Here is a 54656-nt window from a genome sequence, read left to right as displayed (position 1 = left end):
GATAAACGTAAATGTTAACGTTAACTATTGTTTTTGAAGACATCGCGTACCCGGCCTTTTGTTTAATAAGCAGATGATCTTCAGGGGGGCTGGGGCTGCTTCAGGGCAGAGAGAGGATGCAAGGTTCCGGAGAGAGCATCACTGAACATGTTTTTAAGAATAAACTGACGCGTGCTTCCGGACAGAGAATGGAAAAATTAACTGCTGGCCTGACAGATGCAACGGCCGGTGATCGGCCGGCGGTAAAGTATTCGTTGAGGGGGAGTTACATCGGGAGATATCAGCATGAGAGAGGGGGACTAGTCTTCCTCGTCACGCGCTTTTCCGGCACGTAGTCGTTCATAATGTTCGTCTTCGGCGGTAATAATCTCATCCAGCAGGGAGTCCATGTCGACCGTATGTGCTTCTTCTTCAAACAGCCCGGTCAGTGGGGTTTCCGGCGTAAGTTTGCCGTTTTCATACAGCAGCCAAATCTCTTTCGCATACCGTGTATTCAAAAGTTGTGGTGCAAACCGGCCATAGTAAGCGGTAATATTCCCGACATCGCGGGCAAACATCGACTCCGCGTGATTGTTTGCCGACGCATCCACCGCCTGGGGCAGGTCGATGATCACCGGCCCTTCAGCCGCCTGTAGCACATTGAACTCTGATAAATCCCCGTGCACTATCCCGGCACATAGCATACGGACAATGTTACGGATCATAGTGTGGAAACCGGCCAGCGCTTCTTCCCCGGTCTGCATGACATCACTAAGACGAGGAGCTACCGCACCTTCTGTATCCGTCACCAGTTCCATTAGCAGGACGCCATCAATGCACATATAAGGCTGAGGAACCCGGACACCGGCATTCTCCAGCCTGAACAACGCATCCACTTCCGCTGTCTGCCAGGTTTCTTCCTGCTGTTTGCGCCCGAATTTAGAATTTTTCTGCATTGCCCGGGCACTACGTGAATTACGAACGCTGCGTCCTTCACGATAATGCACGGCCTGTTTGAAGCTGCGTTGAGTGGTTTCTTTATACACTTTGGCACAACGGATTTCTTCACCACAGAGTACCGTATACACATCGGCCTCTTTACCACTTTTCAGGCGCTGAAGCACCGCATCGATCATTCCGTCATCGATGAGTGGCTGGATTCTGTGAGGAATTTTCATGCGGCGTTATACCTTATTCAAGCCGCTATTCTTAGCAATAACACAGAAGCAGATACTGTAAAAATGGGCAGTGTGTGGATGAATTTTTTTTGATTATACCGGATAAAAGAAATTTTGGGATCTCTCCGTTAAACGCATAAGTCATCACGATTGTGGATTCAAAACCACTCATTATCCCGTAACACGTTCTCCGGGCCCGCAGCCGTCTCCGCAGAACCGGGCCGCAGGCATCCGTCACGGTAATATTTCAGCGACCGTAAGATGAGCAACCGAGCCGGACATAACATCATCGTGGGGGATATGCCCCGGAGTTAGCTCTCTTCCGGTTGCCCGGAGAGATTTGTTACGCCCATAGCCTTTCACCGGGCATATCTTCCGTCAATCCGGGCGTAAACCACAATTCCGGAGGGGCTTCTCCCTTATTCCGGTACAGAGAGAAGCGCTTTAACGGTTAACAGTGAATGAGTTGCGGTTCCCCCGGGCCAGAGGGGAAAACATCCTTTACTGAAACACCGGCAGGTCTTTGCCGTCATTAACCCGATGTGCTTTCGCCAGTTGCGTAAATACATTCAGCGGACATAACTCCCCGACGGCGGTATGCCGGCATCCGGAGTGTCTGAATTCCGCGACCGGCAGAGGGTCCTGCGCATTTAACGGCGAAAGCTGACGCCATTGGTCTGATGTTCTGGCGGTGAAGGTCAGACGGATAAACCGTTGTCCGGTCTGTTTATCCGGATAGTTTTCGATGAGCAAAGCCTCGCCTGGCGGAATATCGTTGCGGGGGTAGAGTGGCGGCAGTTGCCAGTTAAAACCAGGCATCGTCTGGATTGGCGCAATATTCGTATCATGCGCAGTAAAGATAACCAGAGGACTCAGTAAAGTATCATTATCTGATCTCTGCGATGCATTGCTGCCCTGTACAGGGATAAACGCATGGATTATCTGGCGCATTAACAGCGAACCGCCGTGGCTGGCATTTTCCAGGGGGTCACTGACAAGATCATATTTAGCCGCATGTAATGCCATCAAATTACTGACCTGACGGGCATCTCTGGCATGACCAAAGGCGACCCTGGACAGTGGCAGGTTTTCGCTGTATTGCAGCCGGATGGTTTCGCCAATATTAGACCCTTCGGAGAGCGGTCCGCCTGATTTTATTTTGCCATGTTGGCTGATATTGATTTTCCAGGGGCTATCAGGAAACCGGCAACTGTCTGTCGTCTCTTTACAGACCGCCTTACGTAAATCAGCCACTGCTTTCTTATAGGTTCTCTGCCTGAGCCGCGGGGTGAGGGCGTTGTTCACTCACTGACAGGGCAGTGGTGCAGATAACCGCCAGCTATGCCCTGATGCCCTGATGCCCGGAAGCCATACTTCGGTACAGAACGAAGCGGGATGTTATTACCGGTATTAGCATGAGTGAACATTCCCAATGGAGAGACATCATGATAGCCGTACTCTTTGAAGCAGATATCCGTGCTCAGTCACAGGAACGATATCTGGAACTGGCCTCAGCACTAAAACCGATCCTCGCGGAAATCCCGGGGTTTATTGCGATTGAACGTTTCCGCAGCATGAATGACCCTGAGAAAGTACTGTCCCTTTCATGGTGGCAGGATGAGGACGCTGTACTGCAGTGGAAATACCATGCCCTGCATCTGGAAGCTCAGGAAGAAGGTAAGCGATCTGTTTTTTCTTCATACCGGATACGTGTTGCCAGTGTCTGTCGTGATTATTCTTCGGATAAGAGGCCTCTTCAGCATGTATAACATTCATATCATCCTGCGCAATACCCCGGGCGCATTGGCGATGATGGGCCGCTTACTGGGGCAGAACCGGATTGGTCTTGAAGGTGGCGGAGTATTTACGGTGGGCGAAGAAGGGCATGCGCATTTTCTGGTTGAAGAGGGAGAAAGAGCGCGCGATGTGCTGACACAGGCGGGGTTCGATGTCAGAAGCGTATGCCGGCCATTGATCCGAAAATTATCACAGGAAAGGCCGGGGGAACTGGGTGAGATTGCCAGGTCACTGGCGCAGTGTGGTGTGAACATTCGGGTACAATACAGTGATCACCATAACCGGCTGATACTGCTGACCGATAATGATAACCAGGCCGCGGAAGCGACCAGACAATGGGAAACTGCAAGTTAAATGAGCCACGGCAACTATGGAATAAAGAGTGAGGCAGAAGATTCGCTGGAACAGGCGATGTCAGTCTTTGCCTCGGCTATCGCCGATCCCTCCAGGGCCAGCATTTTATGCGCCCTGATGGATGGCAGAGCCTGGACAGCAACAGAGCTCAGCATAGTTGCCGGGATAGCCCCTTCGACTGCCAGCGGTCATCTGACCCGTTTGCTGAATAACGGGCTGGTTGTCTGCCTGATGCAGGGACGTCATCGCTATTACAGTCTCGCCGGTGCGCACATTGCGGGGTTGCTGGAAAACCTGATGGGAGTTTCTGTGCAAACCCGCCATACCGCCGTGACCCGGACACCTGTACCGTTGCGGTATGCCCGTACCTGTTACGATCATCTGGCCGGCGAACTTGCCGTAAAAATCTATGATGCTTTATTGAGGGAGAACTGGATTGTTGCGGACGGCAGCGCTCTGACCGCAGCAGGAAACGCACACTTCACAAAAATGGGCGTGGTAATGGATCCCCGATCCCGACGTAAGCCTTGCTGCGCATGTCTTGACTGGAGTGAACGACGCTTTCATCTGGGCGGCAGCGCCGGGTCAGGTTTACTGTCGCTGTTCGATGCGAAAGGGTGGATCCAACGCACCGCCGGCTACCGTGAAGTCCGGGTCACTGAAAGTGGCAGTAGCGCATTATCCCGCTGGTTTAATCTGAAATAGCGGCAGGATACTCCCTGATGCCGGGAGTGTCTGAAGCGCGTATCCCCGCGTCTGGCAGACCTCAGGTAGTCGCCTGGCCTTCTGAGCAAAGCGCAAAACGGCACAGATCCCTTTGTCATTTTTATTACGGGCGAAGATCGCAGAACTCTCTGACACTCTACCCTCATTTCAGGGCCAGACCCTGGCACCCAGCCCTTCAATTTCACCGGTCAATGGCCTCCATGATTCCGTACCGGACAGCCGGATTTCACGGGCCGATCGATGCGCATCAGGGGATGGGGGAAATCGTAATCTCCTTAGATTGATATTTCAGCCGTAATGGCAGTGAGTCGCTGTTGATCGGTTACTGTCGATCCCGGGATGGCTCAACGACAGTAACCGAAAGCGGGCGTTCGAACCACATAACACACCTCTGCTGGCATGGCCCGCTCCTGTTCCACGGCAGATAGTTGCTTAGCTTTTCATTCGTACCGCAGACCGCCTTTCACTCATCATAAATAACGAATTAACGAGTATCGATGCCAGCGTTCCTGCGGCCATGCCATTTCCCAGTACCATCTGTATCACTGAGGGGAAGTTCTGATACACCCCCGGCACGAGGATGGGTAACATTCCCATCGCCAGGCCAAAAGCCAGTGCATAAGTTTTCCCCGGCGAGTGTAATGGTTCACGTGCGATCATACCGATACCGATGACTCCGATAATACTGAAAGCCATCAGCGCCGTACCACAGACGACAGGGGCCGGCAGGCAAGCGGCAAGGCGCACCAGCGGCGAAAACATGGCGGCAAGTATTAAGATCACACCAGCCAGGCCAGTGACGTGGCGCGATTTAACATTTGTCGTGCGTACAACACCGATATTTTCACCGGAGGTAATGATCAGTGAGGTCCCGAAGAATCCTCCCAGCAGGGAAATAATGGCATCGCCGCGGATGGTACGGGGAACGGTCTGCTGAATATTTTGTGTGGATCCAACGATCTCTGCAGTTGCAATGGTTTGCCCGGTCGCTTCAGCCATAGAAATTACTGAGTAGATGAGTAACGGTAACGACGCAGTAAGGTTAAAAACGGGCCAGCCGAAGGGGATAAATTGTGGCAGACTTAACAGCGGTCCGTGGCTAAGACTACTGAAGTCGGTATTGCCGGACAGCATCCCCAGCAAGGTACCCGCCAGCAGCCCGAACATGACCGATAACTGGCGCAGGATCCCGGTAAATACGAGCGCGAAGATCATAGTGATCAGAATGGTCGCCAGAGCCAGCATAATATTCGCCGGCTGAGCATAATAGCTACTGCCGGGATGACCGATGATAAGCCCGCCATAAAGTCGGATCAGGTTAACGGAGACCAGTAACAACATAATTCCGATGATAAACGGAGGAAAATGATGCAGAAAACGACGAAAAACAGGCAATGCAATAAAGTAAAACAGCGAGGTTAAAATCACCGCACCTGTCGCTGTCCGGATATTGGTTTGCAAAGCGATAGCAATGAAAATTGCGATCGGCGCTCCCCCGGGGATCATGATAAACGGTAACCGTGCACCGAAGCTGCCTATTCCCCGGCTCTGCAGTATAGCCCCCAGACCGCACATCATGAAGGTCGCGCTGAGCAGTGACGCGGTGACGTCACTGGTGAAATGAAGCGCCTGCGAGATAAGAAAAACGGCAGTGATCGGCGTGGCGGCCGCGACCATAACATGTTGCAGAGCCAACAGACACCGGGTCTGCCAGCGTAAGTTTTCGTTATCCGGCACTACAGAATTTGAATCTGACATACCTGCCTCCGTAGAGCGTTGTGACTTCTCCGCCATCAGGGCGGAGAACGATTATTTCAGCCAGGAGATATCGTTCGCTGAGTAACGATGCGCGCGGAAGGCACTGTTTTGCTTACCAGGAATGATCCCCTGGCTGAGGTGTGCCGGGTACTCATTAAAATAAGGAATAATGTATTCCCAGACCGTTTCACCTTGCGGAGTGACTTCAAAAAGACGGCCAAAAGCCGATTCGCAGATAAAGGTGTTACCGTTCGCCAGGCGCTGTGCACTCCCCATGTAGGGTGAGAAAAAGGCAGGGGGGAAAATATCGCGATATTGCCAGTGAATGGCCTGTGTGTGCGGGTCGAATTCCAGCACGGTTGAGTGCGGCGAGGTTACGCCAGGCCGCAGGTTACCGTTATCGAACACCAGGATTGTGCCATTTTCCAACTCGACCGGGGTATGTTGTTGTGCGACAACATCGGGGCCAGCGTGCCAGACCACCTTACCACTCTCTTTTCTGACGGCAATGACTCCGGAGGTGGTACGCAGGCTCATCAGTACCAGTCCCTCGCGGGTAACGGACAGGCCATTGATCATCGGCCAATGACGACGATCGAAGATGTCATGCACGGGGAAATTTTCCGGTTCCAGATGTTCCCAGGCCCGCCATTCCCATACGACATCCCCGTTACGATTAACCTCCTTTACAACATCACTCTGAATGATTCCGTCCGGTGCATCGCGGCGAGGGTCCCCGCCGATGACCCGCTTTGCGATATCCGCCGGCAGAGGGGCTGCTGCGGTGTAGAGTAAATTCCCGTTTGGCAGCCATTGAGCATCGTGATGATGGAAAATATCTTCATAATGCCAGACAACTTCATTATCTGGCGTCACTTCATAGAAGTCGCCTCCATGCCAGAGATCCCATGCCGGATAGAGGTTGGCTGATGTGCGATGGCTGCCGTTGTAGCCCAGGTTGCCGTTAGGCAGCAGTACCGCATCACGTCCGGCACGGACGGGAAGTTGCCACTGGTGTACAACTTCACCCTGTTCATCGATCAGATAAACAAGGCCTTCTGATGTCTGCGGGGCGAAAAGTGTATAGCCACCAAAACTTTTTTCTTTGTTTGCGAAAGTCAGCCCGACCGGACGGCGGCCCAAAGTGAATGTTGGATCCTGATGTTGTTGCACCACGTAACCTCCTGAACTGCGGAATTTACCGAAAGAAACCGTCATTAAAACGTTTTAATGAAGCGATATTAGACAGGAGTGTGGAGTGGAGATCTACGGGAAAGCGCTGCCTGGTAATATGATATTGTTATGAAATAGAACAGAAAGGGATATCCGGGAATGTGCTATTTTGAGCGTAAATCTGATAAACCGGCAAGGATATGACTACTCAGGATAACAAACGCACCAGACTTATTGATGTTGCCCGCCACGCAGGTGTTTCGCCAGGGACCGTCTCGAATGCGTTAAATCAAACGCGTTTTGTCGATCCTGAAACCCGGCAACGAATTGATGACGCTATTCAGGCCCTGAATTACACACCAAATATTCGAGCCCGTCAGTTACGCACCGGAAGAACCAATACGATTGCACTTCTTTCTTCACTACCGCTCAGCATCGCCTCCGGCGCTTCAAAGCTGGGATTTATGATGGAAATCGCGTTGACGGCATCAATTATGGCGCTGGAAAACCGCCATGCCTTGATTCTGGTGCCTCCGGGGAAGAATCCACTGGACACGATCACCTTTGACGCGGCTATTCTGCTCGAACCTTCCGAAAATGATCCGCAGTTACGCGCTCTGCAAAATGCGGGGATCCCCTGCGTGACTATTGGCCGGACCCCGGGCACGAACAAGCCGGTACCCTGGGTTGAGCTGCACTCTGAGGCGACGGCAAATCTGCTGCTGATGCACTTACAAAAAGAAGGGAGCGGGCACTGCGCACTGTTTGTCAGTAACAGGCAGCGCACCTCTTCGCTGGAGACCGAAGCGGCGTATCGTCTGTGGTGCAACGGGCGGCAGACTCCGGTGATATATTACCTGGATGAGGAGAAAGGTGAGGCTGCCGGTTATCATGCCGCCCGTCAGCTACTGCTGGAGGCTCCACAGGTGAATGGATTACTGGTTCTGGTTGATACCTTTGCCAGCGGCGCGGTACGAGCCTTTCATGAAACGGGCACTAAAATCCCGCAACAGATGAGAGTCGCTACCCGGTATGATGGTATTCGTGCCAGGGAATCAAAGCCGCCTTTGACAGCAGTGAATATGCATCTGGATGAGGTTGCCCGACAGGCGACTATGTTACTGTTCGACGTACTGGCAGGTCGCCCTAGGGCTGGCTGCGACGGACCGATTCCCGAGCTGGTGGTCAGGGCCTCAAGTAAAATCCTTTAATGTGCGATGCATTTTACAGGTGAGGGAGTCAGAGGTCTGTGCGCAAGGTTCAGGCTGCCGCCCTGTCTGTATCCGGAAGAGGGGATTCACCGGCACTGCAATCCCCTTCAGCCAGAAACTCCTTACGCGGACGCTACCCCCGGGAGAACGAAACAACACAACAACACAACAACACAACACCTCCGGAAATAAGAAGTCAGTGTGAGTTGCTTTAAGGATATCCGGATATTACCTTTTACTGGCTTACTGGCTTACTGGCTTACTGGCTTACTGGCTTACTGGCTTACTGGCTTACTGGCTTACTGGCTTACTGGCTTACTGGCTTACTGGCTTACTGGCTTACTGGCTTACTGGCTTACTGGCTTACTGGCTGTGGACGACCTGTTGAAGAACGACGCGCAAGTGTCCAGGGGCCAGCCCGGGCAAGAAATGCGATGGTCACAATCTTTTCCGGACGGGGTTCCCCTTAGGGTATCCGCTTCGGGCCAATGAACCTTCCCGGAAAAAAACAACAACTATCCTCGTACTGTCGCCGGATGTAACAACGCTATACCCGCTGGCAGAGGGAATATGCTACTCATATTTCCCTCCTGCCGTCGTCATTTTTGTACGGTCCGCAGGGTAGCCGGTTTTATATCTGCCGGGACCTCTTTTCCGGAAAGATCATCTTTAAAGAAAATCCGGAAAAGCACGACAACGATGCCCGCGATAATCGCTGAGAATAGCCAGAAGTTTTCCCATTGCGGTAATGACTGTGGTCCTTGCTCTGTTACCGTATTATTGAATACCTGTCCGCAGAGGGTAGAAGCGAACAGCAATCCTGCACCGTTGGAGACGATGAAACGCAGGCTTTGCGCCTGGGCTTTTATCTCTGGCGGGGCTTTTCGGTCCACATAGATGTCGCCGACGGTAAAGAAAAAGTCCCAGCAAAAACCCTGCAGCATCAGGCCAATCATAATGAACATCATATTGGCGTCCAGCGCAGCTTGCGAAAATAACAATGAGCGGATTACCCAGCAGATCGCACCCAACAGCAGCGTCAGTTTGAAACCCGCTTTCAGCAGGAAGAATGACAGCAGGAACATAAAGATGACTTCGCAGGCAACTCCCGCCTGCATCATCGATGCCGCGTTATCAAAACCCAGGGCTTTCAGGAAAACCGGAATATAGGCGGAATAGGCGGTTTTCGGGATCATTAATACAAAGATGGTCAGCATCAGAATCGAGAAATTTCGATCCCGGAACAGCGACAGTGCATCCAGGCATAATAAATCACGCAGGCTGAAGGTCTGCCCTTTAGCCTTCGGCGGGGTATCCGGCAGGGCAAAGCAGTAAAGACCCAGCGCAACTGCGGAGGCGGAGGCGATATACCACGTCACGGTATCACCCGAGTAGCCCATCTGACCGATGATAAAACCAATCACCATAAAACCGAACGTACCGAAGACACGAATGAGCGGAAAATATTTCACGCCGTTAATGTGGCTGAAACTGATACTGTTAGCCAGCGCCGTCGTAGGATAGAACAGTAAGCCGACAAAGAAGATCATTATCAGTGTCATGGTGGTATTATGCGCTTCGATAAACTGTGGCACGCACAGGATTACCGCGGCATTAATCAGGTGAAGGATAGCCATCACCTTTTGTGAAGCGAAGAAGCGATCGGCAACCATACCGATAAACAGTGGTGACAGGAGGGTGGCGAGCCCGAGTAATGCATAAGCAGTACCAATACTCGTCGCCATGCCATAGGTACTTAGCACCAGACCCATGGTCATATTCCAGGCACCCTGCATGAAGTATTGCACAAACATCATTACCAGAAGACGAGGTGTTTTATTCAAATCCATTTGATTAACCCTGTTAGAAATTAATGGTCAGGCCATCACAGGCGACGGTAATATTCTTATCAAGACACGCCGCCACAAGCTCTTCGTGAAGCAGTTTTCCTGAATGTGAGATATGCGATATCAGAATCCTGCTGCCGGCATGCAAACAGGCTATCGCACGTAGTTTTTCCCTGGCAGCAAAGACTGTCTCCAGGCTCATATGGTTATCGGTGCGGCTTTCGCCGTTATATCCATACGTACATTCCAGTACGGCCAGATCGATTTTTTTTCCTTCCAGCCATTGCCAGGTGAGTTCAGGAAACCACCCGGAATCATGGCCATAGAAGAGTGCTTTTCCATCTTTTTCAATGAACCAGGTATAGCAAAGTTCCCATTTTGCGTGGTTTGCTAATAACGGAGTGATCCGGTAACCATGGGTTTCTGCAGTGACAAAAGGGACAAGACAGTGGAAGCCGAATCGCTCATGGCTATAACCGGGCAATACTTCAGCAGCGCCATTGATGGCACGATCATTACCGTAGATATGCAACGGGTGATCTATCTCAAACCCGTACCCTTCCATGCGACTGAAGAGTTCTCCGACATTAAAGTGGTCGGGATGGGTATGAGTGAAAAGCAGCGAGTGTATCTGTGTCGCATCTAAGCCATCTCTGAGCAGTTGCTGGCTGAATTCGGGGGCAATATCGATAAGCAGTTGATCGTCAATGATAACGGATGAATGGGTACGTAGATCCTTACCTTTAAGGATGCGGGCTTGCTGGCAGTGTGCACAGCGGCAAAATGGATTTGGGATCCCTTCAGAAGCTGCTGTCCCCAGAAAATGAATTTTCATTGCTTACTCTCCTTTTTCCCCTGAACGTTGCTGGTGTCCTTTCTTTGCTTCCGGATGCAATAAAAATAAATAAGAACGTATCAATTATGCTCTGTGGCACGGTTTAGACAATGACCTTTAGCGCTGAAGGTGATCCTCTTCAAGAAATAAAGTATCAGCCATGATAAAAACTCTTTATCGATATCCGCAGACTGTTTTTTCAGTTATCGGTTTTTTGTAACCATCAACGAATAGTCAGGAAGAACTCAGTAAGACATGAGGTGGATAGTTTAGGAATATAATTTTCAGTCTATCCTTATTTTCCAGTCACCAATTTATTCTTACTTTATCTGTAAGTGGCGCGGTTTTTACTAAAGTATAGCTATGACTACCATTATTATGAACTACAATCATTTCCACAAGGCACAGGGATAGCCAGGGCTAACAACCAGAAAATATGCAGGCACTCAAGGTGAGTAAAATAAGACATTTCATTTTCCCATCGATTTTTACATCAGTTCGTCATCGGGTAGTTTCGATATTGGTCATAAATGATTTTAAATCAGACTGATTGTATCTCTTGAGTAAAAACCAGCTATGCAAAAAACAGAGCGGATTGAGGCTGGAGTTATGAATATCCTCGACATTAAGTCCCGGGTGGTCGTCGACTTTGCAGTGTAACGCTGCGCAGAAATAGTTATTATCAACCTGTATCGATTTAATTTTGTATTTTCAGGGTGTTGTGACGCGTAATTTCCATCTTTATGATTTAATCCTGGTGTCTATTGAAGTTTTGAAGTTTAGTTTCCAGGAGAAAATTTCTTACTGTTTTTTCATCTTTTTCCATTGTTCTATGACGGGTACAAGTCGTAGAGAGTAGGTGACATTATACTGTCTCTTTATTGACTGAGTGGTTCTAATCATAATCGAATCTCACTCTCTTACCGTTTTTATTTACCCGATATATTCCTCCATCGACCCAAAAAGAGAGTCCTGTATTTCTCCCATTCATTACAAACATAAGGGAATTTTTATTAATGCAATTGAGTGGTGGTTTCATATCATCAAAACAGAGCCGATCATAACCATCAGTTTCTACGTATCCATCGCCAAAATCCCAAAAACTGACCGTATAATTACCTTCTGAGTCTGGTTCAGGAATATCATATTTTTCTTTAAGAATACCCTTGTTTTCCAGCCACCAGTCGATTTTACCTTTATCAGTAAAAGGGAAGTTATTAACTAAAACATCACTATAATGACGTTCCTGATGAACGGCGACAATCTTTACCGGGTGCTGTGATAGCCAAATCAGGTAACTGAACAGTGCACAGCCAGAAAATAAAAATAATCCATAGAGTTTTTTTTTATGTTTCATCGCGTCCACCGGAGATTCGGATAATGGCATCCATATTTGTCATGAAAGGCTTAAATCCAAACTGATTGTACCGCTGCAGAACAAACCAGATACGGAAAAAATGCAACTGGCTAAATTTTTTATTAAGGATATCCTTATGATCCAGACCAAAATGATCCTGTACCTTATAATGCACCACTGCCTGGTAACGATCATTATCAATATTCACAATATTTAACCCGAAGTAGTTTTGTTGCTGACGTTTTCTTCTTACTTGGAATAATCTCAGTGATTCTGATAATCCCACCCGCATGATGTAAGCCTTACGAGAGTTTATCCCGGTCACTTCACATCGAATTTAATCTCTAACTTAGCTATGTCACCGTTCTTCTTCCTTTGATATTTACCATCGTACACGGTGAAAACCGTCCCCAAATTAATGCTATTGCTGACAGAGAAAACAGCATCCTTGTCTATGCAATTCAGTGGGGGGGACATATCCTCAAAGCATAACCTGTCATAACCATCCGTTTCTTTATAGCCGTCACCGAATAGCCAGAAAATTACAGTAAAATTACCAGAGGTGGATGGTTTTGGAATATCATATTTGTTTTTTAGCTTATCCTTATTTTTTATCCACCAATTTATTTTACCTTTATCTGTATATGGAAAATTTTTTACTAAAATATAGCTATGATTACCATTATCATGAACTGCAATAATTTCCACAGGGCGAAGGGATAGCCAAAGCCAATAACCGGATAATATGCAGGTAATTAATATGATTAAAGTAAGGTGTTTTCTGTTTTTTAGAATCAATTTCGGACTCCGGTTATTTCTATGGTGGTTTCCATATTGGTCATGAAAGGTTTGAAATTGAACTTGTCGTATCGCTGGAGGACAAACCAGATACGAAAAAAACGGAACTGGTTAAACCTGAATTTTGAAATGTCGTTAACATCAAGTCCAAAGTGATCCTGGACTTTGTAATGCAGGACTGCCTGGTAATGGTTATTATCAATCTGCAAATTTTTTATAGTAATTTCTGTTGCCCAGGTGTCATGAACAGTTATACCCATGCCGTTAAAGTTATCCTGGAAGCGATCGAACTTCGGGAGTTTTCCTTCGAGAATAGCTTTTCGAAATTCATTTTTATCTTTTACCGGATAAATACCGGCTTTCCAGTTAATATTTTCATTTAATGCGTATTTTATTTTTGATAACGTACTATTCTCGGTTTTTTCATTGACAATATGCATTTTCAATGCATTATCCAGATGCATGCTGCTAAACGGTTTTCCGTTGCCGTTCTGCATATGGGTGATCATCCTTTTGATCAGATGCTTGTAGGGACCATACACTGAGAACAGGCGTGATAAATCACGCAATTCATCAAACAAAATATTGGCACATTGCGTGCGGGAAATTTTTTCCCCCTCTCCCCGGGAACCATAGAACATCGATTGCGGTTGAGTAAAAGGAGTGACTTTCGTCAGGGTATAAGGATTGGCACGGGTGGAAATATCAACCAGCCCGTAATTGGATTTCAACTGTTCTGCGGTCAAGTCGCCGCAGCGCATATCTTTTGCGCTATAGTCGTCCATCCGGTTTTGAGTTTTAAAAAGGGTGCAGGGGAACTGTAGTGCAGTCATTGATACACACTCCTTGTGTCAGTATCCGTTATACTTACTCTACGTTCAGAATACGCGACTCACTAGCATAAAGGGAACCTGATACAGAGAGTTCTGGCAATATTTGTGGGCTCTCGCACAAAATTATAGGGGTGTGGTTTTCCTGACATCGTTCCTGGATATATGGATATCTTTGAAAGTGAATAGTTTTTTTGCAGGGGGACTGACAGGAGGTCGGATGATTTTATTACTGTCAACACGCGAGGAAGAATGGCTCTATTCGTCTTTGATTTTTATTATTTTCCCATCTGTTCTTAGACGATACTCGCCATCATCTACTGTAAATATAATACCTCTGTTTTTGCTGGATCTGATTGAAAATACTCTATTCTTCTCAATACAGTTTACAGGTGGTTTCATATCGTCAAAGCAAAGTCGGTCATATTTATCTAACTCTTTATAACCTTCTCCAAATAACCAGAAAGTCAGATAGAAATGACCATTGTTATCAGGTTTTGGAATGTCATATTGGTTATTTAACCTATCTTTATTTTTTAACCACCAGTTAATTTTTGATTTATCAGTCGGCGGGAAACTAGTGACCAAAACATCACTGAAACCACTACTTCTGTGATGAATAGCTATGATCTCCACGGGACGTAGAGACAACCAAAGCCCGTAGCTAAGTAGCATGCAGCACGCCAGAAAGAGCGGAAGAATAGTTTTGTTGTTTTTCACTCTCATTTGCGAATTCCTGAAATTTCCACGGTAGTTTCCATATTGGTCATGAACGGTTTAAAGCCAAACTGATTGCACCGCTGCAGAACAAACCATATACGGAAGAAATGGAACTGGCTAAATTGACTCGCACCGACTAATCGGAGGAGACTTTTATAATGTCACCATTCCGGGATAAACGATAATTATCACCATCATATACAGTAAAAACAGTACCTCTATTTTTACTATGAGTCACAGTGAATACTGCATCTTTTTCAATACAGTTTTTTTTGGTTTTCATATCATTGAAACAAAATCTGTCATATTTCCCCTCCTCTTTATAACCATCACCAAACAACCAGACGGTAACCGAAAAAGAACCATCCTCCGCAGGATTAGGAACATTATATTTTTCTTTAAAAGTAGCTTTGTTTTCCATCCACCAATTTATTTTACCCTTATCTGTAATTGGAGGGTTTTGAACCAAAATAGCACTAAAATCATTCCCTCTATGATGAACGGCAATAATCTCTACAGGACGCAGCGACAGCCAAATCCAGTATCCCGGAAGCATACAGCCAGCCAGAAAGAACAGCGCAATGGCTTTCTTTTTTTTCATTGTCATTTGCGGGTTCCGATGATTTCTATGATGGCTTCCATATTGGTTATAAATGGCCTGAAACCAAACTGATTATAACGCTGGAGTACAAACCAGATACGGAAAAATCGGAACTGGTTAAACTTAAACGTTGAAATATCATTAACATCAAGGCCAAAGTGATCCTGGACTTTGTAATGCACCACAGCCCGGTAACGATCATTATCAATCCGGAGTGATTGAATCGTAATATGCGTTGCCCAGGTATCATGGACGGTAATCCCCATACCGTTGAAATTATCCTGGAAGCGGTCAAATTTAGGGAGTTTACCTTCGGAAATTGCTTCTTTTAGCCAGTGCGTTTCTTTTAATGGGTAACATTTTTCTTCCCAGTTAATTTTGTCATTTAAAGTCTCCCTCAGTCTCCAGCGAGTACTATTTTTTGTATTATCCCTGATAATATGTTCTCTCAACGCCCTGTCCAACGCGATATCACGAAAGGGGGTGCCGTTGCCGTTTTGCATATGGGTGATCATTTTTTCGATCAGATATTTGTACGGACCATACACTGAGAACAGGCGTGATAAATCACGGAATTCATCAAACAAAATATTGTCATATTTCTGGCGGGAAATCTTTTCACCCTCTCCCCGGGAGCCATAGAACATCGACTGTGGCTGAGTAAAAGGAGTGACTTTTGTCAGGGTATAAGGATTGGCTCGGGTGGAAATATCAACCCGCCCATAATAGGATTTCAACTGTTCTTCTGTTAAATCACCGCATCGCATATCCTGAGCGCCGTAATCGTCCATCCATTTTTTGGTTTTAAACTGTATGCAGGGGAACTGTAGTGCAGTCATTGATACACACTCCTTGTGTCAGTATCCGTTATGCTCACTTCAGGTTCAGAATACGCGACGTAATAGCAAAAAGGGAACCTGATACAGTGACTATTAGTAATATTTGCAAGCTATCGCACAAAATTATAATAATATGGTTTTTCTGATGCAGGTATATAGTGGTATAAATATCAGGAAGATTTAATGGTAGTCTCTGCGAGGGGAAAGGGGTGCTAATCGGCCACTACTTTTACTATCTTTCCATTTTTCACCATACGATATATTTCATCATTAGTAGTAAAAGAAATCCCCATGTTTTTACTGTCGCTGACAGAGAAAATTCTGTTTTTTTCTATACAATTTTCAGGTGCTTTTATATCTTCAAAGCAGCGCCTGTCATACTTGCCTTCTTCTTTGTAACCATCACCAAAGTCCCAAAAAACCATGGAGAAAAATCCATCGCTTGCAGTTTTTGGAATATTATATTTTTCTTTCAACATATCTTTATTTTTTTGCCACCATCTTATTTTTCCCCGGTCAGTAAAAGGAAAATTTCTTACAAGCACAGAGCTAAACTCTCTATCCTCATGAACCGCGACAATTTCAACCGAACGTGCCGACAACCAGAAGACTACGCCCGGCAGGATGGAACCCATCAATAACAATGTATAAAGTGTTTTTTTAATGTTTGCCTGCACCACGGCCCCCGGTAATCCTGACAGTGGCTTCCATATTGGTCATGAAAGGCTTGAATCCAAACTGATTGTACCGCTGGAGAACAAACCAGATACGGAAAAAATTGAACTGGCTAAATGTTTTGTTAAGGATATCATCACTATCCAGACCAAAATGATCCTGTACCTTATAATGCACCACTGCCTGGTAACGATCATTCTCAATATGCAGTGATTTTAAGGTGATATGCGTTACCCAGGTATCATGAACCGTAATCCCCATGCCATTAAAATTATCCTGAAAACGGTTAAATTTAGGTAGTTTTCCATCCAGAATAACTTTTCTTAACCGGTCTTTGTCACTTGCCGGAAGGTGTTTATTTTCCCAATCGATATAGGTATTAAATGCTTCCTGCAATAACTGACGTGTACTATTTGTTGTCTTATCCTGAATAACATGCTCCTTCAATGCCCTGTCCAGCGACGGATCACGGAAGGGGACTCCGTTACCGTTTTGCATGTGGGTGATCATTTTTTCGATCAGATATCTGTACGGACCATACACTGAGAACAGGTGTGATAAATCACGGAATTCATCAAACAAAATATTAGCACATTGCTGGCTGCTGATCTTTTCCCCCTGGCCACGCAGGTTGCAACAGAATATGGACCGGGGCCGATCCATTGAGGAACGCCGCGTAAGCGTCCAGGGATCAACCCGGTCAGAAATGTAATCCAGCCGATACAGGGACTTTAACTTTTCTTCGGTCAAGTCGCCGCAGCGCATATCACTCGCGGCGTAGTCATCCATCCATTTTTGGGTTTTAAAAAAGGTACAGGGGAACTGTAGCGCAGCCATTGATACACACTCCTTGTGTCAGTATCCGTTATGCTCACCTTAAGTTCAGAATACGTGACTCACTAGCAAAAAGGGAACCTGATACAGAGATTCTTAGTAAGATTTGCAGGCTATCGCACAAAATTATAGGGGTGTTGTTTTCCTGATATCGAGCCTGTAGATATGGGTATATCTGCAAGTGAATAGTTCTTTTTGCAGGGATACCGACACTATGAGGTGCCAGGCATGGTGCCTGAAGGCTCGGATTTAATGAGTTTGCTTCAGACTTAACATGACAAAATACAGATACAAAAAAGCCCGCAGGGCTTGCGCCTTGCGGGCTCTTAGGACTTCATCGGATGATTCTGGTATCACCGATGAAGAATTTGGGCTGTCGGAATCTGAATAAATACTTCAACTTATTGTTTTAATGGGTTTTTATTTAATTCAGTTTGCTTCCGTGTATCTAAACGTGTACCAATTATTTTTTCTTATCAGGAAATTTACTCCCGGAAACCTCATTTCTCTGACGAGATCTGACGTACTGTCATCAGGAATTCATGAGCAGTGGTTTCCCAAAGTTCAGGCGAAAAATCAAACCCGTATCGTTTCCTGAACTCCTCTTCGACACCGTCACCATAGGCGGAGATAAAATCATCAACTTCTTCGACGAGATCTTTGAGCATCCAGTCTGGTGCTGACTTTTTGAACAGCCGTACTAGGCCTTCAATCGTATCCTCGCCATCATTGATGATGTCGGCGTCCTGGTTGAAATAACCGAAAATCAGTTGGTCAAGAAAGTGGAAGTTTTGCATTTTGTACCTATAGAGCCGGGAACGCTGTGAGAATGTAATAGGGTTTGCCGTTATATCGCTGAAACTCAATAACAATTCTCATATTTGTCATGGCTATCCGCTGGTTACTCCCGCGCTGGAAACCATAGCCAATCGCTTTGCCAAATGCATAGCGAATAGTCAGCCGCCTCCGCCAGGAACGGATTTTATAACGCCCCGGTTAGCAAAGAGCGCTCTTGATATGGTTTCTTCTGCAATACGCACGTTGGTAAAGGTGGTGGAATACTGCAAACGTTTATTCGCTTCAAAGCGGGCTAATAGTTCTGCATCGCTTTTGCCAACATGTGTGGAAAGCGTATGCCCGCCGGGTTTAAAACCCGTCATCGACTCATGCTCACTGCGTTTGATGCGGCCAGCCCTTACTGCTGCTACCCGGCTTGCGCCGATGCCAAGTGCAAATCCTAATGGAACAGCGATATCGACAGTCAGGCCAATTTTCATCGCCGTATCGTCATCTGCTCCAAAGGATTTGGCAATTGCTGTTGCTGCCTCGTAAGTTGCCGTACGCGTGTCTCTGCCCACAATGAGCTGATTAGCAGCAGCATGAATGCTGTCGAGACTATGCGCACCGACTACAACACATCCTGCTTTTGTTAATCCGGTAGGTTCAGGTGCGATACACAGAGCGGTGGCACCTGCCAGCTCAAGTGAACCCATGATAAGCCCCAGCCCTCCGGAAAGGCGGTTACTCATCGTTTCTGCCTCTGTGACTGTCTTATCAGAGAGCGCGGCAGCAAGCTGAACAGGGGACATCGCTATCTTTATGCCATCATCCATAATGAAACCTCATGTGTTTAAAATACGAACAGGTCGATTCTAACCTCTTTTCTGACATGACCAATCATTTCAGAGCCAGAAATGATTTTAGTAAAAAGTGTTCATACTGTTCACTTTCACTTTTAATCATTTTTAAATCATATGGTTAGATGGTGAAATGTTAAGGTCTGCATGTACACGGGTGTGCACATGAAGTGATCACTCAGGTTCAAAGTAAAAAACCGGCCTGAGTCGGTTCGTTTACCTGGCTGAGTCTGAATATGTATTCCGTCCGGCTTCGGGTAGCTCTCTATTTTGTGGCTATTTTCCCTCAGAGCAACAAGTCATTTTGTAGTGCTTCACCACACAACAGAACGATTTTTATACAGCGGCAAACGTTGGACGTTTTTTGGTAAATGTTGGCAAACCGGTGGTCGATCCCTGATTACTTTTATATATTTTCAATTTTTAATCGAAATAAAGTCTAAGTACGCAGGCCGGTCAAAATCCAAAAGGTTAATAGTAGTGAACAGTCGGTGAACAGTTACACCCTCAACTGTTCACCATTTATCTGATTGTATTGCTTGTCTTTTTCTTCTCAGCGAACAGTAGTGAATAGTTATAAGTAAAAAAAAACAGTGAGTAAGGTTACCTAAGACCTTTCACTGGCCAGCCGGGCTTTCAGATCTGTTTGTGCCATTTTTGCCACAACGGTATTGAATCGTGTTGTTGTGTCTGGCACGGCAGAATCTCCTCAGATTGAAACGAAGAGGGGACCCGACATGACTCAGACCACTGTTATACCCGACTACCTTAAACCCGCAATGGAACGCCTTGAGAATGCCCGGTCTCAATCTGGCGTTGTTCTGACGCTTGTTCCTGTTCCTGTTGCTGTTGTGGATCCATGCTTTGTGCTAGCGTGGTTAAGTGCTGGTCACGTATCTGACGAGCTGCTGCGAGTGTAAGGGCAGGGTATGAACCGAGACTTAAACTTGTGCGGCTGCAGCTTCCCGGTCGTTGATTACGGAAGCGCCAGAGTTTTTTACCGGAGGTTTTGATGAGTAAGAACAGGCCATCACCATCATGTAGGGTGAAGTCTTTTTCGCGTGGTTTCGCTTTGAGGATTTCGTTGTTAGTCAGAGGCCGGGTAACACGCGCCATGTGAGGATTCCTTCCATAATTGGTACACGTTTATGGGCCACAGTATAGCGTGTACCTAAACGTATACCGATTATCATCGGATTTAGCCGGATGTACCCGGACAACGACAGACACAAAAAAGCCCGCAGGGCTTACGCCTTACGGGCTCTTAGGACTTCATCGGATGATTCTGGTATCACCGATGGAGAATTTGGTGGAGCTGGCGGGAGTTGAACCCGCGTCCGAAATTACTACATACTATTTAAAGGTGTATGAAAACAGTAATTTAATATATTTATCATGAGGTTGGTTTTTTATTCTGTTAGTCAGTTGGAGGGGGTTTTAATACTCTGTCGCCATAATGCCGCCAAAATTTAGCGCTTCCATCCGAGGCTATGAAGTGGGTTTTTAGTTACGGCATCTTCTAAATGGTCTGGGGCAAAGTGGGCATAAATCATTGTCATTTTTATATCGACGTGACCCAAAATATCGCGCAGTACCAGAATATTTCCACCATTCATCATAAAGTGGCTTGCAAATGTATGCCTCAAAATATGGGTACATTGTCCCTCAGGGAGCGAAAGCCCGGCACGCCTGGTCGCACGCTCGAAAGCTTTACGGCATGGGGAAAATAACCGGCCTCGCATCTTAGGGATTTCGTTGTACAGATCTTCAGAGATAGGCACTGTCCGGTTCCGCTTACCTTTGGTTTTGGTATAAGTGATCCGGTATTTGGTTACCTGATGACCTTGCAGGTTTTCTGCTTCACTCCATCGGGCCCCTGTGGCCAGACAGATTTTTGTAATCAGTAATAGATGAGGATTCAGTGAGTCGGCACAAGCATCAAGCAGACGCTTAATCTCAATCGGGGCTAGAAAGGCTAATTCACCTTCAGCAATACGGAAACGAGGCAAACCGGCTAAAGGATTGGGGGCCGGCCAGTGGCCAAGTTTTTTGAGTGTCCCAAATACAGCAGAAAGGTTACTTTGCTCCAGGTTTACAGTGCGAGGTTTTACAGGCGGTAAAAAGCCGCCCGTATCATTTCTAACATCGCCTTTGAGACGGGCTTCACGATATTTAGTAAAATCGCCCGCCGTAAGTTCTGAGGCTATAGGATCGCTTAGGGCGTTACATATGATATGTAACTTTGCCAGCATTCTTTTCGGGTCGGCTAACGTTTGACCGTAGAGTGAGTGCCATAGTTCGATCAGTTCTGACAGATGCCGGCGATCTTCTTTTTCTCCCAGCCAGGGCTTTTTATTCACCTCATCCATGGTGAAAGTTTCAAAAGCCGTGGCTTCGCCTTTTGTCGCAAATTGTTTGCGTACACGTTTACCGTTGCGGCCGCATGGGTAGCATTCACACAACCATCTTCCGTTCGGTTGCTTTCTGATGCTCATATCAAAGGCTCTTAATCATTTTTAAAGCGCGGCCTACTACTTCTATATCATCAACGTCGCACTCAAAACTTGATCCATCTTGATGTACCACCAATCTGTTTTTAGGCAACCTTGTTAATTTTACTATGCTTTTAATTCCATCGATGTCTACCAACCAAATACCATTTACCAGGGGAGTTGGACTGCGGTCTACTAAATAAGAATCCTCAGCTGTATTCACCAGCAGAAGGTCGGTTGACGTTGAAGGGAGGAGACTGCTATCAATAATTGCTCTTCCCGCATCGGCTAACATACCGCTCTCTAGCGTTGCCTTGTAAATTTCTGGTGAAACAAGCTCAGAAAGGGGTTTTACTTTGCCCTGGTTCACGGAATTGATATCTTTATTGGGTTCAATAATTGATTCTGGTTCCCCTTGGCCGGTAGTAAGCCAGAGCAATGAAATACCCGTTTCGAGAGCACATTGAATCACCCATTCGGCTGGAAAACTATCTCTCAAGTACCTGTTTGCCATAGTGCTTTTTGATGCACCAAGATGATCGCATAGCTGTTGTCTGGACTTGAAACCGTAGGCAGCTATTAACCTATGGATCGCTTTTTTCCCCCCGGTATTCTCGCCAGCCTTAACCTGTATCATTTTTTAATCCTATTGACGTATCAAAAATTGGATCGTAGTATCTCGACTGTCCAAATGTTGATCTATAAAAGACAAGATAAAACGACTTATATCAAACCTTAACCGAGAGATACTGCACTATGAGCACTGATATTTCAATTCGTGTACCAAAAGAGATGGCAACGCCCGCAGAATTTGCTGAATGGGAGGGGATTTCACGCGGTTCTGTTTATCAAAGGATCCACCATGGAAAGCTCGCTAAGTACATGGTTAAAAAAGAAAAGAATAAAGACCGCGTAAGTTTGCGTTACCTGATGTACAAAACTGACCAGGTCCGTGAATCCCTGGGCCATTCCAACTTTCGTATCATTGTTGGTTTTTGAGTCTAATTATGAGAACTTTTCAAAGGACTAACATGTTTGATTATAAGAATCCTAAACTTCCGCGCTTCCACGAAGGCAGTCACATTTTTACGTTACGCCAAAACAGGGCGAATCTGGTAAAACGCGCGTGCATCAACGCTCAGATGCTAAGCAATGAACAGAGCCCGGAAATGACAGTTTGGTTGATATCGGGTCGTATCTCCGCGATGGCTTCAGCTATGTCAGAATCCGTTATACAGGCACAGGAACCATCTATTGCCTCACTTTTGGTAAAGCAAAGCCCGTCCGTGCACTACGGTCACGGTTGGATCATGGGCAAAGATGGCAAGCGTTGGCATCCTTGCTCCTCTCAGGATTCGCTGTTGGCTGACCTTTCCACGACTTTGGAGGGGAAATCATGGCTATCGAAGGTACTGCGGCGGCTATTCCATTAAGCCTGGGGAAAAGACTGGATGCTTTTAATCATATTGCGGAATTGAGGGCTAAAGTATTTGGTCTGAATATTGAACCTGAGCTTGAACGGTTTATTAAGGATATGCGTGACCCGCACGATGTAAATAATAAACAGAACGAGAGGGCACTGGCGGCATTATTTTTTATGGCAAAAATTCCTGCAGAACGTCATGGCGTAAATATAAGTGAGCTGACTACTGACGAAAAGCGGGATCTGATTAAAGCAATGAATCAATTTCGTGCAGTGGTGAGCTTATTTCCAAAACGGCTAGCCATGCCTGATTAACCCACAAAAGAAATTAATGGCGTAAACCCGCCGGGCTTCTTATTGCCCAAATTCAGGAGAAACAACTATGCGAAATATTGAAACCCGAACCACTAAAACTGGACCAGATGATGCAGGTATCAACCTGCTGCTGGCGGAGGCAAGAAAAGAAGAACGTCGGGGCCGCGCTGATGTGATGGCAGGTCGTCTGGAAGTATTGGCTGCACGTATCGTATCGCGCCAGCTTAACCATAAGGAAGTTGCAGAGCTTCTGCGCGATGAAGCGGTGAAGATCCAAAATGAAGCTCTGGAGGCACACTGATGGGTGACTCAATGGACCTTGTACAGCAGCGGGTTGAAGAAGAGCGTCAGCGCCAGATACATACAGCACGCAATAAAAAGCAATGTATTTCCCGTGTCCTTTGCATTGATTGCGACGCTCCGATCCCGCCAGCACGCCGCCGCGCTATCCCGGGGGTGCAGTGCTGTGTCACTTGTCAGGAAATCGCAGAGTTGAAAGGTAAGCACTACAGCGGAGGTACGGTATGAACACTATCCTTAAATGGGCTGGTAACAAAACAGCCCTTATGCCGGAACTAACAAGCTATCTGCCTGCGGGCACGCGACTTGTTGAACCGTTCGCTGGGTCTTGTGCTGTGATGATGGGAACAGACTACCCGCAATATCTTGTAGCAGATATTAATCCTGATTTGATTAATCTTTATCTCATGATCCAGAAAAATCATGAGGCTGTCATTCAGATCGTGAGGGAGTTATTTAAAGATTTTAATTCGGATGTTCAGTATTACCGTGTCCGCCAACACTTCAATTGTTCCATCTTTAATGAAGTAGAAAAAGCAGCATACTTTCTCTATTTGAATCGCCATTGTTATCGCGGTTTGTGCCGTTATAACTTGAGTGGGATTTTCAATGTCCCTTACGGTAATTATAAAAATCCATATCTCCCCGAAACAGAAATACGCGCTTTTGCTGAAAAGGCACAACGCGCAACGTTTATCTGTGCCAGCTATGACGAAACACTTTCGCTGCTGCAGGTGGGGGATGTTGTTTACTGTGATCCGCCATATGACGGCACGTTTACCGCATATCACACAGCCGGCTTTACGGAGGACGATCAGTATCATCTGGCGTCTATTCTTGAACGCCGGTCGTCAGAAGGTTATCCGGTTATCGTGTCCAACAGCGACACGTCCCTGATCCATTCGCTTTATCGTAATTTTACCCGCCATCGCATCACTGCAAAGCGCAACATGGGTGTGGCTGCCGGTGATAGTAAATCTGCAGCAGAAATCATTGCCACAAAATCAGCATGCTGGTTTGGTGTCGATTTGGCATCCGGTCGGGATATCCCGGTGGAAACTGAGGTGCGGGCGCGGCAATGAGTAAATTCACATTTCATAACGTACCAACCATTGGCGGCTCGAATGAGGCCGCCATGGCTTATCTTTGGAATGCCCCTAAGAAAGCCATTAATCCCTATACGGACCCGGAGATTTCTGCTCCGGTAACCGCGCTTTCAAACCTGATCACTCTTTACGCTGCGGATAATAAGCTGGAACAGCAGCGCCGTAAGGCACTGAGTGATTTGGCCTGGGAGCGCTATTTCTTCAATGAATCCCGTGATCCCGTCCAGCGTGACATTGAACAGGACCGGCGGATTAGTTACGCCAAAATGGCTCACGAACAGCAACGCTTTAATCCTGACCTGGTTATCCTGGCTGATGTTAACGCTATGCCGTCACATATCAGCAAACCTCTGCTTAAACGAATTAACTACTTTCACAGCCTGGATCGCCCGAAAGCTTATTCCCGTTTCCTGCATGAAACCATCAGACCGTGTATTGAACGACTGGAGCACGTGCGTGACAGCCAGATGTCAGACTCCTTTCGGTTTATGGCGAGCTATAACGGGCTGGAGGGCCTACTGATACTGCCTGAAATGAGTCAGGAGCAGGTCAAGCGCCTTTCAACGTTGATCGCAGCACATATGAGTCTGTGTTTTGATACGGCCAGTGGAGACTTGTTTGTCAGCAAGAATGTTAAACCAGAGGACATTCGCCTGGCATGGGAGAGAGTCGCCGCCGAGGCCATGCGTCTCGATGTGGTCCCGCCTGCCTTTGAGCAATTGCGCCGCAAGAAACGGCGCCGCAAGCCGGTGCCTTACGAGCTTATACCTCCTTCTCTGGCTCGCCTGCTATGCGCGGATTGGTGGTATCGGAGATTATGGCAGATGCGATGTGAATGGCGCGAAGAACAGATGCGTGCTGTTTGCTTGGTCAGCAAAAAAGCATCTCCGTATGCCAGTTATGAAGCTGTGATCTACAAACGTGAGCAACGCAGAAAATCGCTGGAGTTCTTCCGCTCTCATGAGCTGATCAACGAAGACGGTGACACTCTGGATATGGAAGATGTGGTGAATGCCAGTAATAGTAATCCGGCTCACCGTCGTAATGAGATGATGGCTTGTGTAAAAGGGCTCGAGCTGATTGCGGAAATGCGTGGAGACTGCGCAGTGTTTTATACCATGACCTGCCCGTCACGCTTCCATGCAACCCTCAAAAATGGCAGACCTAATCCGAAATGGAGCACTGCAACTGTCCGCAAGAGTAGTGACTATCTGGTGGATACGTTCGCCGCTTTTCGCAAGGCAATGCACAAAGCAGGGTTGCGCTGGTATGGCGTCCGGGTTGCAGAGCCGCACCATGATGCCACCGTACACTGGCATCTTCTTTGCTTCATGCGTAAAAAGGAACGTCGTTCCATTACCGCATTGTTGCGCAAGTTTGCCATCCGTGACGATCGTGAAGAATTAGGTGCCAATACAGGCCCGCGCTTTAAGTCTGAGCTTATCAACCCCCGTAAAGGCACACCTACCAGTTACATAGCAAAATATATCAGCAAGAACATCGACGGGCGTGGGCTGGCTAAGGAAATCAGTAAAGAGACCGGCCGATCTCTGCGTGACAGCATCGAGAATGTTAGCGCCTGGGCGTCATTACATCGTGTTCAACAATTCCGCTTCTTTGGTATCCCGGGACGTCAGGCCTACCGTGAGCTGCGCTTGCTGGCTGGCCAGGCGAAGAGGGTAATGGGTAAATGCAAAGCCGGCACGCCAGTACTGAATAATCCGCGTCTGGATGCGGTACTGGCAGCCGCTGATGCAGGCTGTTTCGCTACCTACATTATGAAACAAGGGGGCGTATTGGTTCCCCGCAAACAGCATCTGGTCAGAACAGCATATGAGCTTAATGACGAGGAGAGTGCTTATGGCGATCACGGTATTCGTATATATGGTATCTGGTCCCCGATTGCAGAAGGCAGGATTTGCACGCATGCAATAAAGTGGAAAAAGGTTCGTAAGGCCGTTGACGTTGAGGAGGCGGTAGCCGACCAGGGCGCTTGCGCCCCTTGGACTCGTGGCAATAACTGTCCCCCCGTAGGAAAATTACATCATTCTTCACCGGACCTATCTGCCGGAGGAACGCCAGCACCTTTACCGGACTTCGAAAATATGAGCCGGAAAGAGCTGAAGGCACTAAACATCAGACTACGGCAAGTGAAACCTAAACAACGAAAGAGCTACAAACAGGAAATCAGTGTTCAGTTACGTCTGCAGCTTGAACGTGAGCTGAGGTCCAGGGGATTTGAAGGTAGTGAGAAAGAGATCGAACTGCTTCTGCGTGGCGGCAGTATTCCATCGGGGGCAGGGCTGCGGATCTTTTATCTCAATCAGCGCCTGCATGAAGATGATCGATGGCGACAGTGGTATCCATAGCTCCGTACTCATGTGCTCATTTATGCCAATACTACCGGGCACCTCTTACTTCAGGGCAGAAAGTATTTACATCGGTAAATACGCATTATACTGTATGTATAAACAGTTGAAGTAAGCAGGGTATTTGTGAATTACTTCGCAAAATTTAGGGGATATCTACGATCCCAGGGATAGGAGAGAAACAATGCAGGATTATCTTTTTGAATCGATAAAGCTCCAGCGCATTGATTTTTTTATCAAACTTGTCGCCGCCAGTGAGTGCAGTGAAGAAGAAAAGCGGCTGGCTATCCAATGGATGTCAGAGATGACTGACGAGCTGATGGCCAAGATCCGCCACCATGAGTACACCCGTTCGATGGATGCCAACAGCTGAGGAGAATTGGATTATGGGGTGAATTTTGGTCAATAAAGAGCGGAAGAGCAGCATGACTTGCCGGCTCTCATTGAATCATAATTTTAATAGAATTAGTATTCTCGGAGGTTAAAAACAGCAATCAGGATTCGTAAGAGCAGAACTGATTTTTTTGAAGTGTATGTTTTTCAAACTATATGAAAAAAAGAAATTTTTTGATGGACATAATGTAACTGCTATGAGGTGGCGGATTCTGATTTCATTATAATTATTTGCCTATGTGTTCATGTGTAATGGGAGGCACTTGTGTTTTAAAACTCGAGATTTTCCTGAAAGGACTGTATACTGTAGGTAGTATAGATGTGGAGTGTAAAATGACTGTTAGGGTGATAGACCTTTTTTGCGGAGCCGGCGGATTGACCCATGGCTTGCAACTTGCTGGCTTAGATGTCGTTGCTGGTATTGATCTTGAGGGAGAATGTCGGTTCCCTTATGAAAAAAACAATAAAGCAAAATTTATTGAGCGAGACATTGCCAAAGTGACAAAAGAGGCACTCCTTGAACTGTATGGCGATGCTTCCATTAAAGTTTTGGCTGGATGCGCACCTTGCCAGCCCTTTTCAAAGTATACGCAAGGTAAGGATAAAGCTAAGGATAAGAAATGGCCTCTTCTTTATGAGTTTGAGCGGTTAATCCGTGAAGTATCACCAGAAATTGTGACTATGGAAAATGTTCCTGATGTCACTAAACATAAAGTTTATGATGACTTTTATAATTCATTGATTAAACTAGGTTATAATGTCTGGGCTTCACGCGTTAATTGTGTGGAATATGGAATTCCTCAAAATCGTGCACGCCATGTTTTGCTGGCTTCAAAATTTAAGAATATTCAGTTAGTAAAACCCAAAGATATTCAGTTAAAAACGGTTAAGGATGTTATTGGGACTCTACCTCCCTTAGAAGACGGAAAGGCTGATAAGATGGATGTTTTACATCGATCAAGTAAGTTAAATCCAATTAATAAACAACGTATCATCCATTCTGTACCCGGGGGAACCTGGAAAGATTGGCCTGAAGAGCTCATAGCTGCCTGCCATCTAAAATCTAGTGGTAAAGGTTATGCGAGCGTTTATGGGCGTATGTCATGGGATAAACCTAGCCCAACTATTACGACTCTTTGTTACGGTTTTGGAAATGGACGATTCGGACATCCGGAGCAAAACAGAGCTATATCTTTGCGTGAAGCAGCCTTACTACAGACTTTTCCTTTGGATTACGAATTTGTAGAAAATCCATCTAAATTCGTTATGAGAAGTATTGGAAAAATGATCGGTAATGCCGTACCAGTAGAGCTTGGTCGTATTATAGGGCAATCCATAAAACAGAACTTAAGTTGATTTTTTAATTTTAGTCAGGCCTGCTATGCAGGCCTGACTAATTTTAATTAGCAAGATACCCATTGGAATTAATATAGTGCTCAATATTATTTGCGATAGAATCTAAGTATGCAATAACCTCCAGTGAAACATTCTCAAGATCTTGATAAGAAAAGTTTTTACCTATTTCGGCGAACGAAACATTTCCGTGAGCTAAATCATTACGATATCGTTTTACAGTTGCTAATTTTTCACCATGTTTAGAGTCAATGTAACTAGAATTTGTTGAAAATCCATAAATTTTTGATTTTTCTTTAATCTCTTCTCTGTCTATATTTCCTGAAAATAGTTTCTTTTTATTAAATGTACCATAAGAAATTCCGCAAGAGATTCCTTTTGACGTCAGGTTGTTGATTAGATATTCAATACTCACTGAATCATTTTTTAATCTTTTCAGAATCTCTGATTTTAGACTTTCCTTAAGTAGGTCAAAGTTCACGTTTCTTTCATAAATGGTGTCATGAATGAAGCAAATCGCTTCCCTCATTGTTGATTCAATCAAATTATACAAAAGTATATATACAGTTCCTTTTAAAGTTTTACGTGATTCTGCTGTAATGGTGAACTTATTTTCGGTATTGTCAGAGGATAACAGTTCGGCGCCTGCTTGCTCAATGAATTTTAAAAGATCTAGATAGGCCAAAATCTCTCCTGACCTAATATCAAAATCTTCACGAAAACTGTCCATTTTATCCCTCTAAAAGTCTATCTCGAACATATTCGATCCGCTCAATTACTTTAACGCGACTATTTGCTCCGTCAGAAGTTGTTAACTCTTTGAATTTATCCGAAATGATCCAGTCTAAATTTTGTGGAGCTAACATTGGTTCTAAACGAAGCGCTAGGGCCGTGCCTACGGCAAGGGATTCAAACCGAACGCGAGGGGTAGATTTAGCATTAGTTGTTTTTCTAAATCCTGCAGGAAAATATTTTAATACAAAATCAAGAACATTCTGGAATTCTGCTTTCATATATTCTTGCTTTTCATTGTCAATATTTCCATTCTCTGCCATATAATCATTTAAAAAATCACGAACTGAGTGATCAAAATTTTGATAGTTATCTAAATATGCAAAAAAACGTAATGTAAACTCTAAACGTTCATCACGTTTCTCTTTTGCTTCAGATAAGGGAGCTAGAATCTTAAACGTAGGAATAGCTGAGCACGGTTTAATTACTTTCGTGTAGAGTGTTGTCGAGCCTAATTCGGAACCTTTACGAACCTCCATATCTTTGAGGATATCACTACCTGAATTTATTCTCTCAAAAAGATCTCTACGAGTATCTTCATTACATTTTGAACTCAGTTCTATAACTCGAACAGGGATGCGCATAAAGCGGCGTTGTCTTGATAGAGGTAAATCTCTAAAATTAAATCCATTTAAAGAGTTTAAAGACTTCAGGTCTTGTAATGTCAAATCATTATGGATGAAAGCATGTATTGTTCTAATTCGCTGTGAACCATCAACAATTTCTATACGGCCATCAAGTTCGGGGTCTTCCGAAAGAACATCTGCAGTAAAAATATATGGGATTGGAAAACCCAATATCAGTGATTCAATTAAGCGAGATTGTCTTTTTTCACTCCAAACGAAATCCCTTTGATAATCAGGAACAAATAACTCATTAGTATCGTCATCAAGGCCACTATGATACTTGTTGACCAAAAGTTCTACGGTAAACTCTTTGGTTTCAAAATCTACATCTTTTTGCTCTGAACGAACCTGTTCTTCAGCAGTTTGCTTAAGAACTTCTAATTGAGCAAGTAGATCAGCCCTTTCTTTTGAGTCCACTACGGATTCAAGTTGTATTTTTAATGCAAGAATGTCCATTTTTTGTCCTCTATGAATAATTTCATTAGGTGGTTCTAGCATAACGGATTCGGACCCATGAATGCCATGATGCGCATGAAATTGCATGTTGTAGGAAGGTGATTTTTGTTGTGCCTTACCAGAAAAGGCAGTCTTTCACCAGCGTTAGGCAGGTGCATGAAAACCGCTACGCAAAGCGGGCAGGCGTGGCGGGGGAACGAGCGCGCATCACACGGTTGAATCTGAGATTTTTTGATATCAAAATGTTAAGTTATCAAACTATTATTTTTAATCGTCAGATATGAGTTTCACTAATAGGATGGGCTGAGATGGTGATGTTAGTGGACAACTGTCCAAGGTGTGGTTCGCAGAAAATTTCTTTTGATTTTAATGGATTAAATTGTACAAAAAAATCCACAAATCTTGCTGAGGTAAATACATCTGAGTATGAAGTTTACTGCGTTTGTCGGGAGTGTCGTCAAACGACAATATTTATGTGCTGGCCTTTGGATAAAAACAAATCTTTAGAAAACTACAATTGGAGAGGGGGACTTTTTGGACTAAGGGATGTTGCAGAAGTGGGTAGACCTATCTCACCAGCAGACATTGCTGTAGAAGAACCTCCAGAATTTTTACCTTTACATATAAATAATGCATATGAGGAAGGAGCGAAATGTCTAGCAATCGGCTGCTATAATGCAGCGGCTACTATGTTTAGGCTCTGTCTAGATTACGCGACTAAAGATATTATTCCTGAAGGTGATCAAGGGCCTACCCAGAAAATAAAAAGAAGCCTAGGGTTAAGGATGGGCTGGCTTTTTGATAATCACATTTTATCTGGATCTTTAAGGGAACTGGCTGAATGTGTAAAAGATGATGGAAATGATGGTGCTCATGAAGGGATTTTGGATAAAAGTGCCGCTGAGGATCTTGAAGATTTTACTTATCTTTTATTAGAGCGACTATATACTGAACCTCAACGCCTTATCGAGGCTCGGACGAGACGTGAGGAAAGACGAAAAAAATAAGTTTAACTTATTATTTTTCAAGAGAATAGGGCGTGAATTTAATAACTTTCTCGCCCTGCCACTCATTCAGCTCTTCCAGTCGTCTCTGCAGCGGCATCAGTTCATTCCTCACAAACACCTTGCTCGCCTTCTCCACATCCCCAAATCCACCAACATTGTTTGGCATAATGCCCATCATCTGAGGCGGTACGCGGTGTGCTGCCATCATGTCATCCCGGCTTACGTTCTTGATGTTCAGAAATTCATCCCGGGCCGCGACCTCGGATAACGGGATGATCTGAATTCCATCCTTTTTACCGTTGGGTGAGTACATAAACAGGTTGCGAAAGTTGCCAGGCCCTTTGGCACTTTTCATGGCCTGCCGGATGTTATTTACGTCTTCCTGGTTCTGTGCGGCGTCGGTCATATACATGATGAAGCCCGCATGGCTGCCATTGATATAATATTTCCGGCGGAACAGGGTGGCAGATTCGTTCAGTAAGGCTGAAGGAATTGCGGACAGGTATTCCGGCAGGCCATAAATTTCCTGGTTCAGGTCCGGCTCCATCAGGTGAAATATACTGCCCTGCGAAAATTCATAGGGCTCGGTAGTCATGCCATATTGCACAAACCAGTATGTGTCGAGATCGATCCCGCGCCGGGTATATTTGGCCAGTGATGGTTCCAGTGCGAGAATGCCGCCCAGCCGGTTAGTGCGTTTCTCCAGATAAGCATTCCCGAATACCAGATAATCCTGCACAAAGCGGCTGAATGCCTGCTGGCTCAGCAGCGGATGTGGGATAAAGGTACTGGTCAGAATATTACGTTTCACGTTAATAGGGGAACTGTGATGCACGGCGGCGCGATAGGTCCGTGCCAGCCCGTCAAAGCTTACCGGTGGTTCATACCAGCGATCCATCTGTACGCATTCTACATAGTCCAGCAGCTCCCGGCGATCCAGCACCGGGATCGGATCACCAAAGCTGAATGCTTCAGCCCGCGGCTCACCGGAACGCTGCATATTAAGGGCGGCTATTGCGCGTTTTTTCTTACTTTTACTCATCAAAACATCTCCACAATATTACTGGTATTGGCGGCTTCGCCCTGTAGCGGTTCATTAAACAGTGCGTGCATCGTGGCCCAGGCCAGGTCTGCATGGCTGGCTTCTTCGCTGCGGCTGGCTTCATAAGTAGGGCGGTTACCGCTGGCGGTGGTGGCGCGGCGGATAGCCATAAAAGACTGAGCAATGTCGGTGTGTCCGGCATCAAATTCCAGCCGGCGATGGCTGATAATGTCGTATGCCTTAAGCACCAGGGCATTTTTGACGTTGGGGTTATAGACAAACTCCCGCACAGCAGGAAAGAACGCTTTCACGTTCTCATAGACACCGTGACCGACGCCGGTCGAATCGATGCCGATGTAGGTCACATTATACTGCTGAGTCAGTTTTTTGATGGCATCAGCCTGGGCACGGAAGTCCATTCCACGCCACTGATGGCGTTCAAGAATACGGAATTTACCGCCCGGTACGGTTGGTGGTGCTACTACCACGCACCCGGCGCTGTCGCCATTCTGCGTACCTTTCGCCGGGTCGTATCCGATCCAGACTTCGTGCCACCCAAACGGCCGCAGCGCCAGCGCCTGGAAATCGGACCAGACTTCCCAGCTGTCTACCATGCATGCCTGTAACTCGCTGAGAGGAAACACTGATGCCAGGTCGTCAATAAACTCGCACAACAACAGGTTCCGGTATTCGTCCGGACTGTACTCCATGCGTAACTGGTCGAGATCGAACAGGTTACAGCCGCCACGTACTGCATCCTCTACGGTAACGATCTGGCGGTACTGTCCGTCGGGGCACAGCTGGCCGGGGGCCAGATTACTATGGGTCAGGTCAATATCGACCTTATCTGCTTTGGCGCGGCCCCGGTTGAACAGTCCGCCGGACCAGAACTGATAAGCACTGTGGGCCAGGCTGGAGGGTGTGGAAAAATAGGTTTGTCGCCATTTTTTGTGGATGGCCATACCGGAGGCAACTTTGCGCAGCTCCTGGAATTTCGGTATCCAGAAATATTCATCAAGATAGAGATTGCCGTGGTAGCTCTGAGCTGTGCGGGCATTGGTGCCAAGGAAGTAAAGACATGCCCCGTTACTGAGTGTCATCGGGTCGCCTTTCAGTTCCACATCTACCTCTTTTGCAAAGTCGATGATGTACTGCTTAAAGACGTGCGCCTGCGCCTTGCTGGCCGAGAGAAAAATCTGATTACGCCCGGTGGTGATGGCGTCAAGCAGCGCCTCACGGGCAAAGAAGTATGTTGCTCCGATCTGACGTGATTTAAGCAGGTTGCGAATGCGATGTTTTACGCCTGCCTGCCACCAGTGGCGCTGATATTCAAACATACCGTTATGGAAGATTTCTTCCAGTTTTTCAGTTTGTTCATCGCTGAAAACGTTCTTTTCAGGCTGTCGGCGCGGGCCTTTATTTCGGTTGGCCACGTTCGGATTTAAGTCAGCTTCATTCCCGCCATGGTTAAATTTACCAATCCGCGCGTGGCGTTCTGACTGGCGCGCCAGCAGGTCAATTTCTTTGAAGTCTTTCCCTTCCTTTTGCTCCTTCATGATGAGCTGGCAGTAACGTGCGGCAGTAGTGAGCTGCATCTGATCCAGCGGCCCATATTCCGCCCACTTGTCACGTTTTTTCCAACTATGAACGGTTGCAACTTTCTCGCCCAGCATTTCAGCAATGCGGGCTACACGGTATCCCCGGAAGTACAGCAGCAGGGCCTGCCGTCGGGGATCGAGGTCTGCGGGGGAAAGTGTGGTGTTCATGGCCCAAACATACGGCCTTGCCAGACGGCTTTCCCCGGCTGCGATTTGTATGGTTTATCGTACAAGTGCCGCACATTGTCTCACTCCCCCCGTCACCGCAAACATAAGGCTCCAGTAAGTTTTTCCAAACGGAGCATGGCTCATGACAGTGAAAGCAAAGCGTTTCCGTATCGGGGTGGAGGGTGCCACCACTGACGGGCGTGAAATCCAGCGTGAATGGCTGGTACAGATGGCAGCCAGTTATAATCCGACGGTTTATACCGCACTGATTAACCTTGAGCACATCAAGTCTTATCTGCCGGACAGTACGTTTAACCGCTATGGCAGGGTGACAGGCCTGGTTGCAGAGGAAATCAATGACGGGCCGCTGGCGGGAAAGATGGCGCTTTATGCCGATATTGAACCGACCGGCCCCCTGGTGGAACTGGTGAAAAAAGGTCAGAAGCTTTTCACCTCTATGGAGGTCAGTACGAAGTTTGCCGACACCGGCAGCGCCTATCTTGTGGGGCTCGGTGCGACAGATGATCCGGCGAGCCTCGGTACCGAAATGCTCGCATTCAGCGCCAGTGCCGTACTGAACCCACTGGCGAACCGTAAGCAGAACCCTGAAAACCTGTTTTCGGAAGCGGTTGAAACACTGATCGAACTGGAAGAATCCGGTGACGAAAAGCCGTCTCTCTTTGCCCGCGTCACAGCGCTGTTCAATAAAAAAGAGCAGAGCGATGAGACGCGTTTCTCCGATGTGCATAAAGCCGTAGAGCTGATCGCTACCGAACAGCAGAACCTCAACGAACGTACGGATAACTCCCTTTCCCTGCAGGAAAAGCGACTTACTGCGCTGGAATTATCCCTGCAGGAGCACAAATCGGCCTTCGCCGGTCTTGAACAGAAGCTGAGCACCGAAGACCGCCGCAAAGACTACCGGCAGCGTGCGCCAGGCAGGAACGTCCCGGCAGGCAGCACACTGACAAATTGCTGATGGAGCATTAAACCCGATGAAAAAGAATACCCGCTTTGCTTTCAACGCTTATCTGCAGCAGCTGGCGCGCCTGAATGGTGTGGAAATAGAAGAACTCTCCAGCCAATTCACCGTAGAACCTTCGGTGCAGCAGGCGCTGGAAGACCAGATCCAGCTGTCCGCCGCTTTTCTGACACTGGTTAACATCACGCCGGTGACTGAGCAATCAGGTCAGTTACTCGGACTGGGGGTTGGCAGCACCATTGCCGGAACCACCGATACAACTTCCAAAGAGCGCGAACCTACTGATCCGACGCTGATGGAGGATATGGAATATAAATGCGAGCAGACCAACTTTGATACGGTACTGACTTACGCAAAACTGGATCTGTGGGCGAAGTATCGGGACTTCCAGGTACGGATCCGTAATGCCATCGTCAGACGTCAGGCACTTGACCGCATCATGATTGGATTTAACGGTGTGCAACGCGCCAAAACATCCAATCGTGCTGAAAACCCGTTGTTGCAGGACGTCAATAAAGGCTGGCTGCAAAAAGTCCGCGAAGATGCGCCGGATCATGTCATGGGGAGTACCACAAAAGAGGGAGCAACAGCTGCAGGATCCGTGAAGGTCGGGAACGGTGGCGATTATGCCAATCTGGATGCTGTGGTCATGGATGCCGTCAACGAGTTGATCGATGCTGTTTACCAGGATGATGACGATCTGGTTGTCATCTGCGGGCGTGAGTTACTGTCAGACAAGTATTTCCCATTGATCAATAAGGATCAGGATAACAGTGAAAAAATCGCTGCCGATCTGATCATCAGCCAGAAACGTATGGGCGGACTTCAGGCAGTTCGCGCACCATATTTCCCCGCCAATGCTCTGCTGATTACCCGTCTGGACAACCTGTCTATCTACTGGCAGGAGGATACCCGTCGCCGTTCTGTTATCGACAATCCTAAACGTGACCGGATTGAAAATTTTGAATCCGTTAATGAAGCGTATGTGGTCGAGGACTATCGCTGTGCGGCGCTGGTGGAAAACATCGAAACCGGTGATTTCAGTGCGCCAGCTGTGCCGAAAGGTGAGGAATAACGCATGAGCCAGAGTCCCGCACGGCAGCACCGGTTACGCATTCAGGCCGAACAGGCTGCCTGTGTGGGCGGGAATGTCCGCCACGCAACGGGCTATGACCTGATGCTGCTGCAACTGGCAGAAGACCGCCGACGTCTTAAGGGGATCCAGTCCACGGTGAAAAAGGCGGAGACCAAAGCAGAACTGTTACCGAAATATTGCGCCTGGGCGGAGGGCGTACTGGCTGCCGGAGGTACACAGCAGGATGACGTACTGATGTACGTGATGCTCTGGCGTATTGATGCCGGTGATTATGCCGGTGCGCTGGAAATCGCTCGTAATGCGCTGTGTCATGGCTGGGTTATGCCACTGGGAAATCGTAACGTGCAGACCGTTCTGGCAGAAGAAATGGCAGATGCGGCACAAAGTGCTTTGCTTGCCGCTACCGGTTTTGATGCTGATCTGCTTCTGCAGACGCTGGACCTGACAACCGATCTGGATATGCCGGATCAGTCGAGGGCACGTCTGCACAAAGCTATCGGTGCAGTACTGAGCGAGAGCAATCCTGCTTCTGCCCTGAATCATCTTACCCATGCGCTGCAGCTCGATCCCCGCTGTGGCGTCAAAAAAGAAAAGCAGCAGCTGGAGCGCCGAGTGCGCAATGACAGCCGTTAAAGAACGTGCCCCGCGCACGGGCGGCACGGGATTGCGAGAGGCATTGCCACATCAAAATCCCGTTCACCGCCCACCAGGTCAGGAGAAAGTCGTATGAAGTTTGTGGCGCCCGAACAGACACCGGTAAAGGCGGAGGTCATCAGAAATACGCCGTTCTGGCCTGATGTGGATCTCTCGGACTTTCGAAGTGTGATGCGCACTGACGGCACGGTGACACAACCGCGTTTAACGCAGATCCTGCTGTCGGCCATTTCTGAGGTTAACGCTGAACTGTACGACTTCCGCAACCGACAGCAGCGGCTGGGTTACCAGACTCTGGCGGAGGTTCCGGCAGAAATACTGGACGGTAAAAGTGAGCGTATACGTCATTACCACAATGCCGTTTTTTGCTGGGCGCGCGCCGTGATCGATGAACGTTATCAGGACTATGACGCAACGGGATCAGGAGTAAAGCGGGGAGAAGAACTCTCCGAAGCCTGCGGTGACTTATGGCGTGATGCCCGCCGTGCCGTCAGTCGGGTTCAGGATGCACCGCACTGTACGGTGGAACTTATCTGATGAAATTACGGGTACATCAGTATGAGACGGTAGATGCACTTTGCTGGCGGCACTATGGGCGTACGCAAGGCGTCTCTGAGCAGGTTCTGCAGGCAAATCCGGGGCTGGCTGACTACGGACCGTTTTTACCGCACGGGCTGGAGGTGGAACTACCGGACATTACGGCGTCAACCACGGCGCAGACCATCCAGTTATGGGACTGAATTATGAGTTCAGAACGGATCAGCTCTTTCATCACTTATTCTATCGCTGTGCTGCTGGCGTGGCTTGGCGATCTGTCACTCAAAGATGTGTCTACGGTAGCTGGCATATTGATTGGTATGCTGATGCTGGCTATCAACTGGTACTACAAACACCAGTCCTTAAAGTTGTTACGCAGCGGCAAAATATCCCGGGAGGACTATGAAACCTTCAATCGTTAAGCGCTGCCTTATCGGGACTGTGCTGGCCATCGCCGCCACGTTGCCGGGTTTTCAGTTGCTTCATACCTCCGTTGAAGGGCTGAAACTGATTGCCGATTATGAAGGATGCCGCCTGCAGCCTTATCAGTGCAGAGCGGGTGTGTGGACCGACGGGATCGGTAACACGAACGGTGTAGTGCCGGGAAAAACCATTACGGAGCGGCAGGCGGCGAAAGGACTTATCACCAACGTGTTGCTTGTTGAGCGGGCTCTGGATAAGTGCGTAGGACCGCCTATGCCACAAAAGGTCTATGACGCAGTGGTATCTTTTGCTTTTAACGTGGGGACCGGCAACGCATGCAGCTCCTCGCTGGTTAAGTTATTGAATCAGCGACGCTGGACGGATGCGTGCCATCAGCTGCCACGCTGGGTATATGTTAAAGGTGTGTTTAATCAGGGGCTGGATAACCGCCGCGCGCGGGAAATGGCCTGGTGCTTAAAAGGTGCTGGCGCATGACGCGCGTACTGTCAGTTTTGCTGGTGGTGATGATCGGGGTGCTGGGCTGGCTTTCGTGGCAGCTGAATAATGCCAGCCACACGATTGAGATGCAGGGCACAGTACTGGCAAGCAAAACGCAGCAACTGACGGAGAAAAACAGCCAGCTTATCGGGTTGTCCATTCTGACCGAAACCAACAGCCGGGAGCAGACGCGGCTTTATGCGGCAGCAGAAAAGACCGCTGCATTGCTGAGACGCCGTCAGCACCTGATCAGGGAGCTTAAACGTGAAAACGAGATTTTACAGCGCTGGGCTGATACTCCTTTACCTGCTGACATTGCCCGGTTGCGGGAGCGTCCGTCCATCGCCGGAGGTGCGGCTTACCGTGAATGGCTGTCCCGAAGTGACGCAGTGCCGCCTGGAAAGGTCAGCGCCGCGCAGTAACGGCGATCTGAATACCGCACTGAATGAAACCGAGGCCGCCTGGGCGGTCTGCGCTGACAAAGTGGACACCATTATATCGTGCCAGGAGCGAAGCAGTGAACAAACCGCAGTCCTTACGCAACGCCTTGAATAAGGCGGTGGCTTATGTCCGGGATAATCCGGACAAGCTACACCTTTTCATTGATAGTGGTTCACTGTTAGCGACCGGGGCTGCCTCTATGTCATGGGAATACCGTTATACACTGAACGTAATCGTTGAGGATTTCAGTGGTGATCAGAATCTGCTGATGGCTCCGGTGATGTTGTGGCTCCGCGCTAATCAGTCAGACGCTATACACAACCCGGAACTGCGTGAAAAGTTGTTTACCTTTGAAGCAGACATTCTGCGTAATGATGTGTGTGATATCAGTATTAACCTGCAACTGACAGAACGGATACTAGTCAGCACTGACGGCAGTGTGTCGAGCGTTGAGGCTATAACGGAACCGGATGACACCGAAGAAATATGGACGGTGAAACATGGGTGAGTTGCAAAGGGTAGATGACTGGCTGGTGGCTCTGCTGGCGAATCTGGAACCGTCTGCACGTCAGCGTATGATGCGTGAACTGGCGCAGCAGTTACGCCGGACACAGCAGCGAAATATCCGGCTGCAGCGTAATCCCGATGGCAGTGGCTATGTGCCACGAAAAGTCACGGCCCGGACCAAAAAGGGGCGCATTAAGCGGCAGATGTTTACGAAGTTACGCACCACAAAATACCTGAAAACTGCAGCCAGCATGAATACTGCCAGCGTGCAGTTTGTTGACAGAGTGCAACGTATTGCCCGTGTTCACCATTATGGCCTGCGCGATCGTGTTAGCCGTAAGGGGCCGACGGTGCGTTATGCAGAACGCCGGCTACTTGGTGTGAATAATGAGGTGGAAATCCTGACCCGTGACACTCTGTTACACTGGTTAGCTAAATATTAGGTCATGTTAAATATTGATAGCTTTTCTCAATCTCCGATTTATGAAAGTCAGTAATTTTTTTATTTATATAGAGATCTATAAACATACCCACACCAAGCATAAAAAAGCTAAAAATCGCCAGGAGGAAAATAGGTATTACAATTAAAAGGTAAAATGTGTTTTTACTTGATTCTTTAGATAATTCGGCCTTTTTATCATTCGATAACATATATCCACAGATGAACTCTTTTGTACCTTCCTTTATCGATGATATTTTATTGATTTCACTTTTATTTAAGCAGGTCTCTGGTGTTATGCTCCACTTGATTTCACCCGGTTTATTCTCCGCATTTTCAGGTTTAATCCAAAAGGAATCACGTGTTTCCTTTAGCGTTATGGAAAGCCATGTTATAGGCTCTTTGATTATCAGGTCAGTGAATTTATAGAAGCCAATCAACGATGAGGTAACAACGAGAGTTCCAAAGATCATAAGAGTTATTTTGTTACTCTTAGTATAGGGTTTAGTGCTTAATTTATATTTACAATGGCTAATTCTTATCATGAATGTTGATATGCCAAGTTTAGAGACTAAAAAATCTTCTTCCGGATATGTTTTATTTAACCATGAAATAAGCGAAGAGACTCCGCCAGCAAGCCACTTAAATATTAAACTGCCAATAGCAGTCGCTAAAAATGCATTTACTTTATCAAATTCCATATAAATTCCTCTCTGGATGAGTGACTAATAAGCTTATGTATCATTGATAAAACAATGAAACCATATTTGTTAAAAATATAAAAGCGGGCATTCTGGCACCATGAACGCACAACTCACCGAAATCATGCGCCTTATCACCAACCTGATCCGCACCGGCACCGTGACCGAAGTGGACCGGGAAAACTGGCTATGCCGGGTGAAAGTGGGCGAGCTTGAAACCAACTGGATTAAATGGCTGACATTGCGCGCAGGGGGTGGCCGTACCTGGTGGTGCCCGTCGCCGGATGAGCAGGTGGTGGTACTGAGTATGGGCGGTAACCTGGAAACCGCTTTCGCCCTGCCTGCTATTTACTCCGGTCAGTTTGCGCCGCCGTCGGATTCCGTGGACGGCTGCGTGACAGAGTATCCGGACGGCGGCTGGTTTGAATACGAACCGGATTCCGGACGCTGGTATGTCAAAGGTATTAAATCCATGGTGATCGAGGCGGCTGACAATATCACCTTTAAAACCGGTGAGTTTGTGGTGGAGGCTGACACCACGCGGATTAATAGCGGGGCAGTGATCAACGGCGGTGTCACTCAGGGTGGTGGTGCAATGAGTTCAAACGGTATCGTGGTGGATAAACACGCGCATTCCAAAGTGAAGTCCGGCGGTGATACATCCGGAGGTCCGGTATGACGCTCTATATCGGCATGAATCGTAATGACGGACAGAGTATTACGGACACTGACCACCTCCGCCAGTCGGTACGGGATATTCTGCTGACCCCGCAGGGGAGTCGGCTTGCCCGCCGGGAGTACGGTTCCCTGCTATCTGCACTGATCGATCAGCCACAAAATCCGGCACTGCGCTTGCAAATTATGTCTGCAGTCTATGTGGCACTGAGCCGCTGGGAGCCAAGACTTATGCTGGATTCTATTGTCATCAGTAGTGATTTTGATGGTTCCATGAGGGTTGATCTTGCCGGGCGGCGTAATAACGGGGCACCGGTTTCGCTATCCATTACCACAGGAGCTGATTATGGCAGTCATTGATCTCTCTCAGCTACCTGCGCCTCAGATAGTGGATGTACAGGATTTTGAGGGGCTGCTTGCGGAGCGTAAGGCGGCTTTTGTGGCTCTTTATCCTGAGGATGAGCAGGATGCAGTACGCCGCACGCTGGCGCTTGAGTCTGAACCCATTACTAAACTGCTGCAGGAAAGCACTTACCGTGAGCTCCTGTTGCGTCAGCGTATTAATGAGGCCGCACAGGCGGTTATGGTGGCGTATGCCATCGGGAGCGACCTCGAGCAGCTGGCAGCCAACAATAATGTAAATCGCATGACCATAACCCCGGCCGACAACAATGCTGTGCCACCGGTTGCGGCAGTGATGGAAAGCGATGAGTCATTACGACTGCGGATCCCTGCTGCATTTGAGGGACTGTCTGTAGCGGGGCCATCGGCGTCCTATGAGTTTCACGCCCGGAGTGCAGACGGGCGGGTGGCGGATGCCAGCGCAACCAGTCCGGCACCTTCAGAAGTTGTGCTTACCGTGCTGAGCCGTGAGGGTGATGGTACGGCAGAGGCTGACCTGCTGGCGATAGTTGAGAAGTCGCTTAACAGTGAGAACGTGCGGCCGGTGGCTGATCGCCTGACGGTGCGCAGCGCCGAAATTATCCCGTACAGCGTAGATGCCGCTATTTTTCTTTATCCGGGGCCGGAAACAGAGCCGGTGATAGCGGCGGCAAGAGCCAGCCTGAAAAAATACATCACCAGCCAGACGCGTCTGGGACGTGATATTCGCCGCAGTGCCATTTATGCCGCGTTGCACGTTGAAGGGGTGCAACGTGTTGAACTGACGTCACCGCCGGATGATATGGTGCTGGATAGAACTCAGGCGGCGTCATGTACAGAATGGCGCGTAAGTAACGGGGGCACCGATGAATAGCCTGCTGCCGCCTGGATCATCGCCGCTAGAACGCCGGCTGGCGCAGAGCTGCAGCGGAGTGTCAGATTTACAGGTGCCGTTACGGGATTTGTGGAACCCGGCAACGTGTCCGGTCAGCTTCCTTCCGTATCTGGCGTGGGCTTTTTCCGTTGACCGCTGGGATAACGGCTGGATGGAGAGCGTTAAGCGTCAGGTGGTGCAGGATGCTTTCTATATCCATCAGCATAAAGGGACAACCAGTGCTGTACGCCGTGTGGTAGAGCCGTTCGGCTTCCTGATCCGCATTCTTGAGTGGTGGCAGACCGGGGAACCTCCTGGCACGTTCCGCCTGGATATTGGCGTGCAGGAACAGGGCATCACGGAAGAAACCTATCTGGAGCTGGAACGCCTGATCGGTGATGCAAAACCCTGTAGCCGTCATCTGACAGGCTTATCCATCAACCTGCAAAGCAGCGGGGGATATTTTATCGGCGCAGCCACTTATACCGGCGAAGAAATCACTATTTATCCGTATATCAACGAAACCATTATTTCCGGTGGCACCGCTTATGAGGGCGGAGCGGTCCATGTTATTGACACAGTGAGAGTGAATCCATGAGCGCAAAATTTTATACCCTGCTGACGGATATTGGCGCGGCGAAGCTGGCAGATGCCACCGCACTCGGTGTTCCGCTGAAAATTACCTATATGGCGGTGGGAGATGGTGGTGGGGAGTTACCCACACCCAGCGCTCAACAGACCATGCTGGTGGCGGAAAAGCGTCGTGCCGACCTCAATATGCTGTATGTCGATCCGCAGAACGGCAGCCAGATTATTGCTGAACAGGTGATCCCTGAAACCGAGGGTGGCTGGTGGATCCGCGAGGTTGGTTTGTTCGATGAAACCGGTGCGCTGATTGCTGTAGGTAACTGCCCGGAGAGCTACAAGCCGCAGCTGGCTGAAGGGAGCGGCCGGACGCAGACCGTGCGTATGGTGTTGATTACCAGCAGTACCGATAATATCACCCTGAAAATTGACCCTGCGGTGGTGCTGGCAACCCGTAAGTATGTAGATGATAACGTACTGGAACTTCAGGTGTGTGTAGATGACCTGATGGCCAAACACCTTGCTGCTAAAGACCCGCATAAACAATATGCGCCCAAAAACAGTCCGGCATTCACCGGGGCACCAACGGCTCCCACTCAGGCAAATAGTGACAACAGCGGTAAGCTGGCGACAACGGAATTTGTGGCTAAAGCGGTTGCGGCTATTACAGACGATGCTCCGGAAAATCTTGATACGCTTAAAAAGCTGGCCGCCGCCATTGATAATGATCCTGATTTTTCAGTTGCCCTGTTAAACAAGCTGACCAAAGATCAAAATGGCGCAGATATTCCTGACCCTGCATTATTTCTCCAAAATCTTGGACTGCCGGATCTGTTAAATAAACGTGCTTTGAAAGCGGGTGACGCATCACAGAAATTTCGGGTGCAAAGCGCCCCTGGCGATAATAATGCAGCGGTACCCGTTTCCCTTCTTAATGCCGCGCTGAATTCAAAAGCTAATTTAAATGGCGATGCCGGTGAGGAATTTTCTGTCGCGGGCGGGGCATCACCCAACAGTGCGGTTGCCTATAAACAATTTCAGTCCGGGTCTAATGGAAATGGTGCGTGGGTAAAAATGCCTGGCGGAGCGCAATGGTGCCGCCAGAATCTCAGCATTCCGGCGAACTCAACGATCTCATGGATATTTCCTGCAGCGTTTGGCAGTGCACCCGCGCTGTTTTTCTCTTCATTCCATGGCGTCCCCCATATCTGGTTCACCGGAGCGTCTTCCAGTAAAGCAAATTTATATAACTCCAGCGGGGCTGCCCTTAACGTCAACTTACTGGCAATCTGGTGATTACTATGTCTGATAATACTGCATTACTGACTCAGGATGCTGAGTCATCGGGCTTCATGAACCGTTATTTTATTTTTACTGATAATGACGCCTATGTGGCCGGAATGATGATAGCCATAAATCAGGAGGAAGCTGACGGTTATATCGCTAAAAAGCTGACAGAGATCCCTGAAGATGTATTTGAATCTATAGGCCAGGACTCAAAGTACGTTGACGGGCAGGTGATTCAGGGAGAACCGCGTATTCCGGAACTAACAGAAGAAAGTGCCAGCGCAATCAAAAACGGATTGTTCAGGGAAGCCACTGATCGTATACAGGCGCTCCTGGACGCAATCGATTTAGGTATGTCGGAGAGCGGTGACGATGTACGACTCACAGAATGGAAAAAATACCGGGTATTGCTGATGCGGATAGATACAGCACAGCCGCTGGAAATTAAATGGCCTGAACTTCCAGAAAATTAATCCCTTCCCTGCGTCAGCGGGGATTTTTTTACCCCTCCAATTGTGTCATCCCCCACACATTACCCGGCACGTGCGCCCCGTGCATATCGACCAGAACATAGACTCACCCCCTGTAAACCGGAGAGACTGCCTTATGGGCCAGGATTACCACCACGGGGTGCGCGTTGTTGAAATCAACGAGGGCACCCGAACGATTACGACGGTGAGCACTGCTATCGTGGGCATGGTCTGCACCGGCGATGATGCTGATGTGTCTGTGTTTCCCCTTAATAAACCTGTTCTGCTGACTGATGTGCTGACTGCCAGTGGTAAAGCGGGGGAGTCCGGCACACTGGCACGTTCGCTGGATGCCATTGCTGACCAGGCTAAACCCGTGACTGTCGTTGTGCGCGTAGCGCAGGGCGAAACAGAAGACGAAACCACCTCCAACATCATCGGCGGCGTGACTGCTGACGGCAAAAAAACAGGCATGAAAGCGCTGCTCTCTGCGCAGACACAACTTGGCGTCAAACCACGCATTCTCGGTGTGCCAGGGCATGACACACAGGCAGTGGCCAGCGAACTACTGAGTGTGGCACAGAGTCTTCGGGGATTTGCTTACCTGTCTGCCTGTGGCTGCAAAACAGTCGAGGAAGCGATTACCTATCGCGCTAACTTCAGTCAGCGGGAAGGGATGCTGATTTGGCCTGATTTTATAAACTTTGACACCGTGCTGAATACAGAGGCGGCGGCTTATGCCACCGCCCGTGCACTTGGCTTACGCGCCAAAATCGACGAACAGACCGGCTGGCACAAAACCCTGTCCAATGTCGGCGTGAATGGTGTTACCGGTATTTCTGCTGATGTGTTCTGGGATCTCCAGGACCCGGCAACCGATGCCGGGCTGCTGAACCAAAATGATATTACTACGCTGATCCGCAAAGATGGCTTCCGATTCTGGGGTTCCCGCTGTCTCAGTGATGATCCTCTGTTTGCATTTGAGAACTACACCCGTACCGCGCAGGTGCTGGCAGATACGATGGCAGAGGCACATATGTGGACAGTGGATAAGCCACTTAACCCGTCGCTGGCCCGCGACATTATCGAAGGTATCCGCGCCAAAATGCGTAACCTGGTGAGTCAGGGTTACCTCATCGGTGGTGATTGCTGGCTGGATGAGGCCGTGAACGACAAAGAGACGCTTAAAGCCGGGAAGTTACTCATCGACTACGACTATACGCCAGTACCGCCGCTGGAAAATCTGCTGCTGCGTCAGCGCATCACGGACCGGTATCTGGTCGATTTTTCCAGTCAGGTCAGCGCATAAGGAGACAGGCATATGGCTTTACCACGCAAGTTAAAACACCTGAATCTGTTCAATGACGGGAATAACTGGCAGGGGATCGTTGAGTCTCTGACCCTGCCGAAATTCACCCGTAAGTTTGAAAAGTATCGCGGCGGCGGAATGGCGGGCGCTGTCGACGTAGATATGGGGCTGGATGACGGTGCTCTGGATACCGAATTCTCCATCGGTGGCACTGAACTGCTGTTGTACAGGCAGATGGGAAAAACCACGGTTGATGGTATCCAGTTACGTTTTACCGGGTCCCTCCAGCGTGACGATACCGGAGACGTGCAGGCTGTTGAGCTGGTTGTACGCGGCCGTCACAAGGAGGTGGATTCCGGCGAGTGGAAAACCGGTGAGGGTAGTACGACCAAAGTCAGCAGTACCAATAGCTACGCAAAGCTGACCATCAATGGTGAGGTACTGTATGAGGTGGATGTGGTCAATATGGTGGAAATCGTTGGTGGTGTTGACCTGATGGAAGCACACCGTAATGCACTTGGCCTTTAAGTAACTATCAGGGCACGGAGGGCGTGCCACTGTCTTATTAACAGGAAGCTAGCATGAGTGACAAACAGACTGAAACAACAGTACAGCTGGATACCCCGATCATACGTGGTACCACAGAAATCACTGAAATTTTACTACGTAAACCGCAGTCCGGCGCACTAAGGGGCACTCGTCTGCAGGCCATTATGGATATGGATGTGGGCGCGATGATGACGATTATCCCGCGTATCTCTACCCCGACCCTGACCGCTCAGGAAATGGCCGAACTGGACCCTGCTGATCTCACTTCTCTTTCTGTGGAGGTGGTGACTTTTTTGTTGCCGAGATCGGTGCTTGCCGGTTTACCGACAGCCTGACCGTTGATGATCTGGTGGCAGATATTGCCACAATTTTTCACTGGCCGCCGTCCGTCACTGATGTTATGCCGCTGACTGAAGTGCTGGAGTGGCGGCATAAAGCGATACAGCGAAGCGGGGCCAGCGATGAGTGACAATAACCTGCGTCTGCAGGTGGTTCTCGGGGCGGTAGATAAGTTAACCCGCCCCTTCAAAAATGCGCAGGCTGCTTCAAAGGAGCTGGCTAACGCACTGAAAGCCAGCAGAGATAATCTAAAGAAACTTAACGAACAGACGGCGAGTATCGGGGGGTTCCGGAAGCTGCGTAATCAGCTTGAGGGTGCTAAAAGCGACCTCATGTCGGCACGCCAGAAAGTTTCTGCACTGGCGAAAGAGTTTGCCGCAAGCAGTAACCCTACCAAAAAGCAGGCTAAAGCATTAGACCAGGCCAGGCGACAAGCCAGCCGGCTTAAAGATGCCTATAGCGGTCTTCAGCAAACTGTTCAGCGTCAACGACTGGCATTGCTCGGCACGGGAATTGATACCAAAAAGCTGTCAGATGCTCAACGCCGTTTAAAGGCAGACACCGAGTCTGCAACCCGAACGCTTGCCAGGCAACAGGAACAGTTAAAGTCCCTGGGCGAGCGACAGGCGAAAATGAGTGCTGCACGGGAAAAATATCATGCCAGTAACCAGCAGAGGGCGATGATGGCCGGGGTGGGTTATACCTCTATGTCGACCGGTCGTACAATGCTCAATGGCCTGAAAAAAACGCTGAATGTGGGTTATGACTTTGACGCCATGATGAGCAAAACGCAGGCGATTACACGCATTCAGGATAAGAATAACCCCGAAATGGCAGCACTAAGACAACAGGCCAGAACGCTCCCGTTACAGTCTAAATTTACCGACCTGCAGGTAGCGGAGGGTCAGTACTTTCTGGGCCGGACAGGATACAGTGCGAAGCAAATCCGGGGCGCGATGCCGGGAATACTGAACCTTGCGACAGCCGGAGATATCGATCTCGGCACCACGGCTGATATTGCCTCCAATATTCAGACTGCGATGGGTATTCCGGCAGAGAAAATGGATCATGTCGCTGATGTTCTGACCGCACTGTTTACCCGCAACAACGTTGATATTCCCATGCTGGGGCAATCGCTGAAATATTCTGCCGGGGTTGGTCGGGAATATGGCCAATCTCTGGAAACTATCTCCGCTGCAACAGCAATGCTGGGAAGCGCAGGTATTCAGGGAAGCCAGGCGGGCACAACAATGCGTAGTATCCTGAGCCGTATTGGTACTTCGAAAGCAGTTGCTGAACTGGGTATTAATACTAAGGACAGTGCCGGAGATATGCGTGATCTGGTGGATATTTTAAGGGATATCGATAAAAAAACGGCCGGTATGGGCAATGTCGTACGTGGGCAGATATTTAAAAATATAGCAGGACAATATGCAGTAACAGGATTTGGTGTACTGATGCACGCGGCAGGGAATGGTTCTCTGGAACAGATGCGGGGTGCACCAGGTGAATATGATGGTGAAGCGGCCCGGGTATCAAAAACCATGCTTGATAACATGGCGGGCGATATGACCATGCTTCAGGCGGCTCTGGAAAATATCAGCGTTGAATTATTTGAAAAAAATAATGGCTGGCTAAGGGATCTTACAAAGTCTCTCAGTAGTGTGATGCATGGGGTCGCAGAGTTTTTAAAAGCTCACCCCGCGTTAAGTAAAGCATTTGTGATGATCGGGGCTGTGGTTGCCGGGGTTACGGCTGCATTTGGTGGTTTGATGTTGGCCATAGTCGGGTTGCTTTCCCCGATCACTTTATTACGTTTCCAGTTTTCAATGCTGGGAATCAAGGGTGGGAGTACTTTTGGCCTGCTATGGAAAGGGATGAAGGGCGTTGGCTCAGGAATTATGTGGCTGGGCAGACTGATGTGGGGGAATCCCATTTTGGCTGTTATTGGTCTGATCGCCGCGGGAGCCATCTATATCTGGCGGAACTGGGACACGCTCGGCCCGAAATTCAGAGCTATATGGAATGCCGTATGCAGTGCCACAGGTATCGCATGGGACTGGATAAAAGAAAAAGTCCGCACCACGTGGGCGGGGATCGGCTCATTATTCTTCAACTCTGCTTTGCCTGAGGTGGTGGTGAAAACCTGGGAGGCAATTAAGAGCGGAGTCTCTGAAGCCTGGACCAGTATCAGACAGTCCATCAGTGATAAATGGAATGAGATCCTTGATGACATTGCTGCACTCCCGTCGAAGTTCCGGGATATGGGCAGTGCGATCATCGACAGTATCCTGAACGGGATCAATGCAAAATGGGAAGCACTCAAGAGTAAGCTTACTTCTGTTACCGAATACCTGCCTGACTGGATGACCGGAAATAAAGCACAGGACAAAGCCAAAGGTCCGGCTGTCGGTGCAGCAGCGGCGGTAGCGGTTCCGTTTGCAGGTATGTATGACAGCGGCGGCTTAATCCCGCGTGGCCAGTTTGGCATTGTGGGAGAAAAGGGCCCGGAAATAGTCAAAGGCCCGGCAAATGTCACCGGCAGAGGGAAAACAGCCGCGCTGGCTTCCATCGTTGCAGGACTCATGGGAGCAGCGGCATTCTCTGCTGATGCGCTACCACTGCATCCTTATAGTTTGCCGGGCAGGGCATACCCGACACAGCCAGCGAATTCCGCCAGTCAGTCATCAGCTATTCGCTATGAGGTTAACGCGCCGATACACATTATCGCGCAGCCCGGACAAAGTGCTCAGGATATTGCCCGCGAAGTAGCGCGGCAGCTTGATGAACGTGAGCGCAGGGTCAGGGCCAAAGCCCGTAGCAGTTACAGTGATCAGGGAGGATATGATTCATGATGATGGTACTGGGGTTATATGTCTTTATGCTGCGCACTGTCCCGTATCAGGAACTGCAGTATCAGCGTAACTGGCGACATGTGGCTAATAGCCGGGTGAACCGCCGACCGTCAACACAGTTTCTTGGTCCGGATAATGATTCACTTTCCTTGTCCGGTGTACTGCTGCCGGAAGTGACAGGAGGCAGGCTGTCATTGCTGGCACTGGAACAGATGGCGGAGCTGGGCAAGGCGTGGCCTCTTATTGAGGGCAGCGGGACAATTTATGGTATGTATGTCATTGAGAGCCTGAGCCAGACCAAAACGGAATTTTTTGAAAGCGGAATGCCACGCCGTATTGAGTTCACGCTGACTCTGAAAAGGGTTGATGAGTCGCTGTCTGAAATGTTTGGCAGCCTCAGCGATCAACTCAGTAACCTGCAGAGTTCAGCTATCTCCGCGATTGATAATATAAAAAATACGGTGGGAGGGATGTTGCAATGAATTTCATGTCAGACCTCTTTAACCTGACCACTAAAAGTCCCGCGTTCAGTGTCACTATCGAAGGAAAAGACGTCACCACGGTGCTGAATTCGCGTCTGATGAGCCTGACGCTTACCGACAACCGGGAGTTTGAGGCTGACCAGCTGGATTTAGAACTGGACGACGCCGACGGACAGATCGTCATGCCGCGACGTGGTGCGGTTATTCAGCTGGCGCTGGGATGGAAGGGACAACCACTGTTCCCCAAAGGAAAATTTACCGTAGATGAAATTGAGCATAGCGGCGCACCTGACCGTCTGACTATCCGTGCCCGCAGTGCAGATTTTCGTGAAACCCTTAATATCCGACGTGAAAAGTCATGGCATCAGACGACCTTAGGCGACGTAGTCAACGAGATTGCCTTACGGAATAAACTTAATACTGCACTGGACCGGGAAATGGCGGGCAGGGTACTGGAACATATAGATCAGACTAACGAAAGTGACGCCAGTTTCCTGATGCGGCTGGCGCGTCAGTTTGGGGCTATGGCGTCGGTCAAAGACAGTAATCTCCTGTTTCTGCGACAGGGACAGGGCAGAACTGCAAGCGGTAAGCTGCTGCCGGTGATCACGATAGGGCGTAAAGCCGGTGACAGTCATCATTTTTCCCTGGCTGATCGTGATGCCTATACCGGAGTAACAGCTCACTGGCTGAATACACGAGAGCCAAAGAAAAAAGAAACAACCCAGGTCAGACGCCTGCGGAAAAGACAAATCCCTGAACAAACTTCACAAGAGAAAGAAGGGGATTATCTGGCGGGAACCGATGAAAATGTATTGGTACTTAATCATACCTACGCTAACCGGGCGAATGCAGAGCGTCAGGCCAGAATTGTCTGGGAACGGCTGCAGCGTGGTGTTGCGTCCTTTTCCCTGCAACTCGCAGAAGGCAGGGCAGATCTTTATACCGAAATGCCGGTGAAAGTCAGTGGCTTTAAGAAGCCTATTGATGATGCCGAGTGGACCATTACCACTCTGACGCATACCATCAGCCCGGATAACGGTTTTACGACCTCTCTGGAACTTGAAGTAAAGATCGATGATCTTCAGACAGAATAAAGGAGTTCTCAATATTGATTATTTGTGTATCATTATTGAGATTCTAACGGTGGCGGAGAATTTAAAAATGATGAATTGCCCGAAGTGTGGACACGCAGCACATACCCGTAGCAGTTTTCAGGTGACTGACAATACGAAGGAACGTTACTGCCAGTGCCAGAATATCAATTGTGGCAGCACTTTTGTGACCCATGAGACGGTGGTACGGTTTATAGTGACCCCCGGTGTCGTTATTAATGCGCCATTGCATCCGTCACCAGAGGGCCAGGGCTATATCAATTTCTGAAACAGCCCCACGATAAACATAAACCCCATCTATAGGGTGATAACCGGCTCTAATTCAATGTAGGGTACGTTAACTTCACTGGTTTTAATCTTCAGTTTTTTCGCTACGTCCGCTGTCACTGCTTCCTCGTCAAAAATCCCTTTTTCTGCAAGTTCATTTGCGCTTTTAACGGACTGTCCCCAAATCTTAATAGCCCTATCCGATAAATGAATGTCGGTGGAAGTAATTATTAATTTCCGGCCGTCGCATTTTGTACCAGAGGCTCCGCAGCCATCAGCGTAATATTCACCTTTAGCAAGAAGCGCTCCGGACCCCAGCAGTTCCTGTGAAGGTATCAGCAGAGCAGTCACAACAACAGCGTGTGATCCTGTTACCTTATCTTCAATAGCTTGTTTAATGGTATCTGCGCGGCTGGTTTTATCATGAGCTGCCGGAGCAAGAATTGTGATACTGGCTCGAATGCGTTTGGTACCGATAGAGGTATTCGTATCCTGAATAACCTGATACGGCACAGCTGCTGCCAGAGAGAAGAATGAACAAAGCGTTAAGGTAAAGCCAGTTAAAAAATGCAGGGGGTGCATTGTGACCATTAGAACCATCCTTGTGTCCGTAAAAAGTCGATATGACGGAAATCCTGTCGCCATTTTGCCGCCATTCACAAAGGAAAAGGGGCTACGTTTTCACGTAACCCCTTCTTTTGTTTGGTGGAGCTGGCGGGAGTTGAACCCGCGTCCGAAATTACTACACCGTCGGCACTACATGCTTAGTCCAATCTTTACATTCGCTTGTCAGCTGCGGATGGACACGCCACTAACAAACTAGCCTGATTAAGTTTAATGCTTCAACCCCAGGCAGGGTATCCACACGATCTCTTTTGGGTTTGACCTCTCTTGATCCCCGTCCTAAGAGCGGAGGCTAGGGAGAGAGGGCTCTGAGCAGGTTATTAAGCTGCTAGTGCGTAGTTTTCGTCGTTTGCGACTATTTTTTTGCGGCTTTTTACGAGGCCAACCGCCCCTCGGCATGCTCCTTGGGCTTCGCAAATCCCGTCGAATCCAGAATCAGCCCCAGGTACTGTCGGTTACTATATCAGGAAAAGCATCAGCTACACCAGTAGTTTAGCGATTTCCTTTTTTCATAATCCGTGCTTTGTCGATTTTCCACTCACGCTCGCGGATGTCATCACGCTTGTCATGCTCTTTCTTACCTTTGGCGACACCAATCTTCAGTTTACACCAGGCATTTTTCCAGTACAGCGACAGTGCAACGATCGTGTAACCTTCACGATTCACCCGGCCAAAAATGGAATCCAGTTCACGCTGCTTCAGCAATAATTTACGGTTGCGGGTTGGGTCGCATACCACATGCGTCGAAGCCCCCAGCAAGGGCTGGAAGGTTGCACCAAACAGAAATGCTTCACCATCACGCAACAGAATGTAACTTTCGCTGATGTTCGCTTTGCCTGCGCGCAGTGACTTTACTTCCCATCCCTGCAACGACAATCCGGCCTCGAATTCTTCCTCGATGAAATATTCATGACGGGCGCGTTTGTTGAGGGCAATGGTTGCAGAACCGGGTTTGTTAGCTTTTTTCTTAGTCATAATATCGCTTATTTTACACCACTTATGCGCAGAAACCATCCCCTGTCACGGGGGAGTAAGTGACATATTCTAGCATGCCAGTAGCATGAAGACATTTTTGTTTAACTAATGAAACTGGTATGATCCAGGGGTTTTCTACTTAGCAGGAAGTGTTATGGCCCAGATTAGTCGTTCAGCGCTGGTCCCGTTCAGTGCTGAAAAAATGTACCAGCTTGTGAATGATGTCGATGCCTATCCGCAATTCTTACCAGGCTGTACCGGTAGCCGGATTATCGACAGTTCTGAAAACCAGATGACCGCTTCTGTCGATGTGTCTAAGGCGGGGATCAGTAAGACATTTACGACTCTCAATACGCTGACAAATAACCAGCGGATCCATATGCAACTGGTGGAAGGTCCGTTCCGTAAACTGAGCGGCGGCTGGCAGTTCTTTGCGCTGGGTGATGACGCCTGTAAGGTCGAGCTGAGTCTGGATTTCGAATTTACCAATATGCTGGTAGAAATGGCCTTTGGACGGGTTTTCAAAGAGCTTGCTAACAGTATGGTTCAGGCCTTCACGATACGAGCCAAAGAGGTTTACAGTGGCTGATATTCAGGTTGAGGTGGTTTATGCACTGCCTGAGAAACAATACCTGCGTACGGTCAGCGTGCCTGAAGGGAGTACGATTGAGCAGGCAGTTATCGCCTCAGGGTTACCGGAGCTGCGTAAAGATATTAATCTTGCCGAAAACAAAGTCGGCATATACAGCCGGGCCGCCAAACTGCAGGATGTCGTACAGGCCGGTGACAGGGTAGAGATCTACCGTCCTCTGCTGGCAGACCCGAAAGAACTCCGTCGTCAGAGAGCGGAACGCTCAGCAAAAAATAACCAGAAATGACCCGGCATCTGCCAGTGACAGAATAAAAAAAAGCGCAGTGAATACTGCGCTTTTTTATTGTCACCCCTAAACCACCTCCTAGGGAGGTGGTGATTGACCCTGTAAGGCTATAGCCTGAAGAATG

General features: G+C 48.2%; 69 protein-coding genes, 1 other RNA gene and 4 pseudogenes. 42 read left to right on the top strand and 32 right to left on the bottom strand.

Features of this window, described 5'->3' with window-relative positions; all coding sequences use genetic code 11:
• Positions 1 to 299: 299 nt before the first annotated feature.
• Together ABD035_RS02880 and ABD035_RS02875 are read right to left on the bottom strand one after the other, a co-directional pair.
• Positions 300 to 1157, bottom strand: coding sequence for a PA4780 family RIO1-like protein kinase (locus ABD035_RS02880; protein ID WP_343867553.1), 858 nt, complete (start codon positions 1155 to 1157; stop codon positions 300 to 302).
• Positions 1158 to 1658: 501 nt separating this feature from the next.
• Complete coding sequence (locus ABD035_RS02875; RefSeq protein WP_343867551.1) at positions 1659 to 2411, bottom strand: histidine phosphatase family protein; 753 nt, start codon at positions 2409 to 2411, stop codon at positions 1659 to 1661.
• 191 nt (positions 2412 to 2602) lie between these two features.
• On the opposite strand from ABD035_RS02875, the gene ABD035_RS02870 reads away from it, so the two are divergent.
• Genes ABD035_RS02870 through ABD035_RS02860 form a run of 3 tightly spaced genes read left to right on the top strand, consistent with a single transcriptional unit; the run spans position 2603 to position 4013 of the window.
• Positions 2603 to 2926: an antibiotic biosynthesis monooxygenase family protein gene (locus tag ABD035_RS02870; RefSeq protein ID WP_343867589.1), complete on the top strand. Its 324-nt coding sequence runs from the start codon at positions 2603 to 2605 to the stop codon at positions 2924 to 2926.
• Positions 2919 to 3308: an amino acid-binding protein gene (locus tag ABD035_RS02865; protein ID WP_343867549.1), complete on the top strand. Its 390-nt coding sequence runs from the start codon at positions 2919 to 2921 to the stop codon at positions 3306 to 3308. Before ABD035_RS02870 ends, ABD035_RS02865 begins: the two co-directional genes overlap by 8 nt.
• Positions 3309 to 4013, top strand: coding sequence for an ArsR/SmtB family transcription factor (locus ABD035_RS02860; RefSeq protein ID WP_343867547.1), 705 nt, complete (start codon positions 3309 to 3311; stop codon positions 4011 to 4013). It abuts the gene before it with no gap.
• Between the two features lie 453 nt (positions 4014 to 4466).
• Here ABD035_RS02860 and ABD035_RS02855 read toward each other — a convergent pair whose 3' ends face one another.
• Both ABD035_RS02855 and ABD035_RS02850 read right to left on the bottom strand, forming a co-directional pair.
• The gene (locus ABD035_RS02855; RefSeq protein WP_343867545.1) at positions 4467 to 5792 is read right to left on the bottom strand and encodes a uracil-xanthine permease family protein; all 1326 of its coding nucleotides are present in this window, start codon (positions 5790 to 5792) and stop codon (positions 4467 to 4469) included.
• A gap of 51 nt (positions 5793 to 5843) precedes the next feature.
• The gene (locus tag ABD035_RS02850; RefSeq protein ID WP_343867543.1) at positions 5844 to 6968 is read right to left on the bottom strand and encodes an aryl-sulfate sulfotransferase; all 1125 of its coding nucleotides are present in this window, start codon (positions 6966 to 6968) and stop codon (positions 5844 to 5846) included.
• Between the two features lie 197 nt (positions 6969 to 7165).
• On the opposite strand from ABD035_RS02850, the gene ABD035_RS02845 reads away from it, so the two are divergent.
• Positions 7166 to 8176, top strand: a complete 1011-nt coding sequence (locus tag ABD035_RS02845; RefSeq protein ID WP_343867541.1) for a LacI family DNA-binding transcriptional regulator — start codon at positions 7166 to 7168, stop codon at positions 8174 to 8176.
• A 599-nt stretch (positions 8177 to 8775) separates the two neighbouring features.
• On the opposite strand, the gene ABD035_RS02840 is transcribed toward ABD035_RS02845, so the two are convergent.
• The 17 genes and pseudogenes from ABD035_RS02840 to ABD035_RS02770 form a co-directional block, all read right to left on the bottom strand.
• Entirely contained in the window at positions 8776 to 10026 is a 1251-nt protein-coding gene (locus ABD035_RS02840; protein WP_212714930.1) for an MFS transporter, read from the bottom strand.
• A gap of 13 nt (positions 10027 to 10039) precedes the next feature.
• Positions 10040 to 10858, bottom strand: coding sequence for an MBL fold metallo-hydrolase (locus ABD035_RS02835; RefSeq protein WP_343867538.1), 819 nt, complete (start codon positions 10856 to 10858; stop codon positions 10040 to 10042).
• A 306-nt stretch (positions 10859 to 11164) separates the two neighbouring features.
• Positions 11165 to 11266, bottom strand: a complete 102-nt coding sequence (locus ABD035_RS17615) for a hypothetical protein (RefSeq protein WP_425579698.1) — start codon at positions 11264 to 11266, stop codon at positions 11165 to 11167.
• A gap of 93 nt (positions 11267 to 11359) precedes the next feature.
• Positions 11360 to 11551 (bottom strand): DUF3289 family protein, encoded by a 192-nt coding sequence (locus ABD035_RS17610; protein WP_385951408.1) that lies wholly within the window; start codon positions 11549 to 11551, stop codon positions 11360 to 11362.
• 202 nt (positions 11552 to 11753) lie between these two features.
• A complete protein-coding gene (locus ABD035_RS02830) occupies positions 11754 to 12215 on the bottom strand; it encodes a DUF943 family protein (RefSeq protein ID WP_343867536.1) in 462 nt (153 codons plus the stop codon).
• Positions 12205 to 12423, bottom strand: a pseudogene (locus ABD035_RS02825) (DUF3289 family protein); the annotation flags it as partial. The pseudogene ABD035_RS02825 and the gene ABD035_RS02830, both read right to left, overlap by 11 nt.
• A 113-nt stretch (positions 12424 to 12536) precedes the next feature.
• Positions 12537 to 13013 carry a DUF943 family protein gene (locus ABD035_RS02820; RefSeq protein ID WP_343867534.1) on the bottom strand — a complete coding sequence of 159 codons (477 nt, stop codon included), beginning with the start codon at positions 13011 to 13013 and terminating at the stop codon, positions 12537 to 12539.
• Positions 13010 to 13846: a YPO3983 family protein gene (locus tag ABD035_RS02815; RefSeq protein WP_343867532.1), complete on the bottom strand. Its 837-nt coding sequence runs from the start codon at positions 13844 to 13846 to the stop codon at positions 13010 to 13012. The genes ABD035_RS02820 and ABD035_RS02815 overlap by 4 nt, the downstream gene beginning before the upstream one ends.
• A 255-nt stretch (positions 13847 to 14101) precedes the next feature.
• On the bottom strand, positions 14102 to 14569 hold the full coding sequence (locus ABD035_RS02810) for a DUF943 family protein (protein ID WP_343867530.1): 468 nt from the start codon (positions 14567 to 14569) through the stop codon (positions 14102 to 14104).
• Positions 14508 to 14691, bottom strand: a pseudogene (locus ABD035_RS02805) (DUF3289 family protein); the annotation flags it as partial. The gene ABD035_RS02810 and the pseudogene ABD035_RS02805, both read right to left, overlap by 62 nt.
• Before the next feature lie 8 nt (positions 14692 to 14699).
• Positions 14700 to 15170: a DUF943 family protein gene (locus ABD035_RS02800; RefSeq protein WP_343867528.1), complete on the bottom strand. Its 471-nt coding sequence runs from the start codon at positions 15168 to 15170 to the stop codon at positions 14700 to 14702.
• Positions 15167 to 16003 (bottom strand): YPO3983 family protein, encoded by an 837-nt coding sequence (locus ABD035_RS02795; RefSeq protein ID WP_343867526.1) that lies wholly within the window; start codon positions 16001 to 16003, stop codon positions 15167 to 15169. The genes ABD035_RS02800 and ABD035_RS02795 overlap by 4 nt, the downstream gene beginning before the upstream one ends.
• A 212-nt stretch (positions 16004 to 16215) precedes the next feature.
• The gene (locus ABD035_RS02790) at positions 16216 to 16680 is read right to left on the bottom strand and encodes a DUF943 family protein (RefSeq protein ID WP_212714923.1); all 465 of its coding nucleotides are present in this window, start codon (positions 16678 to 16680) and stop codon (positions 16216 to 16218) included.
• A complete protein-coding gene (locus ABD035_RS02785) occupies positions 16664 to 17515 on the bottom strand; it encodes a YPO3983 family protein (RefSeq protein WP_343867524.1) in 852 nt (283 codons plus the stop codon). Before ABD035_RS02785 ends, ABD035_RS02790 begins: the two co-directional genes overlap by 17 nt.
• Positions 17516 to 18012: 497 nt before the next feature.
• The gene (locus ABD035_RS02780; protein WP_343867522.1) at positions 18013 to 18309 is read right to left on the bottom strand and encodes a contact-dependent growth inhibition system immunity protein; all 297 of its coding nucleotides are present in this window, start codon (positions 18307 to 18309) and stop codon (positions 18013 to 18015) included.
• Positions 18310 to 18316: 7 nt separating this feature from the next.
• A complete protein-coding gene (locus ABD035_RS02775) occupies positions 18317 to 18442 on the bottom strand; it encodes an RNase A-like domain-containing protein (RefSeq protein ID WP_343867587.1) in 126 nt (41 codons plus the stop codon).
• Between the two features lie 26 nt (positions 18443 to 18468).
• Positions 18469 to 19125: an RNase A-like domain-containing protein gene (locus tag ABD035_RS02770; protein WP_343867520.1), complete on the bottom strand. Its 657-nt coding sequence runs from the start codon at positions 19123 to 19125 to the stop codon at positions 18469 to 18471.
• 737 nt (positions 19126 to 19862) lie between these two features.
• On the opposite strand from ABD035_RS02770, the pseudogene ABD035_RS02765 reads away from it, so the two are divergent.
• A pseudogene (locus ABD035_RS02765) lies at positions 19863 to 19955 on the top strand (glycoprotein 3); the annotation flags it as partial.
• Here the strand turns inward: ABD035_RS02765 and ABD035_RS02760 are convergent.
• The 3 genes and pseudogenes from ABD035_RS02760 to ABD035_RS02750 form a co-directional block, all read right to left on the bottom strand.
• A pseudogene (locus ABD035_RS02760) lies at positions 19954 to 20265 on the bottom strand (integrase arm-type DNA-binding domain-containing protein); the annotation flags it as partial. The pseudogenes ABD035_RS02765 and ABD035_RS02760 sit on opposite strands and share 2 nt — an antisense overlap.
• A gap of 353 nt (positions 20266 to 20618) precedes the next feature.
• Positions 20619 to 21644, bottom strand: coding sequence for a site-specific integrase (locus ABD035_RS02755; RefSeq protein ID WP_343867518.1), 1026 nt, complete (start codon positions 21642 to 21644; stop codon positions 20619 to 20621).
• A 1-nt stretch (position 21645) separates the two neighbouring features.
• Positions 21646 to 22278 (bottom strand): phage repressor protein CI, encoded by a 633-nt coding sequence (locus tag ABD035_RS02750; RefSeq protein ID WP_343867516.1) that lies wholly within the window; start codon positions 22276 to 22278, stop codon positions 21646 to 21648.
• A 119-nt stretch (positions 22279 to 22397) separates the two neighbouring features.
• Here ABD035_RS02750 and ABD035_RS02745 point away from each other — a divergent pair, with 119 nt between their 5' ends.
• The 9 genes from ABD035_RS02745 to ABD035_RS02705 all read left to right on the top strand — a co-directional run bounded on the left by ABD035_RS02745 (position 22398) and on the right by ABD035_RS02705 (position 28903).
• Positions 22398 to 22640, top strand: coding sequence for a Rha family transcriptional regulator (locus ABD035_RS02745; RefSeq protein WP_343867514.1), 243 nt, complete (start codon positions 22398 to 22400; stop codon positions 22638 to 22640).
• Between the two features lie 233 nt (positions 22641 to 22873).
• On the top strand, positions 22874 to 23074 hold the full coding sequence (locus ABD035_RS02740) for a phage filamentation protein Fil family protein (protein WP_343867585.1): 201 nt from the start codon (positions 22874 to 22876) through the stop codon (positions 23072 to 23074).
• Positions 23038 to 23379, top strand: coding sequence for a DUF5347 family protein (locus ABD035_RS02735; protein WP_343867512.1), 342 nt, complete (start codon positions 23038 to 23040; stop codon positions 23377 to 23379). Before ABD035_RS02740 ends, ABD035_RS02735 begins: the two co-directional genes overlap by 37 nt.
• Before the next feature lie 67 nt (positions 23380 to 23446).
• The gene (locus ABD035_RS02730) at positions 23447 to 23680 is read left to right on the top strand and encodes a DUF2732 family protein (protein WP_343867510.1); all 234 of its coding nucleotides are present in this window, start codon (positions 23447 to 23449) and stop codon (positions 23678 to 23680) included.
• Positions 23680 to 23907, top strand: a complete 228-nt coding sequence (locus tag ABD035_RS02725) for a TraR/DksA family transcriptional regulator (protein ID WP_343867508.1) — start codon at positions 23680 to 23682, stop codon at positions 23905 to 23907. Before ABD035_RS02730 ends, ABD035_RS02725 begins: the two co-directional genes overlap by 1 nt.
• Entirely contained in the window at positions 23904 to 24761 is an 858-nt protein-coding gene (locus tag ABD035_RS02720) for a DNA adenine methylase (protein ID WP_343867506.1), read from the top strand. The genes ABD035_RS02725 and ABD035_RS02720 overlap by 4 nt, the downstream gene beginning before the upstream one ends.
• Positions 24758 to 27154 carry a replication endonuclease gene (locus tag ABD035_RS02715; protein WP_343867504.1) on the top strand — a complete coding sequence of 799 codons (2397 nt, stop codon included), beginning with the start codon at positions 24758 to 24760 and terminating at the stop codon, positions 27152 to 27154. Before ABD035_RS02720 ends, ABD035_RS02715 begins: the two co-directional genes overlap by 4 nt.
• Before the next feature lie 184 nt (positions 27155 to 27338).
• Entirely contained in the window at positions 27339 to 27527 is a 189-nt protein-coding gene (locus tag ABD035_RS02710) for a hypothetical protein (RefSeq protein ID WP_343867502.1), read from the top strand.
• Positions 27528 to 27880: 353 nt separating this feature from the next.
• Positions 27881 to 28903: a DNA cytosine methyltransferase gene (locus ABD035_RS02705; RefSeq protein WP_343867500.1), complete on the top strand. Its 1023-nt coding sequence runs from the start codon at positions 27881 to 27883 to the stop codon at positions 28901 to 28903.
• Between the two features lie 43 nt (positions 28904 to 28946).
• Here the strand turns inward: ABD035_RS02705 and ABD035_RS02700 are convergent, their stop codons facing one another.
• Both ABD035_RS02700 and ABD035_RS02695 read right to left on the bottom strand, forming a co-directional pair.
• On the bottom strand, positions 28947 to 29630 hold the full coding sequence (locus tag ABD035_RS02700; protein ID WP_343867498.1) for an MAE_28990/MAE_18760 family HEPN-like nuclease: 684 nt from the start codon (positions 29628 to 29630) through the stop codon (positions 28947 to 28949).
• Between the two features lies 1 nt (position 29631).
• Complete coding sequence (locus tag ABD035_RS02695) at positions 29632 to 30816, bottom strand: DUF262 domain-containing protein (RefSeq protein WP_343867495.1); 1185 nt, start codon at positions 30814 to 30816, stop codon at positions 29632 to 29634.
• A gap of 272 nt (positions 30817 to 31088) precedes the next feature.
• Here ABD035_RS02695 and ABD035_RS02690 point away from each other — a divergent pair, with 272 nt between their 5' ends.
• Positions 31089 to 31781: a DUF4145 domain-containing protein gene (locus ABD035_RS02690; protein WP_343867493.1), complete on the top strand. Its 693-nt coding sequence runs from the start codon at positions 31089 to 31091 to the stop codon at positions 31779 to 31781.
• Positions 31782 to 31791: 10 nt separating this feature from the next.
• Here the strand turns inward: ABD035_RS02690 and ABD035_RS02685 are convergent, their stop codons facing one another.
• Both ABD035_RS02685 and ABD035_RS02680 read right to left on the bottom strand, forming a co-directional pair.
• The gene (locus ABD035_RS02685) at positions 31792 to 32823 is read right to left on the bottom strand and encodes a phage portal protein (RefSeq protein WP_343867491.1); all 1032 of its coding nucleotides are present in this window, start codon (positions 32821 to 32823) and stop codon (positions 31792 to 31794) included.
• On the bottom strand, positions 32823 to 34589 hold the full coding sequence (locus ABD035_RS02680) for a terminase ATPase subunit family protein (RefSeq protein ID WP_343867489.1): 1767 nt from the start codon (positions 34587 to 34589) through the stop codon (positions 32823 to 32825). The genes ABD035_RS02685 and ABD035_RS02680 overlap by 1 nt, the downstream gene beginning before the upstream one ends.
• Positions 34590 to 34731: 142 nt before the next feature.
• On the opposite strand from ABD035_RS02680, the gene ABD035_RS02675 reads away from it, so the two are divergent.
• The 11 genes from ABD035_RS02675 to ABD035_RS02625 all read left to right on the top strand — a co-directional run bounded on the left by ABD035_RS02675 (position 34732) and on the right by ABD035_RS02625 (position 40170).
• Complete coding sequence (locus ABD035_RS02675) at positions 34732 to 35568, top strand: GPO family capsid scaffolding protein (RefSeq protein WP_343867487.1); 837 nt, start codon at positions 34732 to 34734, stop codon at positions 35566 to 35568.
• 16 nt (positions 35569 to 35584) lie between these two features.
• Positions 35585 to 36646: a phage major capsid protein, P2 family gene (locus ABD035_RS02670; RefSeq protein WP_343867485.1), complete on the top strand. Its 1062-nt coding sequence runs from the start codon at positions 35585 to 35587 to the stop codon at positions 36644 to 36646.
• 3 nt (positions 36647 to 36649) lie between these two features.
• Complete coding sequence (gene gpM, locus ABD035_RS02665; RefSeq protein ID WP_343867483.1) at positions 36650 to 37300, top strand: phage terminase small subunit; 651 nt, start codon at positions 36650 to 36652, stop codon at positions 37298 to 37300.
• Between the two features lie 93 nt (positions 37301 to 37393).
• Positions 37394 to 37858 (top strand): head completion/stabilization protein, encoded by a 465-nt coding sequence (locus ABD035_RS02660; RefSeq protein WP_343867481.1) that lies wholly within the window; start codon positions 37394 to 37396, stop codon positions 37856 to 37858.
• A complete protein-coding gene (locus ABD035_RS02655) occupies positions 37858 to 38061 on the top strand; it encodes a tail protein X (protein WP_343867479.1) in 204 nt (67 codons plus the stop codon). The genes ABD035_RS02660 and ABD035_RS02655 overlap by 1 nt, the downstream gene beginning before the upstream one ends.
• A 3-nt stretch (positions 38062 to 38064) precedes the next feature.
• Complete coding sequence (locus tag ABD035_RS02650) at positions 38065 to 38280, top strand: HP1 family phage holin (RefSeq protein ID WP_343867477.1); 216 nt, start codon at positions 38065 to 38067, stop codon at positions 38278 to 38280.
• A complete protein-coding gene (locus ABD035_RS02645; RefSeq protein WP_343867475.1) occupies positions 38261 to 38776 on the top strand; it encodes a lysozyme in 516 nt (171 codons plus the stop codon). Before ABD035_RS02650 ends, ABD035_RS02645 begins: the two co-directional genes overlap by 20 nt.
• A complete protein-coding gene (lysB, locus tag ABD035_RS02640) occupies positions 38773 to 39201 on the top strand; it encodes an Rz-like lysis system protein LysB (protein ID WP_343867473.1) in 429 nt (142 codons plus the stop codon). Before ABD035_RS02645 ends, lysB begins: the two co-directional genes overlap by 4 nt.
• Complete coding sequence (lysC, locus tag ABD035_RS02635) at positions 39086 to 39334, top strand: Rz1-like lysis system protein LysC (protein ID WP_343867583.1); 249 nt, start codon at positions 39086 to 39088, stop codon at positions 39332 to 39334. Before lysB ends, lysC begins: the two co-directional genes overlap by 116 nt.
• Entirely contained in the window at positions 39297 to 39728 is a 432-nt protein-coding gene (locus ABD035_RS02630) for a phage tail protein (protein ID WP_343867471.1), read from the top strand. Before lysC ends, ABD035_RS02630 begins: the two co-directional genes overlap by 38 nt.
• Positions 39721 to 40170, top strand: a complete 450-nt coding sequence (locus ABD035_RS02625; RefSeq protein WP_343867469.1) for a phage virion morphogenesis protein — start codon at positions 39721 to 39723, stop codon at positions 40168 to 40170. The genes ABD035_RS02630 and ABD035_RS02625 overlap by 8 nt, the downstream gene beginning before the upstream one ends.
• Position 40171: 1 nt before the next feature.
• On the opposite strand, the gene ABD035_RS02620 is transcribed toward ABD035_RS02625, so the two are convergent.
• The gene (locus ABD035_RS02620) at positions 40172 to 40867 is read right to left on the bottom strand and encodes a DUF6216 family protein (protein WP_343867467.1); all 696 of its coding nucleotides are present in this window, start codon (positions 40865 to 40867) and stop codon (positions 40172 to 40174) included.
• 100 nt (positions 40868 to 40967) lie between these two features.
• On the opposite strand from ABD035_RS02620, the gene ABD035_RS02615 reads away from it, so the two are divergent.
• The 14 genes from ABD035_RS02615 (at position 40968) to ABD035_RS02550 (ending at position 52056) form a co-directional block, all read left to right on the top strand.
• The gene (locus tag ABD035_RS02615) at positions 40968 to 41546 is read left to right on the top strand and encodes a phage baseplate assembly protein V (RefSeq protein WP_343867465.1); all 579 of its coding nucleotides are present in this window, start codon (positions 40968 to 40970) and stop codon (positions 41544 to 41546) included.
• A complete protein-coding gene (locus ABD035_RS02610; RefSeq protein ID WP_343867463.1) occupies positions 41543 to 41902 on the top strand; it encodes a GPW/gp25 family protein in 360 nt (119 codons plus the stop codon). The genes ABD035_RS02615 and ABD035_RS02610 overlap by 4 nt, the downstream gene beginning before the upstream one ends.
• On the top strand, positions 41889 to 42797 hold the full coding sequence (locus ABD035_RS02605) for a baseplate assembly protein (RefSeq protein WP_343867461.1): 909 nt from the start codon (positions 41889 to 41891) through the stop codon (positions 42795 to 42797). Before ABD035_RS02610 ends, ABD035_RS02605 begins: the two co-directional genes overlap by 14 nt.
• Complete coding sequence (locus ABD035_RS02600) at positions 42790 to 43395, top strand: phage tail protein I (RefSeq protein WP_343867459.1); 606 nt, start codon at positions 42790 to 42792, stop codon at positions 43393 to 43395. The genes ABD035_RS02605 and ABD035_RS02600 overlap by 8 nt, the downstream gene beginning before the upstream one ends.
• Complete coding sequence (locus ABD035_RS02595) at positions 43392 to 44678, top strand: phage tail protein (RefSeq protein ID WP_343867457.1); 1287 nt, start codon at positions 43392 to 43394, stop codon at positions 44676 to 44678. Before ABD035_RS02600 ends, ABD035_RS02595 begins: the two co-directional genes overlap by 4 nt.
• Positions 44679 to 44683: 5 nt before the next feature.
• On the top strand, positions 44684 to 45142 hold the full coding sequence (locus ABD035_RS02590) for a tail fiber assembly protein (RefSeq protein ID WP_343867455.1): 459 nt from the start codon (positions 44684 to 44686) through the stop codon (positions 45140 to 45142).
• Between the two features lie 133 nt (positions 45143 to 45275).
• Positions 45276 to 46448 (top strand): phage tail sheath protein, encoded by a 1173-nt coding sequence (locus ABD035_RS02585; RefSeq protein ID WP_343867452.1) that lies wholly within the window; start codon positions 45276 to 45278, stop codon positions 46446 to 46448.
• A gap of 12 nt (positions 46449 to 46460) precedes the next feature.
• A complete protein-coding gene (locus ABD035_RS02580) occupies positions 46461 to 46976 on the top strand; it encodes a phage major tail tube protein (protein WP_343867450.1) in 516 nt (171 codons plus the stop codon).
• A gap of 53 nt (positions 46977 to 47029) precedes the next feature.
• Positions 47030 to 47332, top strand: coding sequence for a phage tail assembly protein (locus ABD035_RS02575; RefSeq protein WP_343867448.1), 303 nt, complete (start codon positions 47030 to 47032; stop codon positions 47330 to 47332).
• Between the two features lie 14 nt (positions 47333 to 47346).
• Entirely contained in the window at positions 47347 to 47466 is a 120-nt protein-coding gene (locus tag ABD035_RS02570; RefSeq protein ID WP_007848878.1) for a GpE family phage tail protein, read from the top strand.
• A complete protein-coding gene (locus ABD035_RS02565) occupies positions 47459 to 50191 on the top strand; it encodes a phage tail tape measure protein (protein ID WP_343867446.1) in 2733 nt (910 codons plus the stop codon). Before ABD035_RS02570 ends, ABD035_RS02565 begins: the two co-directional genes overlap by 8 nt.
• Positions 50188 to 50673, top strand: a complete 486-nt coding sequence (locus ABD035_RS02560) for a phage tail protein (protein WP_343867443.1) — start codon at positions 50188 to 50190, stop codon at positions 50671 to 50673. Before ABD035_RS02565 ends, ABD035_RS02560 begins: the two co-directional genes overlap by 4 nt.
• Positions 50670 to 51770, top strand: coding sequence for a phage late control D family protein (locus ABD035_RS02555; RefSeq protein WP_343867441.1), 1101 nt, complete (start codon positions 50670 to 50672; stop codon positions 51768 to 51770). The genes ABD035_RS02560 and ABD035_RS02555 overlap by 4 nt, the downstream gene beginning before the upstream one ends.
• A gap of 67 nt (positions 51771 to 51837) precedes the next feature.
• A complete protein-coding gene (locus ABD035_RS02550; protein WP_343867439.1) occupies positions 51838 to 52056 on the top strand; it encodes an ogr/Delta-like zinc finger family protein in 219 nt (72 codons plus the stop codon).
• A gap of 29 nt (positions 52057 to 52085) precedes the next feature.
• Here ABD035_RS02550 and ABD035_RS02545 read toward each other — a convergent pair whose 3' ends face one another.
• The 3 genes from ABD035_RS02545 to smpB form a co-directional block, all read right to left on the bottom strand.
• Positions 52086 to 52646: a DUF4875 domain-containing protein gene (locus ABD035_RS02545; RefSeq protein WP_343867437.1), complete on the bottom strand. Its 561-nt coding sequence runs from the start codon at positions 52644 to 52646 to the stop codon at positions 52086 to 52088.
• Between the two features lie 112 nt (positions 52647 to 52758).
• Positions 52759 to 53122: a transfer-messenger RNA gene (gene ssrA / locus ABD035_RS02540) on the bottom strand.
• 49 nt (positions 53123 to 53171) lie between these two features.
• The gene (smpB, locus tag ABD035_RS02535) at positions 53172 to 53654 is read right to left on the bottom strand and encodes an SsrA-binding protein SmpB (RefSeq protein ID WP_025903734.1); all 483 of its coding nucleotides are present in this window, start codon (positions 53652 to 53654) and stop codon (positions 53172 to 53174) included.
• A gap of 154 nt (positions 53655 to 53808) precedes the next feature.
• On the opposite strand from smpB, the gene ABD035_RS02530 reads away from it, so the two are divergent.
• Both ABD035_RS02530 and ABD035_RS02525 read left to right on the top strand, forming a co-directional pair.
• The gene (locus ABD035_RS02530; RefSeq protein WP_212714920.1) at positions 53809 to 54243 is read left to right on the top strand and encodes a type II toxin-antitoxin system RatA family toxin; all 435 of its coding nucleotides are present in this window, start codon (positions 53809 to 53811) and stop codon (positions 54241 to 54243) included.
• Entirely contained in the window at positions 54236 to 54532 is a 297-nt protein-coding gene (locus tag ABD035_RS02525; RefSeq protein WP_212714919.1) for an RnfH family protein, read from the top strand. The genes ABD035_RS02530 and ABD035_RS02525 overlap by 8 nt, the downstream gene beginning before the upstream one ends.
• Positions 54533 to 54656 lie beyond the last annotated feature (124 nt).

This window comes from Tatumella terrea, assembly GCF_039523755.1.
GTDB lineage: Bacteria > Pseudomonadota > Gammaproteobacteria > Enterobacterales > Enterobacteriaceae > Tatumella > Tatumella terrea.
Note: the sequence above shows the minus strand (reverse complement) of the source record. Positions and strands in the feature narration are given on the sequence as shown.

Excerpts from the sequence above, each read along its gene's own strand:
- ABD035_RS02755 (WP_343867518.1), bottom strand. The coding sequence starts at position 21,644 with ATGAGCATCAGAAAGCAACCGAACGGAAGATGGTTGTGTGAATGCTAC.
- ABD035_RS02655 (WP_343867479.1), top strand. The coding sequence starts at position 37,858 with ATGAAATTACGGGTACATCAGTATGAGACGGTAGATGCACTTTGCTGG.
- smpB (WP_025903734.1), bottom strand. The coding sequence starts at position 53,654 with ATGACTAAGAAAAAAGCTAACAAACCCGGTTCTGCAACCATTGCCCTC.
- ABD035_RS02840 (WP_212714930.1), bottom strand. The coding sequence starts at position 10,026 with ATGGATTTGAATAAAACACCTCGTCTTCTGGTAATGATGTTTGTGCAA.
- ABD035_RS02685 (WP_343867491.1), bottom strand. The coding sequence starts at position 32,823 with ATGAGTAAAAGTAAGAAAAAACGCGCAATAGCCGCCCTTAATATGCAG.
- ABD035_RS02785 (WP_343867524.1), bottom strand. The coding sequence starts at position 17,515 with ATGGCTGCGCTACAGTTCCCCTGTACCTTTTTTAAAACCCAAAAATGG.
- ABD035_RS02580 (WP_343867450.1), top strand. The coding sequence starts at position 46,461 with ATGGCTTTACCACGCAAGTTAAAACACCTGAATCTGTTCAATGACGGG.
- ABD035_RS02810 (WP_343867530.1), bottom strand. The coding sequence starts at position 14,569 with ATGAGAGTGAAAAACAACAAAACTATTCTTCCGCTCTTTCTGGCGTGC.
- ABD035_RS02605 (WP_343867461.1), top strand. The coding sequence starts at position 41,889 with ATGGCAGTCATTGATCTCTCTCAGCTACCTGCGCCTCAGATAGTGGAT.
- ABD035_RS02715 (WP_343867504.1), top strand. The coding sequence starts at position 24,758 with ATGAGTAAATTCACATTTCATAACGTACCAACCATTGGCGGCTCGAAT.
- ABD035_RS02560 (WP_343867443.1), top strand. The coding sequence starts at position 50,188 with ATGATGATGGTACTGGGGTTATATGTCTTTATGCTGCGCACTGTCCCG.
- ABD035_RS02880 (WP_343867553.1), bottom strand. The coding sequence starts at position 1,157 with ATGAAAATTCCTCACAGAATCCAGCCACTCATCGATGACGGAATGATC.
- ABD035_RS02690 (WP_343867493.1), top strand. The coding sequence starts at position 31,089 with ATGTTAGTGGACAACTGTCCAAGGTGTGGTTCGCAGAAAATTTCTTTT.
- ABD035_RS02725 (WP_343867508.1), top strand. The coding sequence starts at position 23,680 with ATGGGTGACTCAATGGACCTTGTACAGCAGCGGGTTGAAGAAGAGCGT.
- ABD035_RS02730 (WP_343867510.1), top strand. The coding sequence starts at position 23,447 with ATGCGAAATATTGAAACCCGAACCACTAAAACTGGACCAGATGATGCA.
- ABD035_RS02645 (WP_343867475.1), top strand. The coding sequence starts at position 38,261 with ATGAAACCTTCAATCGTTAAGCGCTGCCTTATCGGGACTGTGCTGGCC.
- ABD035_RS02695 (WP_343867495.1), bottom strand. The coding sequence starts at position 30,816 with ATGCTAGAACCACCTAATGAAATTATTCATAGAGGACAAAAAATGGAC.
- ABD035_RS02815 (WP_343867532.1), bottom strand. The coding sequence starts at position 13,846 with ATGACTGCACTACAGTTCCCCTGCACCCTTTTTAAAACTCAAAACCGG.
- ABD035_RS02675 (WP_343867487.1), top strand. The coding sequence starts at position 34,732 with ATGACAGTGAAAGCAAAGCGTTTCCGTATCGGGGTGGAGGGTGCCACC.
- ABD035_RS02710 (WP_343867502.1), top strand. The coding sequence starts at position 27,339 with ATGCAGGATTATCTTTTTGAATCGATAAAGCTCCAGCGCATTGATTTT.
- ABD035_RS02700 (WP_343867498.1), bottom strand. The coding sequence starts at position 29,630 with ATGGACAGTTTTCGTGAAGATTTTGATATTAGGTCAGGAGAGATTTTG.
- ABD035_RS02860 (WP_343867547.1), top strand. The coding sequence starts at position 3,309 with ATGAGCCACGGCAACTATGGAATAAAGAGTGAGGCAGAAGATTCGCTG.
- ABD035_RS02705 (WP_343867500.1), top strand. The coding sequence starts at position 27,881 with ATGACTGTTAGGGTGATAGACCTTTTTTGCGGAGCCGGCGGATTGACC.
- ABD035_RS02595 (WP_343867457.1), top strand. The coding sequence starts at position 43,392 with ATGAGCGCAAAATTTTATACCCTGCTGACGGATATTGGCGCGGCGAAG.
- ABD035_RS02680 (WP_343867489.1), bottom strand. The coding sequence starts at position 34,589 with ATGAACACCACACTTTCCCCCGCAGACCTCGATCCCCGACGGCAGGCC.
- ABD035_RS02565 (WP_343867446.1), top strand. The coding sequence starts at position 47,459 with ATGAGTGACAATAACCTGCGTCTGCAGGTGGTTCTCGGGGCGGTAGAT.
- gpM (WP_343867483.1), top strand. The coding sequence starts at position 36,650 with ATGAGCCAGAGTCCCGCACGGCAGCACCGGTTACGCATTCAGGCCGAA.
- ABD035_RS02625 (WP_343867469.1), top strand. The coding sequence starts at position 39,721 with ATGGGTGAGTTGCAAAGGGTAGATGACTGGCTGGTGGCTCTGCTGGCG.
- ABD035_RS02865 (WP_343867549.1), top strand. The coding sequence starts at position 2,919 with ATGTATAACATTCATATCATCCTGCGCAATACCCCGGGCGCATTGGCG.
- ABD035_RS02555 (WP_343867441.1), top strand. The coding sequence starts at position 50,670 with ATGAATTTCATGTCAGACCTCTTTAACCTGACCACTAAAAGTCCCGCG.
- ABD035_RS02600 (WP_343867459.1), top strand. The coding sequence starts at position 42,790 with ATGAATAGCCTGCTGCCGCCTGGATCATCGCCGCTAGAACGCCGGCTG.
- ABD035_RS02870 (WP_343867589.1), top strand. The coding sequence starts at position 2,603 with ATGATAGCCGTACTCTTTGAAGCAGATATCCGTGCTCAGTCACAGGAA.
- ABD035_RS02660 (WP_343867481.1), top strand. The coding sequence starts at position 37,394 with ATGAAGTTTGTGGCGCCCGAACAGACACCGGTAAAGGCGGAGGTCATC.
- ABD035_RS02780 (WP_343867522.1), bottom strand. The coding sequence starts at position 18,309 with ATGCAAAACTTCCACTTTCTTGACCAACTGATTTTCGGTTATTTCAAC.
- ABD035_RS02590 (WP_343867455.1), top strand. The coding sequence starts at position 44,684 with ATGTCTGATAATACTGCATTACTGACTCAGGATGCTGAGTCATCGGGC.
- ABD035_RS02800 (WP_343867528.1), bottom strand. The coding sequence starts at position 15,170 with ATGACAATGAAAAAAAAGAAAGCCATTGCGCTGTTCTTTCTGGCTGGC.
- ABD035_RS02610 (WP_343867463.1), top strand. The coding sequence starts at position 41,543 with ATGACGCTCTATATCGGCATGAATCGTAATGACGGACAGAGTATTACG.
- ABD035_RS02750 (WP_343867516.1), bottom strand. The coding sequence starts at position 22,278 with ATGATACAGGTTAAGGCTGGCGAGAATACCGGGGGGAAAAAAGCGATC.
- ABD035_RS02835 (WP_343867538.1), bottom strand. The coding sequence starts at position 10,858 with ATGAAAATTCATTTTCTGGGGACAGCAGCTTCTGAAGGGATCCCAAAT.
- ABD035_RS02745 (WP_343867514.1), top strand. The coding sequence starts at position 22,398 with ATGAGCACTGATATTTCAATTCGTGTACCAAAAGAGATGGCAACGCCC.
- ABD035_RS02615 (WP_343867465.1), top strand. The coding sequence starts at position 40,968 with ATGAACGCACAACTCACCGAAATCATGCGCCTTATCACCAACCTGATC.
- ABD035_RS02650 (WP_343867477.1), top strand. The coding sequence starts at position 38,065 with ATGAGTTCAGAACGGATCAGCTCTTTCATCACTTATTCTATCGCTGTG.
- lysB (WP_343867473.1), top strand. The coding sequence starts at position 38,773 with ATGACGCGCGTACTGTCAGTTTTGCTGGTGGTGATGATCGGGGTGCTG.
- ABD035_RS02770 (WP_343867520.1), bottom strand. The coding sequence starts at position 19,125 with ATGGATGATGGCATAAAGATAGCGATGTCCCCTGTTCAGCTTGCTGCC.
- ABD035_RS02550 (WP_343867439.1), top strand. The coding sequence starts at position 51,838 with ATGATGAATTGCCCGAAGTGTGGACACGCAGCACATACCCGTAGCAGT.
- ABD035_RS02530 (WP_212714920.1), top strand. The coding sequence starts at position 53,809 with ATGGCCCAGATTAGTCGTTCAGCGCTGGTCCCGTTCAGTGCTGAAAAA.
- ABD035_RS02620 (WP_343867467.1), bottom strand. The coding sequence starts at position 40,867 with ATGGAATTTGATAAAGTAAATGCATTTTTAGCGACTGCTATTGGCAGT.
- ABD035_RS02830 (WP_343867536.1), bottom strand. The coding sequence starts at position 12,215 with ATGAAACATAAAAAAAAACTCTATGGATTATTTTTATTTTCTGGCTGT.
- ABD035_RS02735 (WP_343867512.1), top strand. The coding sequence starts at position 23,038 with ATGGCTATCGAAGGTACTGCGGCGGCTATTCCATTAAGCCTGGGGAAA.
- ABD035_RS02545 (WP_343867437.1), bottom strand. The coding sequence starts at position 52,646 with ATGGTCACAATGCACCCCCTGCATTTTTTAACTGGCTTTACCTTAACG.
- ABD035_RS02845 (WP_343867541.1), top strand. The coding sequence starts at position 7,166 with ATGACTACTCAGGATAACAAACGCACCAGACTTATTGATGTTGCCCGC.
- ABD035_RS02720 (WP_343867506.1), top strand. The coding sequence starts at position 23,904 with ATGAACACTATCCTTAAATGGGCTGGTAACAAAACAGCCCTTATGCCG.
- ABD035_RS02670 (WP_343867485.1), top strand. The coding sequence starts at position 35,585 with ATGAAAAAGAATACCCGCTTTGCTTTCAACGCTTATCTGCAGCAGCTG.
- ABD035_RS02795 (WP_343867526.1), bottom strand. The coding sequence starts at position 16,003 with ATGACTGCACTACAGTTCCCCTGCATACAGTTTAAAACCAAAAAATGG.
- ABD035_RS02585 (WP_343867452.1), top strand. The coding sequence starts at position 45,276 with ATGGGCCAGGATTACCACCACGGGGTGCGCGTTGTTGAAATCAACGAG.
- ABD035_RS02575 (WP_343867448.1), top strand. The coding sequence starts at position 47,030 with ATGAGTGACAAACAGACTGAAACAACAGTACAGCTGGATACCCCGATC.
- ABD035_RS02855 (WP_343867545.1), bottom strand. The coding sequence starts at position 5,792 with ATGTCAGATTCAAATTCTGTAGTGCCGGATAACGAAAACTTACGCTGG.